52 protein-coding genes (2 of these 52 running past the window's edge) are annotated in these 55565 nt (G+C 69.9%); 34 read left to right on the top strand and 18 right to left on the bottom strand.

Going from position 1 to position 55565, the window contains the following annotated elements; all coding sequences use genetic code 11:
• The 10 genes from ugpA to cobA form a co-directional block, all read left to right on the top strand.
• Positions 1–619: the 3' portion of a sn-glycerol-3-phosphate ABC transporter permease UgpA gene (gene ugpA / locus LCC91_RS00555; RefSeq protein ID WP_043700787.1), read on the top strand. It extends 263 nt beyond the left edge of the window; the window shows 619 of its 882 coding nt (coding positions 264–882); its start codon lies off the left edge, out of view; the stop codon is at positions 617–619.
• A gap of 14 nt (positions 620–633) precedes the next feature.
• Positions 634–1488, top strand: a complete 855-nt coding sequence (gene ugpE, locus LCC91_RS00550; RefSeq protein ID WP_043700784.1) for a sn-glycerol-3-phosphate ABC transporter permease UgpE — start codon at positions 634–636, stop codon at positions 1486–1488.
• Positions 1489–1512: 24 nt separating this feature from the next.
• Positions 1513–2529, top strand: a complete 1017-nt coding sequence (gene ugpC, locus LCC91_RS00545; protein WP_043700782.1) for a sn-glycerol-3-phosphate ABC transporter ATP-binding protein UgpC — start codon at positions 1513–1515, stop codon at positions 2527–2529.
• A gap of 205 nt (positions 2530–2734) precedes the next feature.
• The gene (ugpQ, locus tag LCC91_RS00540) at positions 2735–3508 is read left to right on the top strand and encodes a glycerophosphodiester phosphodiesterase (RefSeq protein ID WP_143897662.1); all 774 of its coding nucleotides are present in this window, start codon (positions 2735–2737) and stop codon (positions 3506–3508) included.
• Positions 3509–3691: 183 nt separating this feature from the next.
• The gene (locus tag LCC91_RS00535; RefSeq protein ID WP_143897660.1) at positions 3692–5425 is read left to right on the top strand and encodes a nitrite/sulfite reductase; all 1734 of its coding nucleotides are present in this window, start codon (positions 3692–3694) and stop codon (positions 5423–5425) included.
• 19 nt (positions 5426–5444) lie between these two features.
• Complete coding sequence (locus LCC91_RS00530; protein WP_082007567.1) at positions 5445–5933, top strand: DUF934 domain-containing protein; 489 nt, start codon at positions 5445–5447, stop codon at positions 5931–5933.
• Positions 5926–6729, top strand: a complete 804-nt coding sequence (locus LCC91_RS00525) for a phosphoadenylyl-sulfate reductase (RefSeq protein ID WP_052231555.1) — start codon at positions 5926–5928, stop codon at positions 6727–6729. Before LCC91_RS00530 ends, LCC91_RS00525 begins: the two co-directional genes overlap by 8 nt.
• Complete coding sequence (gene cysD, locus LCC91_RS00520; protein ID WP_043700775.1) at positions 6726–7685, top strand: sulfate adenylyltransferase subunit CysD; 960 nt, start codon at positions 6726–6728, stop codon at positions 7683–7685. The genes LCC91_RS00525 and cysD overlap by 4 nt, the downstream gene beginning before the upstream one ends.
• 2 nt (positions 7686–7687) lie before the next feature.
• Positions 7688–8983: a sulfate adenylyltransferase subunit 1 gene (locus LCC91_RS00515; RefSeq protein ID WP_043700773.1), complete on the top strand. Its 1296-nt coding sequence runs from the start codon at positions 7688–7690 to the stop codon at positions 8981–8983.
• Between the two features lie 3 nt (positions 8984–8986).
• Positions 8987–9682: a uroporphyrinogen-III C-methyltransferase gene (gene cobA / locus LCC91_RS00510; protein WP_058616080.1), complete on the top strand. Its 696-nt coding sequence runs from the start codon at positions 8987–8989 to the stop codon at positions 9680–9682.
• 36 nt (positions 9683–9718) lie between these two features.
• Here cobA and LCC91_RS00505 read toward each other — a convergent pair whose 3' ends face one another.
• From LCC91_RS00505 to mnmH, 3 genes are all read right to left on the bottom strand, one after another.
• Entirely contained in the window at positions 9719–10531 is an 813-nt protein-coding gene (locus LCC91_RS00505) for a sulfite exporter TauE/SafE family protein (protein ID WP_143897658.1), read from the bottom strand.
• 75 nt (positions 10532–10606) lie between these two features.
• Positions 10607–11089, bottom strand: coding sequence for a DUF3429 domain-containing protein (locus LCC91_RS00500; RefSeq protein ID WP_082007566.1), 483 nt, complete (start codon positions 11087–11089; stop codon positions 10607–10609).
• Positions 11086–12153 carry a tRNA 2-selenouridine(34) synthase MnmH gene (gene mnmH, locus LCC91_RS00495; RefSeq protein WP_043700768.1) on the bottom strand — a complete coding sequence of 356 codons (1068 nt, stop codon included), beginning with the start codon at positions 12151–12153 and terminating at the stop codon, positions 11086–11088. The genes LCC91_RS00500 and mnmH overlap by 4 nt, the downstream gene beginning before the upstream one ends.
• 43 nt (positions 12154–12196) lie before the next feature.
• Here mnmH and selD point away from each other — a divergent pair, with 43 nt between their 5' ends.
• A complete protein-coding gene (gene selD / locus LCC91_RS00490; protein WP_043700829.1) occupies positions 12197–13273 on the top strand; it encodes a selenide, water dikinase SelD in 1077 nt (358 codons plus the stop codon).
• A 21-nt stretch (positions 13274–13294) separates the two neighbouring features.
• Here selD and LCC91_RS00485 read toward each other — a convergent pair whose 3' ends face one another.
• Complete coding sequence (locus tag LCC91_RS00485; RefSeq protein WP_197052556.1) at positions 13295–14353, bottom strand: metal ABC transporter solute-binding protein, Zn/Mn family; 1059 nt, start codon at positions 14351–14353, stop codon at positions 13295–13297.
• Between the two features lie 181 nt (positions 14354–14534).
• On the opposite strand from LCC91_RS00485, the gene LCC91_RS00480 reads away from it, so the two are divergent.
• Positions 14535–14936 (top strand): hypothetical protein, encoded by a 402-nt coding sequence (locus tag LCC91_RS00480; protein WP_052231554.1) that lies wholly within the window; start codon positions 14535–14537, stop codon positions 14934–14936.
• On the opposite strand, the gene LCC91_RS00475 is transcribed toward LCC91_RS00480, so the two are convergent.
• The gene (locus tag LCC91_RS00475; protein WP_058616077.1) at positions 14924–15379 is read right to left on the bottom strand and encodes a MerR family transcriptional regulator; all 456 of its coding nucleotides are present in this window, start codon (positions 15377–15379) and stop codon (positions 14924–14926) included. The two genes, LCC91_RS00480 and LCC91_RS00475, sit on opposite strands and share 13 nt — an antisense overlap.
• A gap of 94 nt (positions 15380–15473) precedes the next feature.
• On the opposite strand from LCC91_RS00475, the gene LCC91_RS00470 reads away from it, so the two are divergent.
• Positions 15474–16139, top strand: coding sequence for a cation transporter (locus tag LCC91_RS00470; RefSeq protein ID WP_043700766.1), 666 nt, complete (start codon positions 15474–15476; stop codon positions 16137–16139).
• A gap of 173 nt (positions 16140–16312) precedes the next feature.
• Here LCC91_RS00470 and glmS read toward each other — a convergent pair whose 3' ends face one another.
• Positions 16313–18241 (bottom strand): glutamine--fructose-6-phosphate transaminase (isomerizing), encoded by a 1929-nt coding sequence (gene glmS, locus LCC91_RS00465; RefSeq protein WP_043700765.1) that lies wholly within the window; start codon positions 18239–18241, stop codon positions 16313–16315.
• A gap of 145 nt (positions 18242–18386) precedes the next feature.
• On the opposite strand from glmS, the gene LCC91_RS00460 reads away from it, so the two are divergent.
• Positions 18387–18923 (top strand): Lrp/AsnC family transcriptional regulator, encoded by a 537-nt coding sequence (locus tag LCC91_RS00460; protein WP_185974881.1) that lies wholly within the window; start codon positions 18387–18389, stop codon positions 18921–18923.
• Between the two features lie 115 nt (positions 18924–19038).
• On the opposite strand, the gene glmU is transcribed toward LCC91_RS00460, so the two are convergent.
• Positions 19039–20454 carry a bifunctional UDP-N-acetylglucosamine diphosphorylase/glucosamine-1-phosphate N-acetyltransferase GlmU gene (glmU, locus tag LCC91_RS00455; protein WP_043700764.1) on the bottom strand — a complete coding sequence of 472 codons (1416 nt, stop codon included), beginning with the start codon at positions 20452–20454 and terminating at the stop codon, positions 19039–19041.
• Positions 20455–20585: 131 nt separating this feature from the next.
• Here glmU and LCC91_RS00450 point away from each other — a divergent pair, with 131 nt between their 5' ends.
• From LCC91_RS00450 to LCC91_RS00440, 3 genes are all read left to right on the top strand, one after another.
• Entirely contained in the window at positions 20586–21515 is a 930-nt protein-coding gene (locus tag LCC91_RS00450; RefSeq protein WP_043700763.1) for a ketopantoate reductase family protein, read from the top strand.
• A 61-nt stretch (positions 21516–21576) separates the two neighbouring features.
• Entirely contained in the window at positions 21577–22425 is an 849-nt protein-coding gene (purU, locus tag LCC91_RS00445) for a formyltetrahydrofolate deformylase (protein WP_043700762.1), read from the top strand.
• A gap of 168 nt (positions 22426–22593) precedes the next feature.
• Positions 22594–23466: a LysR substrate-binding domain-containing protein gene (locus LCC91_RS00440; protein WP_043700761.1), complete on the top strand. Its 873-nt coding sequence runs from the start codon at positions 22594–22596 to the stop codon at positions 23464–23466.
• 220 nt (positions 23467–23686) lie between these two features.
• Here LCC91_RS00440 and LCC91_RS00435 read toward each other — a convergent pair whose 3' ends face one another.
• Positions 23687–24112 (bottom strand): Hsp20/alpha crystallin family protein, encoded by a 426-nt coding sequence (locus tag LCC91_RS00435; RefSeq protein WP_043700760.1) that lies wholly within the window; start codon positions 24110–24112, stop codon positions 23687–23689.
• A gap of 365 nt (positions 24113–24477) precedes the next feature.
• Between LCC91_RS00435 and LCC91_RS00430 the strand changes: the two genes are divergently transcribed.
• From LCC91_RS00430 to LCC91_RS00415, 4 genes are all read left to right on the top strand, one after another.
• Positions 24478–25977: an FAD-linked oxidase C-terminal domain-containing protein gene (locus LCC91_RS00430; protein ID WP_043700757.1), complete on the top strand. Its 1500-nt coding sequence runs from the start codon at positions 24478–24480 to the stop codon at positions 25975–25977.
• 314 nt (positions 25978–26291) lie between these two features.
• Entirely contained in the window at positions 26292–27947 is a 1656-nt protein-coding gene (locus LCC91_RS00425) for a PAS domain-containing sensor histidine kinase (protein WP_161936812.1), read from the top strand.
• Complete coding sequence (locus tag LCC91_RS00420) at positions 27944–28927, top strand: delta(1)-pyrroline-2-carboxylate reductase family protein (RefSeq protein ID WP_082007563.1); 984 nt, start codon at positions 27944–27946, stop codon at positions 28925–28927. The genes LCC91_RS00425 and LCC91_RS00420 overlap by 4 nt, the downstream gene beginning before the upstream one ends.
• A 43-nt stretch (positions 28928–28970) precedes the next feature.
• Positions 28971–29315 carry a RidA family protein gene (locus tag LCC91_RS00415; RefSeq protein WP_043700755.1) on the top strand — a complete coding sequence of 115 codons (345 nt, stop codon included), beginning with the start codon at positions 28971–28973 and terminating at the stop codon, positions 29313–29315.
• A gap of 221 nt (positions 29316–29536) precedes the next feature.
• Here the strand turns inward: LCC91_RS00415 and LCC91_RS00410 are convergent, their stop codons facing one another.
• Complete coding sequence (locus tag LCC91_RS00410; protein WP_052231552.1) at positions 29537–31384, bottom strand: chorismate-binding protein; 1848 nt, start codon at positions 31382–31384, stop codon at positions 29537–29539.
• Between the two features lie 151 nt (positions 31385–31535).
• Positions 31536–31955 carry an Lrp/AsnC family transcriptional regulator gene (locus LCC91_RS00405; protein ID WP_043700752.1) on the bottom strand — a complete coding sequence of 140 codons (420 nt, stop codon included), beginning with the start codon at positions 31953–31955 and terminating at the stop codon, positions 31536–31538.
• Positions 31956–32125: 170 nt separating this feature from the next.
• Between LCC91_RS00405 and LCC91_RS00400 the strand changes: the two genes are divergently transcribed.
• A complete protein-coding gene (locus tag LCC91_RS00400) occupies positions 32126–33193 on the top strand; it encodes an ornithine cyclodeaminase (RefSeq protein ID WP_043700750.1) in 1068 nt (355 codons plus the stop codon).
• A gap of 215 nt (positions 33194–33408) precedes the next feature.
• Here the strand turns inward: LCC91_RS00400 and LCC91_RS00395 are convergent, their stop codons facing one another.
• The gene (locus LCC91_RS00395; RefSeq protein ID WP_043700747.1) at positions 33409–33873 is read right to left on the bottom strand and encodes an Lrp/AsnC ligand binding domain-containing protein; all 465 of its coding nucleotides are present in this window, start codon (positions 33871–33873) and stop codon (positions 33409–33411) included.
• A 236-nt stretch (positions 33874–34109) separates the two neighbouring features.
• On the opposite strand from LCC91_RS00395, the gene putA reads away from it, so the two are divergent.
• Complete coding sequence (gene putA, locus LCC91_RS00390) at positions 34110–37718, top strand: bifunctional proline dehydrogenase/L-glutamate gamma-semialdehyde dehydrogenase PutA (protein ID WP_143897656.1); 3609 nt, start codon at positions 34110–34112, stop codon at positions 37716–37718.
• Positions 37719–37760: 42 nt separating this feature from the next.
• Here putA and LCC91_RS00385 read toward each other — a convergent pair whose 3' ends face one another.
• Positions 37761–38477 carry a YggS family pyridoxal phosphate-dependent enzyme gene (locus LCC91_RS00385; RefSeq protein ID WP_043700742.1) on the bottom strand — a complete coding sequence of 239 codons (717 nt, stop codon included), beginning with the start codon at positions 38475–38477 and terminating at the stop codon, positions 37761–37763.
• Positions 38478–38489: 12 nt separating this feature from the next.
• On the opposite strand from LCC91_RS00385, the gene LCC91_RS00380 reads away from it, so the two are divergent.
• From LCC91_RS00380 to LCC91_RS00370, 3 genes are read left to right on the top strand one after another with little or no spacing between them, the layout of a single operon-like run.
• Positions 38490–39533 (top strand): type IV pilus twitching motility protein PilT, encoded by a 1044-nt coding sequence (locus LCC91_RS00380; protein WP_043700740.1) that lies wholly within the window; start codon positions 38490–38492, stop codon positions 39531–39533.
• A 19-nt stretch (positions 39534–39552) separates the two neighbouring features.
• Positions 39553–40689 (top strand): PilT/PilU family type 4a pilus ATPase, encoded by a 1137-nt coding sequence (locus LCC91_RS00375; RefSeq protein ID WP_043700739.1) that lies wholly within the window; start codon positions 39553–39555, stop codon positions 40687–40689.
• A 32-nt stretch (positions 40690–40721) separates the two neighbouring features.
• Positions 40722–41636 carry an NAD(P)-dependent oxidoreductase gene (locus LCC91_RS00370; RefSeq protein WP_043700736.1) on the top strand — a complete coding sequence of 305 codons (915 nt, stop codon included), beginning with the start codon at positions 40722–40724 and terminating at the stop codon, positions 41634–41636.
• Between the two features lie 123 nt (positions 41637–41759).
• Here the strand turns inward: LCC91_RS00370 and LCC91_RS00365 are convergent, their stop codons facing one another.
• The 3 genes from LCC91_RS00365 to LCC91_RS00355 are packed head-to-tail and all read right to left on the bottom strand — an operon-like array spanning position 41760 to position 43489.
• Positions 41760–42431 carry a BON domain-containing protein gene (locus tag LCC91_RS00365; protein WP_052231551.1) on the bottom strand — a complete coding sequence of 224 codons (672 nt, stop codon included), beginning with the start codon at positions 42429–42431 and terminating at the stop codon, positions 41760–41762.
• A complete protein-coding gene (locus LCC91_RS00360) occupies positions 42428–43042 on the bottom strand; it encodes an SIS domain-containing protein (protein WP_043700733.1) in 615 nt (204 codons plus the stop codon). The genes LCC91_RS00365 and LCC91_RS00360 overlap by 4 nt, the downstream gene beginning before the upstream one ends.
• An 18-nt stretch (positions 43043–43060) precedes the next feature.
• Entirely contained in the window at positions 43061–43489 is a 429-nt protein-coding gene (locus LCC91_RS00355; protein WP_043700731.1) for a YraN family protein, read from the bottom strand.
• A 28-nt stretch (positions 43490–43517) separates the two neighbouring features.
• Between LCC91_RS00355 and rsmI the strand changes: the two genes are divergently transcribed.
• The 5 genes from rsmI to LCC91_RS00330 all read left to right on the top strand — a co-directional run bounded on the left by rsmI (position 43518) and on the right by LCC91_RS00330 (position 49554).
• The gene (gene rsmI / locus LCC91_RS00350; RefSeq protein ID WP_052231558.1) at positions 43518–44426 is read left to right on the top strand and encodes a 16S rRNA (cytidine(1402)-2'-O)-methyltransferase; all 909 of its coding nucleotides are present in this window, start codon (positions 43518–43520) and stop codon (positions 44424–44426) included.
• A 29-nt stretch (positions 44427–44455) separates the two neighbouring features.
• Positions 44456–45121: a DUF502 domain-containing protein gene (locus tag LCC91_RS00345; RefSeq protein ID WP_043700728.1), complete on the top strand. Its 666-nt coding sequence runs from the start codon at positions 44456–44458 to the stop codon at positions 45119–45121.
• Entirely contained in the window at positions 45108–47768 is a 2661-nt protein-coding gene (locus tag LCC91_RS00340) for a bifunctional acetate--CoA ligase family protein/GNAT family N-acetyltransferase (protein WP_058616594.1), read from the top strand. Before LCC91_RS00345 ends, LCC91_RS00340 begins: the two co-directional genes overlap by 14 nt.
• 196 nt (positions 47769–47964) lie before the next feature.
• Positions 47965–48510 carry a phasin family protein gene (locus LCC91_RS00335; RefSeq protein WP_043700722.1) on the top strand — a complete coding sequence of 182 codons (546 nt, stop codon included), beginning with the start codon at positions 47965–47967 and terminating at the stop codon, positions 48508–48510.
• A 192-nt stretch (positions 48511–48702) separates the two neighbouring features.
• The gene (locus tag LCC91_RS00330) at positions 48703–49554 is read left to right on the top strand and encodes a 3-hydroxybutyryl-CoA dehydrogenase (protein ID WP_043700720.1); all 852 of its coding nucleotides are present in this window, start codon (positions 48703–48705) and stop codon (positions 49552–49554) included.
• A 1-nt stretch (position 49555) separates the two neighbouring features.
• Here LCC91_RS00330 and moaC read toward each other — a convergent pair whose 3' ends face one another.
• The gene (moaC, locus tag LCC91_RS00325) at positions 49556–50053 is read right to left on the bottom strand and encodes a cyclic pyranopterin monophosphate synthase MoaC (protein WP_043700717.1); all 498 of its coding nucleotides are present in this window, start codon (positions 50051–50053) and stop codon (positions 49556–49558) included.
• An 80-nt stretch (positions 50054–50133) separates the two neighbouring features.
• On the opposite strand from moaC, the gene LCC91_RS00320 reads away from it, so the two are divergent.
• Both LCC91_RS00320 and LCC91_RS00315 read left to right on the top strand, forming a co-directional pair.
• A complete protein-coding gene (locus tag LCC91_RS00320; RefSeq protein ID WP_143897653.1) occupies positions 50134–51783 on the top strand; it encodes a M48 family metalloprotease in 1650 nt (549 codons plus the stop codon).
• A gap of 99 nt (positions 51784–51882) precedes the next feature.
• Positions 51883–52311, top strand: coding sequence for a DUF3717 domain-containing protein (locus LCC91_RS00315; RefSeq protein ID WP_043700714.1), 429 nt, complete (start codon positions 51883–51885; stop codon positions 52309–52311).
• Here LCC91_RS00315 and purB read toward each other — a convergent pair.
• On the bottom strand, positions 52308–53777 hold the full coding sequence (gene purB / locus LCC91_RS00310; RefSeq protein WP_052231550.1) for an adenylosuccinate lyase: 1470 nt from the start codon (positions 53775–53777) through the stop codon (positions 52308–52310). The two genes, LCC91_RS00315 and purB, sit on opposite strands and share 4 nt — an antisense overlap.
• A gap of 117 nt (positions 53778–53894) precedes the next feature.
• Between purB and LCC91_RS00305 the strand changes: the two genes are divergently transcribed.
• A complete protein-coding gene (locus LCC91_RS00305) occupies positions 53895–54521 on the top strand; it encodes a glutathione S-transferase N-terminal domain-containing protein (protein ID WP_043700711.1) in 627 nt (208 codons plus the stop codon).
• Between the two features lie 285 nt (positions 54522–54806).
• Here the strand turns inward: LCC91_RS00305 and LCC91_RS13825 are convergent, their stop codons facing one another.
• A protein-coding gene (locus tag LCC91_RS13825) for a sensor histidine kinase (protein WP_043700709.1) crosses the window boundary here: on the bottom strand, positions 54807–55565 show its 3' portion. 618 nt of this gene lie beyond the right edge of the window; the window shows 759 of its 1377 coding nt (coding positions 619–1377); its start codon lies beyond the right edge, outside the window; the stop codon is at positions 54807–54809.

The raw sequence follows: 55565 nt of genomic DNA, 5'->3' as shown, positions 1-55565 counted from the left end.
GTCGCTGCTGCTCGCGGTGATGGCCGACCGCGTCGTGCGCGGCGCGCGCTGGTACAAGACGCTGCTGATTTGGCCCTACGCCGTCGCACCGGCCGTCGCCGGCGTGTTGTGGATGTTCATGTTCGCCTCGCCGATGGGGGTGGTGGCATGGGCGCTGCAGCAGGTGGGAGTCGAGTGGAACCACCGACTCAACAGCGACCATGCGCTGGCGCTGGTGGTGCTGGCCGCGGTGTGGAAGCAGATTTCGTACAATTTTCTGTTTTTCCTCGCCGGTTTGCAGTCGATCCCGCGCTCGCTGATCGAGGCTGCGACGATCGACGGTGCCAGCCCCTGGCGGCGCTTCTGGACCATCGTCTTTCCGCTGCTGTCGCCGACGACGTTTTTTCTGCTCGTGATCAACGTCGTGTACGCGTTCTTCGACACCTTCGCGATCATCGATGCCACCACGCAGGGCGGCCCCGGCAAGGACACGGCGATCCTCGTCTACAAGGTGTACTACGACGGCTTCAAGGCGCTGGACATGGGGGGATCGGCCGCGCAGTCGGTCATCCTGATGGCGATCGTCATTGCGCTGACGGTGGTGCAGTTCCGCTACATCGAGCGAAAAGTCCAGTACTGAAAGCGAGCCCCGCAATGGTCGAACGACGTCCCTGGCTGGACCTGCTGTCCCACGCCATTTTGATCGTCGGGGTGGCGATCGTCGCCTTCCCCGTGTATCTCACGTTCATCGCCTCGACGCAGAGCGCCGAGCAGATCGCCACCAGCGCGCCGCTGTCGCTGCTGCCGGGTCCGCACCTCGTCGAGAACTACCGGCTGGCGCTGCTGGGCGGTGAGACGTCGGCCGGCAGCCGCTTCGCTCCGGGCCTGCCGATGATGGGTGTGAGCCTGGTGATGGCGCTGACCATCGCGCTGGGCAAGATCGCGATTTCGCTGCTGTCGGCGTTTGCGATCGTGTACTTCCGCTTTCCGCTGCGCCATCTGGTGTTCTGGGCGATCTTCGTGACCCTGATGCTGCCGGTGGAGGTGCGCATCGGCCCCACCTACGAGGTCATCGCCAACCTCGGCATGCTCAACACCTACGCGGGCCTGACGGTGCCGCTGATCGCGTCGGCCACCGCGACGTTTTTGTTCCGGCAGTTTTTCCTCACCGTGCCGGATGAATTGGTGGAGGCCGCCCGCGTCGATGGTGCCGGGCCGATGCGCTTCTTCTGGGACGTGCTGCTGCCGATGTCGCGCACCAGCATTGCCGCGCTGTTCGTCATCCAGTTCATCTACGGCTGGAACCAGTACCTCTGGCCGCTGCTGGTGACGACGGACGAGTCGATGTACCCGATCGTGCTGGGCATCAAACGGCTCATCACCGGCGAGGCCTACACCGAGTGGAACATCGTGATGGCCACCGCGATGCTCGCGATGCTGCCGCCGGCGCTGGTCGTGCTGGCGATGCAGAAGTGGTTCGTCAAAGGCCTCGTCGACAGCGAAAAATAACCCCGACCGCAGGACATCCGATACATGGCTTCTTTGCATTTCGATCAGGTCGTCAAGCGCTACGAGGGCGCACGCGAGCCGGTCACCGCGATACACGGCCTGAGCGCCGAGATCCGCGACGGCGAGTTTGTCGTCATCGTCGGCCCCTCCGGCTGCGGCAAATCGACGCTGCTGCGCATGGTGGCAGGGCTGGAGACGATCAGCGGTGGCACCATCCGCATCGGCCAGCGCATCGTCAACGACCTGGAACCCGCGCAGCGCGATATCGCGATGGTGTTTCAGAACTACGCGCTGTACCCGCACATGACCGTGTTCGACAACATGGCCTACGGACTGAAGCTGCGCGGAGTGCCGAAGGACGAGATCCGCCGCCGCGTCGAGCAGGCGGCGCAGATCCTGGAGCTGGGCCACCTGCTGCAGCGCAAGCCGCGGCAGCTCTCCGGCGGCCAGCGCCAGCGCGTCGCGATGGGGCGCGCCATCGTGCGCCAGCCGCAGGTGTTCCTGTTCGACGAGCCGCTGTCCAACCTGGACGCCAAGCTGCGCGTGCAAACGCGGCTGGAAATCCAGAAGCTGCACCGGGAGCTGGGCATCACCAGCCTGTTCGTCACGCACGACCAGGTGGAAGCGATGACGCTGGCGCAGCGCGTGATGGTGATGAACGCCGGCCGCATGGAGCAGTTCGGCACGCCGGAGGAGGTGTACCACCGCCCCGCCACCACCTTCGTCGCCACGTTCATCGGCTCGCCCGCGATGAACCTGCTGCGCGATGTGCCCGGTGCGCGCCCCGGCACGCTGCTGGGCGTCCGGCCGGAGCACCTGCGCGTCGTGTCGCCCGGTGAGGGGTGGGCCGTGGCGGTCGAGGCGGTAGAGCTGCTCGGTGCCGAGCGGTTGATCTATGGCCAGACCCACGGGCAGCCGGTCACGATTCGCGTCGCCGAGTCTGACCCCTGCCATCCGCGCCCCGGGGACACCGTGCACGTGCAGCCGATGGCGGATCGCCTGCACGCGTTCGATCCCCAAAGCGGACAGCGCATCGCATGAGCTGGGTGCATGGCCCCACGGGTTCGGCGTCAGGGCCTGTCAATCACCGTTCGCGGTGTCACTGCGGAGGACAGCCCAACGACACGCCGCCCCCTGCTCGGCCGCCCCGCCATGACCGCTCTGGCCACCTGTCCACACGGAGATGGTCGCCCCCCGATGTTGGAGAGGCTGGCGATCACCCTCGCCCCACACACGGAGATGGTGTATGTCAACTTTCCCCTCAGCCCCCTTGTCGATCCCCCGCTGGATTGCCCACCGCGGTGCCGGCAAGCGCGCTCCCGAAAATACCTTGGCGGCTTTCGAGCTGGGGTGGCAGCACGGTTGGCGCGCGTTCGAATGCGACGTCAAGCTCTCGGCCGACGGGGTCCCCTTCCTGCTGCACGATGCGACGCTGGAACGCACGACCGACGGGCAGGGGGTGGCCGGGGAGCGGCCATGGGCGGAACTGGCCACGCTGGATGCGGGCAGCTGGCACAGCCCAGCCTACGCGGGGGAGCCGCTGCTGCGCCTCGACACCCTCGTCGACTGGGCGCTGCCGCGCGGTGCGTGGCTCAACCTCGAAATCAAACCCACGCCCGGCACCGAAGCGCACACTGGCCGCGCCGTGGCCGAGGCGGTCGACCGCCTGTGGCGCCGCCACGGCCACGGCGCGCCCGGCGGTCCGGCGTGGCCGCTGCTGACGTCCTTCCGCCCCGAAGCGCTGCTGACGGCGCGTGACGCCCGCGCCCACCTGCCGCGCGGCCTGCTGCTCGACAGCCTGTGGCCCGGCTGCTGGGCGGTCGCGCGGCAACTGCAGTGCGTGGCGGTGGTGCTGAACCACCGGCTGTGGACCCCGGCGCTGGTGCAGCAATGCCGCGATGAGGGTTGGCGGCTGCTGACCTACACCGTCAACGACGCGGAGCGCGCCGCCACCCTGCTGCAATGGGGGCTCGATGGCATCATCACCGACGCGATCGACACGCTTGGGCCGGGGGCCTAGCCCCGCTCATCGCCGTAGGACAGCGCCCCCGCCGTCCGGACAGATGATCTGCCCACGTCGGGGTGGAAAGCGTACGCCCTTTACCCCTTATGCCCGGCCGTTATAGATATAAAACAATCTTTTCGTTTGTTTTTTCATAACTCGAACTGACAATCGCGGGCATCGACGGATCGCTGTTTCCCGATGTACCGCTATACCGATTTCGACCGCCACTTCATCCGTCGGCGCGCGGCGCAGTTCCGTGACCAGCTCGAGCGACACTTGCGCGGCGAGCTCAGTGCAGACGATTTCAAGCCGCTGCGCCTGCAAAACGGCTGGTATATCCAGCGGCACGCGCCCATGTTGCGCGTGGCCATCCCCTACGGAGAAATTTCCAGCCACCAGCTGCGCACGCTGGCGCGCGTGGCGCGCGAGTTCGACCGCGTCACCGACGGGCCGTTCGCTGGCCAAGGCGGTTTTGGCCACTTCACCACCCGACAAAATATCCAGTTCAACTGGATCCCGCTGGCGCGCGCCGCCGACGTGATGGATGTGCTGGCCGAAGCCGACCTGCACGGCATTCAAACCAGCGGCAACTGCATCCGCAACATCACGACGGACGCACTGGCCGGCATCGCACCGGACGAGGAGGTCGACCCGCGCCCGTACTGCGAGCTGCTGCGGCAGTGGAGCACGCTGCACCCGGAGTTCGCCTTTTTGCCGCGCAAGTTCAAGATTGCCGTGACGGGCGCCGCGGATGACCGCGCCGCGATCGCGTGGCACGACATCGGCCTGCAGCTGCGGCGCGACACGATTGGCGCGGTGGGCTTTCGCGTGCTGGCGGGCGGCGGCATGGGCCGCACGCCGCTGATCGCGCCGGAGCTGCGCGCGTTCGTGCCGTGGCAGGACATCCTGCTGTACCTGGAGGCGATTTTGCGCGTCTACAACCAGTACGGTCGGCGCGACAACCTCTACAAGGCACGCATCAAGATTCTGGTCAAAGCCGAAGGGCAACGCTTCATCGACGCCGTCGAAGCCGAGTACGAAGCGCTGCGAGCGGACGACGCGCTCAGTGACGCACTGCGGCTGAGCGAGGCAGCCCTGAAGCGGATCGAGGAGCGTTTTACCGTACCCACCGCGTGGATTGCGAGCGCGGCACAGCCAGCGGCCGGCAGCGCCGCCGCGGCCAGTGACGCCGCGTATGCGCGCTGGTGCCAGCGTCAGGTGCACGCCCACCGGTTGCCCGGCATGCGCGCCGTGACCCTTTCGCTCAAACGCCCCGGTCAAGGCCCCGGTGACGTCAGCGCGGAGCAGCTGGAGGCAGCGGCCGACTTGGCCGATCGGTTTAGCGCCGGCGAAGCCCGCATCACGCACGAACAAAACCTGCTGTTGCCCTGGGTGCGCGAGGCCGATTTGCCCGCGTTGTGGCAAGCCGCACGCACCGTTGGTCTGGCCACCCCCAACCACGGGCTGCTGACGGACCTCATCGCCTGCCCGGGTGGCGATCTGTGCGCGCTGGCCAACGCACGCACGCTGCCCGTCGCGGCGCAAGTGCTGCAGCGCTACCAGGACCCAGAGGAGCTGGAAGCGATCGGCGAGTTGGCCCTGCACATCAGCGGTTGCATGAACTCTTGCGGACACCACCACAGCGGGCACATCGGCATCCTCGGGGTGGACAAGGACGGCACCGAGTGGTACCAAATCACGCTCGGCGGCTCTGACGGTCAGTCCCGCTACGGTGCTGCCCGGCCTGGTCGGGTTGTCGGCCCGGCTTTCGCGGCCGAAGAAATTGCCGACGCCATCGATGCGGTGCTCACCACATACCTGGACGAGCGCGCCGATGGGGAACGCTTCCTTGACACCCTCGCTCGCATCGGGCTGGATCCCTTCCGCGCAGCCACCGATGCCGTGCGCCAGCGCACCGCTGTTGCCGCTTGACCCCCTCCGGAGTTGCCCGATGACGATTGCGCTGCACTTCATCGACCCTCACACCGACCCGTGGCGAATCGCCCCGGAGGCGCCTGCGCCACAGCCCGCGGCGGGTTTGCTGTTGCGTCCCGAACAATGGCGCGCGGTGCGCACGACATGGCCCGCCGAAGTACCCGTCGGTGTGCTGTGGCCCAACGACACCGATATCACCGGCATCGCGCCGGACTTGCCGCGGCTGGATCTGATCGCGCTGCACTTCCCCAAATGGACGGATGGTCGCGCTTACAGCCAGGCGCGGCTGCTGCGCGGGCGCTGGCGCTTCCGTGGTCAAATCCGCGCCACGGGTGACGTCATCGCCGACATGGCACCGCTGCTGTGGCGCTGCGGCTTCGATGCCGTGGTGCTACGCGCGGGAGAGTCCGTCGCCGTGGCGCAGCGCGCCCTGCACGCGTTTGACGCACACTACCAACCGGACGTGCGCCACCCCGTCGATATCGCCGAGCTGCACCATGCCTGAAACGACCACGCCCACCATCGACATCCCGGAGCCCGTCGCGGGACGCGCTTTCTCGCTGTACGCCCGCGAAACCCCCGGCCACGCCGAGCGCGTCGCTGCCACCCTCGAGCGACTGCGTGCCGCGGCGCAGGCCCACCCCGGGCGGATCGTGCTCTCCAGCAGCCTGGGGGCCGAGGATGTGGTGTTGACGGATTTGATCGCCCGCCACGCGCTGCCCATCCCCATCGCGACGCTGGACACCGGGCGGCTGCACCCGGAGACGCTCGCACTGCTGCAGCGCACACAACAACACTACGGCATCACCATCGAGGTCTGGAGCCCCGTGGAGGAGGCGGTGGTTGCCTTCGTGCGCGAGCACGGCGATGACGCGATGTACCGCAGCCGCGAGCTGCGCCACGCATGCTGTGGACTGCGCAAACTCGAACCATTGCAGCGCATGCTGGCCGGCCGCGATGCGTGGATCACCGGTCTGCGGCGCGAGCAGTCCGCCGCACGCGCCGACGTGCCGCTGCAGACGCGCGACGCCGACGGGCGCACCAAGTACAACCCACTGGCGGACTGGTCGTGGGCCGACGTGTGGCACTACATCGCCTGCCACGAGGTGCCCTACAACCCGCTGCACGACGCGTTCATGCCCAGCATCGGCTGTGCGCCGTGCACGCGCCCGATCGCGGTGGGCGAGGATTTCCGCGCCGGCCGCTGGTGGTGGGAACAAGACGACCTGCGCGAGTGCGGCCTGCATGTCCCACGTTCCCACACCCCGCTTGCATCACCTGCCGAGAGTGCATCCGCATGAACGCCCCTGTTTTCCAACACCGACTGCTGCCCGATATCGATTGGCGTCACCTCGACGCGCTGGAAGAAGAAGGCATCTATTTGCTGCGCGAGGCCATCGGTGCCTTCGAGCGACCGGCACTGCTGTTCTCTGGCGGCAAGGACTCCTGCGTCGTGCTGCACCTGGCGCGCAAAGCGTTTCAGCGGCGACGCCCCGACGGCAGCTGGGAAGGGCAGCTGCCGCTGCCGCTGCTGCACGTCGACACCGGGCACAATTTTCCCGAGGTCATTGCGTTTCGTGACGCCCTCGTGCAACAACACGGCGACACCCTGATCGTCGGATCCGTCGAGGACTCCATCGCGCGCGGCACGGTGCGGCTACCCGACCCCATGGCCTCGCGCAACGCGGCACAGTCGGTCACGCTGCTCGAGACGATCGAAGCGAACCGCTTCGACGTGCTGATCGGCGGCGCGCGCCGCGACGAGGAAAAAGCCCGCGCCAAGGAGCGCATCTTCTCGCACCGCGACGCGTTTGGTCAATGGCAACCCAAGGCACAGCGGCCCGAGCTGTGGATGCTGTTCAACACCCGGCTGCAACCGGGCGAGCACATGCGGGCGTTTCCGATCAGCAACTGGACCGAGCTGGACGTCTGGGCCTATATCGCCCGCGAGCAGATCGCCCTGCCCACCCTGTACTATGCGCACGAGCGCGCCGTGGTGCGGCGGCAAGGCCTGCTGGTGCCGGTCACGCCGCTCACACCGCCCCGTGCCGGCGAAACCGTCGAAACCGTGCGGGTGCGCTTTCGCACCGTCGGTGACATGACCTGTACTTGCCCCGTGGAGAGCCATGCCGACAGTGTCGAGGCGATCGTGGCCGAGACACTGCGCACCGAGGTCAGCGAGCGCGGGGCCACCCGCATGGACGACCGCACCAACGACGCCGCCATGGAGCGGCGCAAACGCGAAGGGTATTTCTGACGATGGACACGACCGCATTCCGCCACGATGACTCGGCGGGCGACACACACGCCGCGCTGCGTTTTCTGACCGCGGGCAGCGTCGACGACGGCAAAAGCACGCTGATCGGTCGGCTGCTGTACGACAGCCGCGCGCTGCTGACCGACCAGGTCGACGCGCTGCGCCGCCACAGCCGCGGCGAGGCGTTGGATTTGTCGCTGCTCACCGACGGACTCGAAGCCGAGCGCGAGCAAGGCATCACCATCGACGTCGCGTACCGCTACTTCGCCACGCCACGGCGCAAATTCATCATTGCCGACGCGCCCGGGCACGAACAATACACGCGCAACATGGTCACGGCAGCCGCTGGCAGCCACGCCGCGGTCGTACTGGTGGACGTGACCAAACTCGATCTCACCCAGCGTCCGGTCACCTTGTTGCCACAGACGCGCCGACACGCGCTGCTGGTACAGCGCTTGGGCGTGCCACACATCATTTTTGCCGTCAACAAAATCGATGCCGTGCCCGACGCCGCGGCCGCGTTTGCGGCCACGCGGGAGGCGTTGTTGACCTTCGCAGATCGTGCGGGACTGCACCCGGCGGGCATCGTCCCTGTGTCGGCGCTGCGCGGCGACAACGTGACCACCCCGGCCGCCATCGGCGACTATCGCGGACCGACGCTGCTGGCGCTGCTGGAGTCGTTGCCCGTGTTGCAGCCTGACGCCGACGCCCCGTGGCGGCTGAGCGTGCAGTGGGTGGCGCGGCAGGGCGACGGCACGGGACACCAGCCGCGCATTTTCTGGGGCCGTCTGGGCGCGGGAACCGTACGTGTGGGCGACGAGGTGGTCGTGCATCCCAGCGGTGAGCGGGCACGCGTAGCCGCCGTGCTGCACCACGGCGCGCAACCGATCGAAGCGGGCCATGCGGGACAATCGATCGGCCTCGTGCTCGATCGGCAGCTCGACATCTCCCGCGGCGACTGGCTGGGGGCACCTGGCTCACTGTCGGCTCGCTCGAGCTTTGGTGCAACGCTGGCATGGCTCGACACCGAAGCGGCCGTCGTGGGTCGCCGCTACTGGTTGCGTCACGGCCACCGTTGGGTGCAGGGCCGCATCAGCGCCATCGAACATCGGCTCGATATCGACACGCTCGCGCCGACGCCAGCGCAACAGCTCGGTGTCAACGACATCGGGCGTGTACAAATTCAATGTGCCGAAGCACTGCCGGTAAGCCGCTTCCACGGCGAGCCGATGAGCGGTGCGCTCATCCTCGTCGATCCTGGCACCCACCGCACCAGCGGTGCACTGCTGGTCGACTGATCCATGGGCACGGTCGTGTTCATTGGTGCCGGCGCGGGGGCGGCCGACCTGATCACGGTGCGCGGCTTGCGGTGGCTGCAGCGCGCCGACGTCGTACTGGCCGACGCACTGGCCGACCCCGCGCTGCGCGAGCATGCGCCCCAAGCGCGCTGGATCGACGTGGGCAAACGGGGCTTTTGTCACGCCACCGCGCAGGCCGACATCGATGCCATGCTGCTCCAACTGGCCAGCCAACATGCGGTGGTGGTGCGCCTCAAGGGGGGTGACCCCAGTGTGTTCGGTCGACTCGAGGAAGAACTGGCGGTGGTGCGCGGCGCAGGGCACACCACGGAGGTCGTTCCCGGCATCACAGCGGCGCTGGCCGCTGCGGCCGATCTTCAGCGCCCGCTGACGCGGCGTGGCCGCGGCCGCAGCGTGGCGCTGACCACGGCCATGACGCGCGAAGGCGATCTCAGCGGTGGCTGTCACGCCGATACGGAAGTGTTTTACATGGCGGGCAAACAACTGCCGGCTCTGGCGGAGCGTTTGCTGGAGGCGGGCTGGCACCCGGACACCCCGGTGCTGGCCGTCTCTCGCGCGGGCTGGCCCGACGTACGCTACAGCCAGCATACCGTCCGTATGCTGGCAAGCGCCAGCGACCAACACAGCGGCCGACCAACCGTCGTGATCGTGGGGGCCGGTGCCACCCCGGTGGCTTGACCCACCGCAGCTCGCGGCCTGGGCAGGGTGGTCGCGTCAAACCACCCCCAACAATTTGATCCCCACCCAGCCCAGCATCGCGGACAGCGCTGTGCGCAACCACGCCACCGGTGCGTGCTGCACGAGGCGGCTGCCCAGCCAGATCCCGGGCCATGACCCCAGCAACAGCCAGCCCAGCAGCGCCCAGTCCACCGTCCCGAGCAGCGCCGCGTGCCCAAGACCCGCGATCAGCGTCACCGGCACGGCGTAGGTGACGTCGGCGGCGACGACGCGGGCCATCGGCAGGCGCGGATAGATCGCCATCAGCGCGACCACGCCCACTGCACCGGCCCCCACCGAGGTCAGCACGACCAGCGCACCGATCGCCGCACCGAACCCCCACGGCGCCCAGCGCCAGCGGGGCCGCTGGGCCGTCTCGTCGTCCGCAGGAGGCAACACCGGTGCAGGGGTCGCGCGCCAGCGCCAGCCGGCCTGCATGACTTTGATGGCGGTGGCCATCGCAGTCAATAGCAGCATCACCCCGAGAGCGACGCGAATCGCCTGCTCCACCTCCTTGCTCGCTGCACCGACCGTGTGCAGCACCAGCAGCATCGCCGCCACCCCTGCGACGCTGGCACCGCCCAGGTCGCGCACCACGCGCCACGGCACCAGGCCCCGGCGGGCGAACGACCACACCCCCACGCCCTTGGTCAGCCCCGCGAACAGCAGGTCGGTCCCCACCGCCACCGACGGTGACACACCAAATCCGTACAGCAAAAGCGGCGTCATCAGCGACCCGCCGCCGACGCCCGTCAGCCCGACGATGAACCCCACGACCGCGCCGCCCGCTACATATGCCCATTCGATCATGGGCCGTAACTCTAGGCACCGGCCGTCAAAACACCAACGACTTTTTTTCTCTTTTCTTATACATTCAGACGCATATCAGGCCGGCGATGCCACGGCCGCCAAGGCCAGACACGACGCGGCCCCAAACGTCAGGTGCCGGCGCAACCGGGGGTACCAGGGCGCCACCGGACCGGGCGGGCAGGCCGCCACCTCTAGCACCCGCCACAACAGCAGGCCCGCGACGAGCGCCGCATAGCCCACACGCGGCCCGGTGAGCAGCCCCAAGGTCATGGCAAACGCCGCCCACAGCGACGGGACCACCGACCAGACCAGACGTGCCCCGACCCGGTCGGCACCGGCCTGCGCCCCCCAACCCCAGTGGATGCCCCCGAGAAAACTCAGGATGGCGCCGCCGTAGCACAACAGCGCCGCACCGATCGCGGACTGCGCGAATCCGGCGGTCAGCCAAACCCCCGCGGCTCCGCCCGCAAACGGCAGCAACCCACCGTAGCCAAGCCACGCAGCGGCGGTCGGCATCGGTGCCTCGTGGTGGGTGTCGTCGCGTTCGCTCATCGTCATGCGTGGGTTCCCTGGCCCGTGTCGTTCAGCAGATCCGACGCGGCTCGGTTCAGCCCGTCCGCATCCAGCGCCGCCACCGGCACGGTGCGCCACGGCGGCACTCCCGAGCGATCTTGCGAGCGCCGGTAGAGCGGATCGTAGTGGTGCGTCATGAGCTCCGCGAACAGCTCGGTCAGCCGCCCCGCCAGCGCCCAGGTCTGCCAGCGCGCCAGCGTGTCGTTGGGCTGCAGGCCGCGCAAGGCGGTCAGTCGCTGGGCCAGCGCCTGCCGGTCACGACCCAGCCAGGCGTAGTCTTCCAGCACCAGCGCCAGCCGGGCGGCGAACGGCGCCTCGACCTGCACGCGCGGTGCCCGCTGCAGCGCGTCCACCAGCGCCTGCGGCAGCTGTACCGCGCCGATCTTGCGGCTCTCCGCCTCCACCCAGACGGGTCGGGCGGGGTCGAAGCGGCGCAGCGCGTCCACCAGCGCCGTGTCGAACGCCTTCTGGCTCGGCTGCGGCTGTCCGTCGGGCCACGCGCCCAGGATCGACCCCCGGTGACGCGCCAGCGCCTCCAGGTCCAGCACCTGGGCCCCGCGCGCCGCCAGCGCCCGCAGCAGGCGCGTCTTGCCGCTGCCCGTGGGTCCACCGACGACCCGCCAGCGCAGCGTCGGGGGCAGGGCCTGCAACTGCTCCACGACCCAGCGCCGGTAACCCTTGTACCCCCCCTGCAACTGTGCTGCCGCCCAGCCGATCTGGCGCAGCCACAGCACGAACGAACCGCTGCGCTGCCCGCCGCGCCAGCAGTACACCAGCGGCCGCCAATGCGCGGGCTTGTCCTGCATCGTGCGCTCCACATGGCGGGCGATATTGCGCGCCACCCACGCACCGCCGATGCGCCGCGCCTCGAACGCGCCGGCCTGCTTGTAGATCGTGCCGACGAGGCGACGCTGCTCGTCGTCGAGCACCGGCAGGTTGACCGCCCCCGGCAGGTGGTCGAGCGCAAACTCCGCCGGCGTGCGCGCGTCGATCAGCGTATCGAACTCGCCGATGCGATCCAGCGTGACAATATCGGGCTTGACGGCCATGATGCATGCGGCGCGGGGCGTCCGCGCCGAACGAGAGAAAACGATGAACACCGAAACACGCGACCCCAACCGCCTGACCGCGTGGGCGCACGGCGGCGGCTGCGGCTGCAAGATCGCCCCGGCGGTGCTGCAGCGGCTGCTGGCGCAGGTGCCGGCCCACTTGGCACCGCCCGAACTGCTGGTGGGCACCGCCACCAGCGACGATGCGGCAGTCTACCGCCTGCGCGACGATCTGGCGCTGGTGGCGACGACGGACTTTTTCACCCCGGTGGTGGACGACGCGTTCGACTTTGGCGCCATCGCCGCGACCAACGCGCTGTCCGACGTGTATGCGATGGGGGGCGAGCCACTGCTGGCGTTGGCGCTGGTCGGCATGCCGATCAACCAGTTGCCGGAATTGGTCATCGGCCGCGTGCTCGAAGGCGGCGCGCACGCCTGCCGCGCGGCGGGGGTCGTGCTGGCCGGGGGGCATTCGATCGACACCGTGGAGCCGATCTACGGCCTGGCCGCGATCGGCACCGTGCACCCGGCCCACGTCAAGACGAACGCCGGCGCACGGCCCGGCGACGTGCTGGTCCTGGGCAAGCCGCTGGGCGTCGGGATCCTGTCCGCCGCGCTGAAAAAGGGGCTACTCGACGCCGACGGCTACCGCGAGATGCGGCGCTGGACCACGCTGCTCAACCGCGCCGGTGCGGCGCTGGCGCGGCTGCCCGGGGTGCACGCGATGACGGACGTCACGGGCTTCGGCCTCGCCGGCCACCTGCTGGAGATGTGCCGCCCGGCGGGCCTCGTCGCCACGGTGGACGCAGGCGCCGTGCCGGTGCTGGACGTCAGTCGCGCGCTGCTCGCTGATGGCATCGCCACTGGTGCCTCTGGCCGCAATTGGGCCAGCTACGGCGACGCCGTGGACCTGACGGCGCTACCCGCCGACGACCACAGCGCATGGCAGACGATCATCACCGATCCGCAGACCAGCGGCGGGCTGCTGGTGGCCTGCGCGCCGGACGCGCTCGACGCGGTGCAGGCCGCCTTCACCGCCGCGCAGGGGCAACCGGGGTGGGTCATCGGCACCCTCGCTCCCGCCGCCAAGGCTGCCTTGCCCGGTGTGCGATTGCGCTGATGACCAATCGAGGCACCGCCGTCAGGGTGTGGCGCCGCGCACGGCAGTGACCATCGCCTGCGTGTTGTGGCGCATCAGGCGAACGTAGTCTGGGGCGGCGCCGTCGGCGCGCGACAGCGCGTCGGAATACAACGGCTCGCTGGCGGGTTGGACCCCTGACTCGCGCGCGATGCGCTGCACGAGTCGTGGGTCGGTCAGGCGCTCCACGAACACCGCCCGTACACCCTCCGCCCGAATCTGCCGGATGAGCCGCGCGACACCCGCAGCGGACGGCTCACTGGCCGTGCTCACCCCCTGCGCCGGCAAAAACGTCACGCCATACGCGTTGCCGTAGTAGCGAAAAGCATCGTGAGAGGTGACGATTTTGCGCTGCTCGGCCGGTATGGCGGCCCATGCCGAGCGAATATCGGCGTCGAGCGCGCGCAACGTCTGCTGGTAGGCCTGCGCACGCTGGCGATACCCATCGCAAGAAGGGGCATCCACCCGGCACAGCGCGTCGGCGATGCGTTGCGCATAAACCATGACGTTGCGCACATCCTGCCACGCGTGCGGATCGAAGGCGCCATGGTCGTGGTCATGGTCGTGGTCATGGCCGTGCGCATGACCGCGGCGCGGTGCTGCCGCGTGCGCTTTGGAGGGCTGCGGCGCAACTGCCGGCAGCGGCTCGATCCCATCGGTCACGCGCACCAGCTCGCCGCGGTACCCGGCGCTGCGCAGCAGCCGCTCCAACCACCCCTCATACCCCAGGCCGTTGACCACCAACAGCTTGGCTGCCGCCACGGCGCGCGCGTCGGCGGGTTTGGGCTGGTAGACGTGGGCATCCATCTCAGGCCCCACCAGCGCGCGCACACTCACCCGATCGCCGCCGACTTGCTGCACGATATCGCCCAGGATGCTGAAACTCGTCACCACGGGCACTGGGCCAGCCGCCTCGGTGGGTGCGGCATTGGCCGCACCCACCAACACCTGCCAACCACCCAGACACAAGGCGACGGCCAGCCGCCAATGCGCCCGCTGTCGCCTGGGTCCGCGAACCCAGCGGCTCATCCAGCGGCCACCAACCATCTCCCATGCGGTCATGATGCACTCCTTTCTCACACATCCACGGCGCAACGGGCGGCGCAGCCCGATCGACGACAAAGCCTCGCCGCCCAGCGCTCAGCTGGGCAATAATAGCGCAACATTGTTGCATTAAGCCATGGATCTACCGGCGGGTATCCAGCAACGATTGCGGCAGCGCGGTCTGCGTCTGAGTCCAGGCATGCGCGCCGCCATCGACGTGTTGCGCGCCCATCCGTCCCGCGTGTGGCGGCACTCCACGTTGCTGGCGGCGTTATCGGCGCAGGGTGTGGGCCTGGATCGCGTCACCCTCTATCGGTTGCTACAACGCTTGGAGCAGGCGGGGTTGGTGCGCGACGTCACCCCGGCGGTGGAGGGCAAGCGCCGATCGGGCGCGTTCGTATGGGTGGGTGCCGTCGAGCCAAGCTTGACCATCAGCCGCAGCTGTCCCCACTGCGGTCGCTCTGATCCCACCCCTTTGCCGTCACCGGCGCTGGAGCGCGCCCTGCAACAGTTGGCGCAGACATTGGCCGCGATGGACGCGGCGACGACGCGCGCTCATCTGACGCTGCACACCCCGTGCGCCCGCTGTCAGCGGGACTGAGACACAGGGGATGCGTGGCGCGCGCCACAAGAGGCCTCGCACAGGTCGTGTGCCAACGCATCGAGAACACGGCAGCGTCCTGTCGGCTCCTGTTGCGGCCCGTGTTGGCAGCGCGCCAGCAAGGCCTGCAGCTGACGCTCCAACGCGCGCAAGGCACGCAGGCGTTCGCGCACGCGCTGCTGCTGCGCGCGTATGAGCGCGTGCACATCCCGGTGGCGCGACGGCGTACCTTCCCATACCTGCAGCAAAGCCTGTATCTCCTCCAGCGGCATCTCCAAGGCGCGGCAGTGCCGAATGAAGTGCAGCCGCTGCACGTCGGCATCGTCATAGTCCCGATAGCCATTGGGCAGGCGCCGCGGCTGCGGCAGCAAGCCCCGCGCCTCGTAGAACCGAACGGTGTCGGGATCGATGCCGACCCGCTTGGCCAGGGTGTGGATGCGCATCGCGTTTTTCTCCCCAGGGACATGGTCCTCTTGACTTTCGAGCGACTCCAGGGTTTCCAATGGGTGACCCGATTGTCATACCAAGGAGTTCACCATGTCGATTCACCTCGGGCACACCCACGCACACGACCACGCCTGCCCTTCGTTGCTGTCGGCAGCGCAAGCACAACGCTACGGACGCGTTCTGTGGTGGGCGCTCGCACTCAACGCGGCGATGTTTGTGCTGGAGGCTGCGGCGGGCATCGCCGCGGGATCACAGGCGCTGTTGGCCGACGCCATCGACTTCGCGGGCGACGCCTTCAACTACGCCGTCTCCTTGGCGGTACTGGGTGCCACCGCCGTCTGGCGTGCGCGCGCAGCCCTGTTCAAAGCGGCCAGTATGCTGTTGTTTGGCGTATACGTGCTGGTGCGCACCGCCTGGGCGGCTTACAGCGGCACCCTGCCACACGCCGCGACGATGGGTGTGGTGGGGATGTTGGCGCTGGCGACCAACTTGGCCGTGGCGTGGATGCTGTACCGCTATCGCGAGGGGGATGCCAACATGCGCAGCGTGTGGTTGTGCTCGCGCAACGACGCCATTGGCAACGTCGCGGTGATGCTGGCGGCTGCAGGGGTATTTGGAACCCGGCACGGGTGGCCTGACTGGATCGTCGCCGGCGGTATGGCGCTGCTGGCACTGCAAGCAGGCTGGGCCGTGTGGCGGCAAGCCCGGCGTGAACTGCGCGCCCATGCCGCGGCGGCACCGTGTACCGGTCACTGAGGGCACTGCGCGCCCCTCCCGCCTAAACCCTGCCCGTGCGGCCGACCGCACGGGGTCGGCCCGCCGCCCCCGGTACCCCCGCCCAATGCCAGACCAGCAGAGTCGGCGCGCATCAGGGCGGCCATCGATCACATCGTGTCAGCCAAACGGCACGGGGCTCTGCAGGAGCACGCTCACTCCACCGTCACGCTCTTGGCCAGGTTGCGCGGCTTGTCCACGTCGGTGCCGCGCAAGCAGGCGGTGTGGTAGGCCAGCAGCTGCAGCGGCACCACGTGCAGGATGGGGCTGAGCGCCCCGTAGTGCTCGGGCATGCGGATGACGTGCAGGCCGTCGCCGCCGGTGATGTGCGTGTCCGCGTCGGCGAGCACATAGAGCACGCCGCCGCGCGCGCGCACCTCCTGCATGTTGCTCTTGAGCTTTTCCAGCAGCGCGTCGTTCGGGGCCACGGTCACCACCGGCATCGCGCTGGTGACCAGCGCCAGCGGGCCGTGCTTGAGCTCGCCAGCCGGATAAGCCTCGGCGTGGATGTAGCTGATTTCCTTGAGCTTGAGCGCGCCCTCGAGCGCGATGGGATAGTGCAGCCCGCGGCCGAGAAACAGCGCGTGCTCCTTGGCGGCGAAGTCCTCCGCCCAGCGGATGACCTGCGGCTCCAGCGCCAGCACGGCCTGCAACGCGACGGGCAGGTGGCGCATCGCGCGCAGGTGGCGCGCCTCGTCCTCGGCGCTCAGACGCCCCTTGGACTGCGCCAGCGCCAACGTCAGCAAAAACAACCCGGCAAGCTGCGTCGTGAAGGCCTTCGTGCTGGCCACGCCGATCTCAACCCCCGCGCGCGTGACGTAGGCGAGTTCACACTCGCGCACCATCGCACTGGTGGCGACGTTGCAGATGGTCAGCGTATTCGTCATCCCCAACGACTGCGCGTGGCGCAGCGCCGCGAGCGTGTCGGCGGTCTCGCCGCTTTGGCTGATGGTGACGACGAGCGTGCGCGGATCGGGCACGCTATCGCGGTAGCGGTACTCGCTGGCAATCTCCACCGTGGTCGGGATGCGCGCGATGGCCTCCAGCCAGTAGCGCGCCACGCAGCCCGCGTAGTAGCTCGTGCCGCAAGCGAGGATGAGCACGCGGTCGATCTCGCCAAACACCCGCCACGCCGCGCGGCTGCGGATGCCGTGGTCGTCGAACAGCTCCGGCACGATGCCCTCGACCCCCTCGAGCGTGTCGGCCAGCGCCCGCGGCTGCTCGAAGATTTCTTTTTGCATGTAGTGCTGGTACGGGCCGAGGGCCACGTCCTGGCTGCCGACCTGCACGGTCTTGACCGGCCGCGCCGCCGCGTCCAGCGCGCGCCCATCCGCGCCGACGATGCGGTAGCGGCCCAGCGACACGTCCACCAGATCGCCCTCGGCCAGAAAGACGATGCGGTTCGTCACGTCAGCCAGCGCCAGCGCGTCGCTGGCGAGGTAGTGCGCCGCGGGGCCGTCCGCTTCGGCACCGATGCCGAGCACCAGCGGCGAGCCGGCGCGCGCGCCCACCACGCGCTGCGGCTCGTCGTGGTGCAGCACCGCGATCGCATACGCCCCATGCAGCCGGGCGGTGGCCGCGCGCACCGCCTCCAGCAGGTCGCCGTCGTAGAGGCTGTCGATCAGGTGCGCGATGACCTCGGTGTCGGTCTGGCTTTCGAAAACGTAGCCGCGCGCTTGCAGCTCGGCGCGCAGCGCCTCGTGGTTTTCGATGATGCCGTTGTGCACCAGGGCCACGCGCGGCGCCCGCCCGGCCGCGTCCGCCCCCGGCCCGTGGCTGAAGTGCGGGTGCGCGTTGTGCACCGCCGGCGCGCCGTGCGTGGCCCAGCGCGTGTGGGCGATGCCCGTGGCGGCGCGCAAACCCTCCGCGCGCACCTGGCCCATCAGTTCGGCCACGCGCGCGGTGCTGCGCGCGCGGACCAGCCCCCGCGGCGCCGCTGCGCCCAGCGGCTCCCCTGAGAGCGGCGCCCCGCGATGCACGGCCAGTCCGCACGAGTCATAGCCACGATACTCCAGGCGCTGCAAACCCTGCACCAGCACGCCCACCACATCCGTGCTCGCCACGGCCGCGACGATTCCACACATCGATACGTCCTCCAACGGGGTGTTGTTCCGTCAGCACCGAGCCTACGACGATCCAGAAGAACGATGTTTTCTTTTTCGGCATATTTTTGCAATACTCTTACAGATTCGCCCAAAGCTACATTTTTATTTCACAAACATCAATGACATGAACGTTTTTTCCATAGACCCGCTGGACTTAGACCCGCTGGACTGGCAGCTGCTCGACGCCCTCCAGACCGACGCCAGCCAGCCGCTGCAGGCGCTGGCGGCACGCCACGGGGTTTCCGCGGCGACCGTGCTGCGGCGCGTGCGCCGGCTGGAGGCGGCGGGGCTGATCGAGCGGCGGGTCGCGATCCTGCAGCCGGAACGCGTCGCGGCGTTCGCGGGTGAGGGGCTGACTGCGATCGTCGAAATCGGGCTGGAACGCCAGGGCGAGGAGCACGCGGCGGCGTTCGAGGCACGCGCCGTCGCCGAACCGTGCGTGCAGCAGTGCTACCGCGTCAGCGCCGGCCCGGATTTCGTGCTCGTCGTGGCCGCCCGCGACATGCGCGACTACCACGCGCTGGCACAGCGCCTGTTCACCGCCGACGCCAACGTGCGCCAGGTCAAGGCCTATTTCAGCGTGCGCCGCGCCAAGTTCGACCCGCGCCTGCCCCTGCCCAGCACGGCTGCCCACCAACCAACCTCATCAGCCGACGCATGAGACCAGCCCCCCGAGACGGGGACGACCTTCATGACACGACGGCATGGGGATATGCGCGCACCCGCCGCTGCAACGGGGCCTGGCGGGCCAGGACGGCCAACGCACGCGGTCGGTTTCAAGCGGCGTCCGGGCGCTTCTTCGTGGGACGCTGCCAGCCCATGACCGTCACCGGCTTGGCCCGCGCCACCGTCAGTGCCCCCGCGGGCGTGTCCTTGGTGATGGTGCTACCGGCGCCGACCGTGCCCCCCGCGCCGAGCGTGACCGGCGCGACCAGCACGCAGTTGCTGCCGACGTGCACGTCGGCTTCGATCACGGTGCGGTGCTTGTTGGCGCCGTCGTAGTTGGCGGTGATGCTGCCCGCGCCGTAGTTGACGCGCTCGCCCACCGTGGCGTCGCCCAGGTACGCCAGGTGGTTGGCCTTGGCGCCGGTGCCGAGCGTGCTGTTCTTCACTTCGACGAAATTGCCGATGTGCACGTCCGCCCCGAGCCGCGTGCCCGGGCGCAGGCGGGCGAATGGCCCCACCCGCGCGCCGGGGCCGACGACGACACCCGCGGCCTCCCCGTCGATGTGCGTGAACGGGTGGATCACGGCGCCGGCCTCGACCGTGGCATTCGCGATCACGCAGTTCGCGCCGACGCGCACACCGTCACCGAGCACCACGCGCCCTTCGAAGACGCAGTTGACGTCGATCTCCACGTCCTGCCCGCAAACGAGCTCCCCTCGCACGTCCAATCGCGCCGGGTCGGCGAGCCGCACCCCCTGCGCCATCAGCGCGTCGGCCACGCGGCGCTGATGGGCGCGCTCCAAGGCTGCCAGCTGCGCCGGGCTGTTGACGCCCGCGACCTCGACCGCGTCGGTGATGCGGTGGGCGACCACCGGCGCGCCGTCGGCCACCGCGTGGCCCACCACGTCGGTCAGGTAGTACTCCCCCTGGGCGTTGCGGTTGTCCAGCCGCGCGAGCCACTGGCGCAGCCGCGCCGTGGGTGCGGCCAGGATCCCGCTGTAGACCTCGGTGAGTCGGCGCTGCGCGTCCGTCGCGTCCTTTTCCTCGACGATCGCGCGCACCGCACCCTGGTCGTCGCGCACGATGCGCCCGTAGCCGTGCGGGTCGTCCAGCGTCACCGTCAGCAGCGCCAGCGCGTCGAGCCCCGCGGCCGTCTGCGCCGCGATGAGCGCAGCCAGCGTCTCGGGCCGCGTCAGCGGAACATCGCCAGACAACACCAGCGTCACCCCGTCGTCGTCGAGCAGCGGCAGCGCCTGCTGCACCGCGTGGCCGGTGCCCAGCTGCGGCATCTGCCGCACGGCCTGCACCGCCAGCCCCGGGGCCAGCCCCGGCAGCGCCGCCTCCACCGCATCGGCCCCGTGGCCCGTCACCACCACCGTGCGGCGCGCCCCCAGCGCGCCCGCCACCGCGAGGACATGACCGAGCAGCGGCCGCCCGCCCAGCCGCTGCAACACCTTGGGCAACGCGCTTTTCATGCGCGTGCCTTTGCCAGCGGCCAAAATCACGACATCGACGGGGCGGGCCATGCGGTTCCTCCTGCGGTGGCATCGTTGCGTTGTGGCCAGGATTATCCCCGCACGCCAGTCCTGACCGCCGTCGACCGTTACCATCCTCTTTTGCCATCCCCTGTCCCGACCGCCCCGAGGAGACACCGACCATGCCGGATCCCACCCCCGTTGCGCCCTGGCCCCGTTTCGCCGTCTTCGGCGCCGGCGCCGTCGGTGGCTACTACGGCGCGTTGCTGGCGCGCGCCGGCGTGCCGGTCGTCCTGATCGGGCGCCCGGCGCACGTGCAGGCGATGCGCGAGCGCGGCCTGCGGCTGCAGACGGCCACCTTCGACGAAACGATCGCCGTGCAGGCGGACACCGACCCCGCGGCGGTGACCGGCGCCGACGTGGTGCTGGTGTGCGTCAAATCCGGCGACACCGAAGCCGCTGCCGCTGCGCTGCGCCCCCACCTGGGGCCGGACACAGCGGTGCTGAGCCTGCAAAACGGCGTCGACAATGCCGAGCGGCTCGGCCGGGTGCTGGGTCGCCCGGTGGTGCCGGTCGTCGTGTACGTCGCGGCGGGGCTGGAAGGCCCGGGCCACGTGCGGCACCACGGCCGTGGCGAGCTGGTGCTCGCGCCGTTCGCGCAGGCGGACCGCGTGCAGGCGGCGCTGGCCCACGCGGGCGTGCCCACCACCGTCTCCGACGCGGTCCCGCACGCGCTGTGGACCAAGCTGGTGGTCAACTGCGCGTACAACGCGCTGTCGGCCATCACCGCCCGGCCTTACGGCTGGCTGTGGGCGCAGGCGGGCGTGCCGGAAATGCTGCGCCACGTGGTGCGCGAGTGCGTCGCGGTCGCGGCGGCCGATGGTATCGCGCTGGGTGCCGACGCGCTGGACGCGGACGTCGCGCGCATCGCCACCGGCATGGCCACGCAGATCTCGTCCACGGCGCGCGACCTGCTGCGCGGCCATCCGACGGAAATCGACCACCTCAACGGCTACGTCGTGTCGCGCGCCCGCGCGCACGGCCTGTCGGCGCCGGTCAACCACGCGCTGCTGACGCTGGTGCACCTGTTGGAACAGGGACGCGGGGCCTGAGAGGCGGAAGCAAGGACACAGAACCGGAGAAACGCACGACGAACTGCGACAATTCCGCCCCATGCAAGACACCTACGTCCTCACCCTGTCCTGTCAGGACAAACCGGGCATCGTGCATGCCGTGTCGGGTTTTCTGCTGGAGCACGGCGGCAACATCGAGGAAGCCGCGCAGTTCAACGACCGCGACAGCGGGCGCTTTTTCATGCGCGTGCAGTTCACGTGCCCAGGCCGCGACACCGATGGCCTGCGCGCGCTGGTGCGCGAGTTCGGCCAGGCGCACGGCATGACCTGCAGCCTGCACCCGTGGCACGAGCCGATGCGCACCGTCATCTTCGTCAGCCAGCAGGGGCACTGCCTCAACGACCTGCTGTTCCGCTGGAAAAGCGGCCTGCTGCGGCTCGACATCCGCGCCATCGTCAGCAACCACCGCGACTTCTACCAGCTCGCCGCCAGCTACAACGTGCCGTTCCACCACATCCCGGTCACCGCGGCCACCAAGGCGCAGGCCGAGGCGCGCCAGCTCGAAATCATCGAGCAAGAAGGCGCCGAACTCGTGGTACTGGCGCGGTACATGCAGATCCTGTCGGACGGCATGTGCGAGCGGCTGGCCGGTCGCGCGATCAACATCCACCACAGCTTCCTGCCCAGTTTCAAGGGCGCGAAGCCCTACTACCAGGCGCACGAGCGCGGCGTCAAGCTGATCGGCGCGACCGCGCACTACGTCACCGCCGATCTGGACGAAGGCCCGATCATCGAGCAGGACGTGGCGCGGGTGGACCACAGTATGACGGTGGAGGACCTCACCGCGATCGGCCGCGACACCGAAAGCCAGGTGCTGGCGCGCGCGGTCAAGTGGCACAGCGAACACCGCGTGCTGCTCAACGGCCAGCGCACCGTCGTCTTCCGCTGAGACACCGTGGCGCGATACGGATCCAGCACGAAGCAGCTTTGTGTTCCCGCACCGCGCCCTTCGCATGTGAGAAGCAGGGGACTCAAGACAAAATCGTGCCGGAGCGATAAAAAAACCGCGGTGTGTGGGCAATCTGGACTGCCCGCGTTTCCCAACTGACGTCACCCCATGGCCGCCCCCCGCATCCCGCCGATCCAGTGTCTGCTGACGTTTGAAGCGCTGGCGCGCCTGCGCAGCGTCACGCAGGCGGCCGACGAGCTGTGCGTCACGCCCAGTGCGGTGAGCCACCGCATCCGGCAACTGGAAGAACAGCTCGGCGTCAAGCTGTTCGGACGGGCGGACTTTTCGCTGACGACCGAGGGCAGCGAGTACCTGGCACAGGTGCGCGAGGGGCTGGCGGCGCTGCAGCGCTTCCCAAGCCGCAACGCGACCCCGGGCCGGCGCAAGCTGCGGCTGGCGGTGACGCCGACCTTCGCGCGCTCGATCCTGATGCCGCGGCTGAAGCATTTCGCCGAGGCCTATCCCGAGATCGACCTGACGCTGCAGGTCAGCATCCCGCTGCTCGACGTCGTGGCGGAAGACGCGGACCTGACCATCCGCTACGGCACCGGGCGGTACCAGGACGTGGAGTTCACCTGCATCCTGAAGGACGAGGTCACGCCGCTGGCGTCCCCGGCGTTCGCGCGCGCACACGGGCCGTTCGAGCGCCCGGAGGATCTGGAGGGGCTGCCGCTGCTGCGCAGCCCGCTCGAGCCGTGGCGCACGTGGTTCGCGGCGCACGGGCTGGACTGGCCCGAGCCGACCGACGGCTCGCAGTTCAACGACATTGGCCTGATGTGCGACGGCGCCGCCGCCGGCATGGGCGTGGCGCTGGTGCGCCTCAAGCTCGGCGCGCCGTGGCTGGAAAACGGCACGCTGGTGCGCCTGTACCCGCGCACCGTGCCCAGCCCGCACGCGCACTACCTGTACTGGCGTGCCGGAGCCATGGAGCGCTGGGAATGCGCGACGTTTGCCGCCTGGCTCAAGCAGGCCGTGGGTTGATGAACACCCCAACCCGCTCGACGCTCCCCCACAGGGAAGCGCCCTATTGATCCGGCACAAAGAAGTTTTGCCTCCCCCGCGGCGTTCCGTGCTTGTGAGGAAAGCGGGGAACTCAAGACAAAACCGTGCCGTAGCAATAAAAGGGGCCAAAGTACAGGAACGGCTCCCGTGCAGGAGGGCGGCGAAGCCGCCCGTCACCGGCTGCCCGTGGGCGTGCGCCTCACTCGATGCGGATGCGCTTGCCCGCCACCGCCACCTTCTTCGGCAGCGTCAGCGTGAGCACGCCGTTTTCGAACTTCGCGCTCGCCTGCGCTTCGTCCACGTCGCCCGGCAACGCCAGCGTGCGCGAGACAGCACCGAAATAGCGCTCGCTGTGCAACACCTTGTCGCCGTCGCGCTTGGTGTCTTCCTGCTTGACCTCGGCGCTGATCGTCACGACGTTGTTCTCCACGGTGACGTGGATCGCGTCCTTGTTCACGCCCGGCAGCTCGGCGGCGATGGTGTAGGCGTTGTCGGACTCGCTGACGTCGAGCTTGATCTGCTGCGGCAGCGGCTCGCCATGCAACGGGCGGATGTAGAAGCCCGGTGCGAGGTCGCGGAAGAACTCATCGAACAGGCTCATGCGACGCGGGATCAGGTTGCTCATCGTGTGCTCCTTTCGTCGTGGAGAATCTTGGGCTTCGGGGCGCGCCCCGCGTCTCCACGTCGCCGGCGCGTCCCGTTGCGGTTACCACGGAAATTAGGGTCAAGGCGCGCCGGATTCAAGGGCCCCGGCGCAACCTCGTGACTGGCTTTTGATCGTGGTCAAACGCCCGCGGCGCGAGCGCCTGCGCTGCCCTGTGCCGGCCCTGTCGCGCCACCGCGGATCGGCCCTCGCCGTGCCGATCGCCGCCGCGTTGGATGCGGCTTCACGCAGCGATCCAGGTTTTTTCAGCCAGAGCACCGGGCGCTGGCCTACACTGCACGTCACAACATTGCCTGCCGCGCCACCCGACCCTTGACGCTCCCGCCATGACCGCCATCGAAACCCCCGAAACCGACGCCGTCCAGCGCGCCGCGCGCCAGGCCGAAGTGGTGCGCGCGCTCTCGCTGGTGCTGCCGCCCGAGGCCCTGCTGTGGACCCCGGAGGACACGACGCCCTACGAGTGTGACGGCCTGACGGCGTATCGCCAGCGGCCGCTGGCCGTGGCGCTGCCGGAAACCGAGGAGCAGGTGCAGGCGGTGCTGCGCACCTGCCACCTGCTGAAGGTCCCGGTGGTCGCGCGCGGCGCGGGCACGGGCCTGTCCGGCGGCGCGATGCCGCACCCGCTGGGCGTGACGCTGTCGCTGGCGCGCTTCAACCGCATCCTGCGCATCGACCCGCTGTCGCAGACCGCGGTCGTACAGGCCGGCGTGCGCAACCTCGCGATCAGCGAGGCGGCCGCGCCCCATGGGCTGTACTACGCACCGGACCCGAGCAGCCAGATCGCCTGCACGATCGGGGGCAACGTCGCGGAAAACTCCGGCGGCGTGCACTGCCTGAAGTACGGGCTGACGCTGCACAACGTGCTGCAGGTGCGCGGCTACACCGTGGAGGGGGAACCGATCACCTTCGGCAGCGAAGCCCCGGACGCGCCGGGGCTGGACCTGCTGCCGCTCGTCGTGGGGTCGGAAGGGATGCTCGCCGTGGTGCTGGAGGTCACGGTGCGCCTGACCCCGACACCGCGGCTGGCGCGCTGCATCATGGCCAGCTTCGACGACGTGCGCCGCGCCGGCGAGGCGGTGGCGGCGGTGATCGCGGCCGGCATCATCCCGGCAGGGCTGGAGATGATGGACAAGCCGATGACGGCAGCGGTGGAGGACTTCGTCCACGCGGGCTACGACCTCGACGCGGCGGCGATCCTGCTGTGCGAATCCGACGGCACGCCCGAGGAAGTGGCCGAGGAGATCGAGCGCATGAGCGCCGTGCTGCGCGCCGCGGGCGCGACGCGCATCGCCGTCAGCCGCGACGAGGCGGAGCGGCTGCGCTTCTGGAGCGGACGCAAGAACGCCTTCCCGGCGAGTGGCCGCATCAGCCCGGACTACATGTGCATGGACTCGACCATCCCACGCAAGCGGCTGGCCGACATCCTGCTCGCCATCCAGGCGATGGAGGCCAAATACGGCCTGCGCTGTGTCAACGTCTTCCACGCCGGCGACGGCAACCTGCACCCGCTGATCCTCTTCGACGCCAACGACCCGGATCAATTCCGGCGCGCCGAGGCGTTCGGCGCCGACATCCTGGAGACCAGCGTCGCGATGGGTGGCACGATCACCGGTGAGCACGGCGTCGGCGTGGAAAAGCTCAACAGCATGTGCGTGCAGTTCAGCCCCGAGGAACGCGAGCAGATGTTCGCGATCAAGCGCGCCTTCGACCCGCACGGGCTGCTCAACCCGGGCAAAGTCATCCCGACCCTGCAACGCTGCGCGGAATACGGCAAACTGCTGGTGCGCGGCGGGCGGCTGCCGCACCCGGAGTTGCCGCGCTATTGATGTCACGCCACAACAAGGTCAGGAGGAGCGCCTGTGGCGTGGCTGCGCGGCTTCACCGCAAATCTGGCTCGGCGCTCCGGTAGCCCCCGACGCCACAGCCGGGGAGCCAGACGCTGCCACCGGATACCCGCAACGGGCTTCAGTGTCGCAGTTGCTTGCGCTACAGTAAATTCATGCAGCCAATGCCCCGCCACCCCTGGCCCCCTCAGTTGCCGCCCTCGTTTTTCGAGGCATTGGCCATCCATACGCAAAATTGCGCGGGCAGCAGCGACGCGACAGCCCCGTCCGGTACCACACCCGATTCGGTTGGCGACGTGGCGGTTCGTGTCCTGCACCGGCTCACCGATGGCTGTCTCATCCTGGACGCGTCACTGCGTTGTCGCTTTGCCAATGCGGCCGTACAACCCCTGCTGCGCCCTGGGATACGGCCCAACCAAGTGGAAGATCGAGCGTGGCACGAGGTGCTCAGCCCGGATTGGCTGGACGTGCTACTGCCTTGGGTCGCACAAGCCCTGCGCAACGAGCCCGGTCAATTTCAAACGGCCTGCCCTGGATGCGATAACGCAGCGCATTGGTCGCTGACGGTGTTGCCAGACACGGTGGACGGTGCCGTCAGAGGCGTATGCATTTTGCTGCGCGACGACAGTGCGTGGGAGCGGCACGCAGCGGAGCTGCGTGCGCAGCAAGCCGACTTGCAGCAGCAACTGCAACACCAAAGCGCATGGTTGACGCTGCAACACGCGCGCTGGCAGGCCCTGTCGGATGGACTGCGCGACGCGGCGTTATTCTTTCTGGACAGCAACGGGGCCATCATCGACTGGCCGGCCAGCGCACAGCGCCTGCTCGGCTACCCAGCATCAGCGGTGCTGGGTACCGCGGGACCGGATCGTCCCGACGCCCCCCACCCGCTACCCCCCGATGCGGCGCAGGCGCTGGAGCGTGCGGCGCTACTGGGTCAGAGTGAAGCCACGCTCTGGCTGCGTTGCGCCGACGGTCAGCGGCTGTGGGCACACGTCGTTTACGCGGCGCTGCGGGGGGCCGAGGGCGAACCGTTGGGCACGGCGTGCTTGGTGCGCGACATGACCGAGATGCGCCGACTGGAGGAGCTGTTGCGCGACCTCAACCACGCGCTGGAGCGCAAAGTCGAAGAGCGCACACGGCAGCTGCACAGTCTCAACCAGGATCTGGAGGCATTTTCCTACTCGGTCTCCCACGACCTGCGCGCCCCCCTGCGCCACATTTCGGCTTATGTGCAGGTGCTGCGCGAAGACCTGCGGGGACATATCGCGCAAGACGTCGAGCGCGACTTGCGCACCATCGAAAATGCCGCGGCGCACATGCACCGCCTCATCGAAGGGTTGCTGGCCTTTGCCCGCTTGGGACGCGCCGCGCTGCAGCCCCAACCGCTGAACATGCTCAGTTTGGTACACAGCAGTTTGCACCGCGTCCAACACGACCCCGCCCTGCAACGTCCGCCGGGCTATGGCGTCGAGGTCGACATTCCGCATGAGTTGCCCAACGTCGAAGGCGATGCCCTGCTGCTGTCGCAAGTATGGGACAACTTGTTGGCCAACGCCTTCAAATACACCCGCAAACAACCCCACGCGCGCATCGCCGTGGGCGGCCGCGTCCAGCCCGGCCCCCAGGGGGAGGAGGCGGTGTTTTGGGTTGAAGACAACGGCGTGGGCTTCGACCCGGCCCGTGCCGAGCGGCTGTTCGGTGTCTTCCAGCGCCTGCACCGCGCGCAGGACTTCGAAGGCACCGGCATCGGACTGGCGCTGTGCCGCCGCATCATCGAGCGCCACGGCGGCCGCATCTGGGCGGACGCCCGCCCGGGCGAGGGTGCGACGTTCCACTTCGCGCTGCCGCTGCGGGCCGCCCCGGCCACCGATCCAGACGCGCACGAAACAGCCGCCGGCCCCGACACCGACGGGGCCGCCACCGACACTGCGGGCCCGCACACTGGATGACGATCACCGCCCCCGCGACCCAAACGCCGGTGCCGCCACCGCCCGTTGCCGGTACGTTCGTGCTCGATGCCGCGGCGACGGCCGCCGCGCTGCCCTACCCCGCGCTGGCCGACGCCATCGAGGCGCTGATGCGCGACGACACCGTCGTGGTCCCGCCGCGCCTCGTGCAACCGCTGCCCGGTGGCGGCAGCCTGTTCGTGATGCCGACCGCCGACGCGACGCTCGCGATCACCAAGCTCATCACCTTCGTCGCCGACAACCCGGCGCGCGGGCTGCCCGCGATCCAGGGGGATATCGTCGTTTTCGACGCGCGCGACGGGCGCCGGCTTGGCTTGCTGGACGGTCCCACCGTCACGGCACGGCGCACCGCGGCGGTGTCGCTACTGGCGGCGCGGCGGCTCGCGCACCGGCGCGACGGCCCGCTGCTGATCGTCGGCGCCGGCGTACAGGGGCGCGCGCACCTGGAGGCGTTCGCCGCTGGGCTGGGCGTGCGGGCGGTGCGCGTCGCCTCGCGCAGCCGGGCGAGCGCCGATGCGCTGGTGCGCCACGCGCAGGCGCTGGGCCTGGACGCGCAACGCGTGGACGACGCGGACGCGGCGCTGGCCGACTGCCCGCTGGTGGTGAGCTGCACGTCCGCCCAGGCGGTGGCGCTGCGCGCGCGACCGCGCGCGGACGCCTTCGTCGCGGCGGTGGGCGCCTTCACCCCGCGCATGGTCGAATGGGCGCCGGACGTGTGCCGGCACCTGGCCGCGACCGGCACGCTGGTGGTGGACACGCGCGACGCCGACCACGAAGCCGGCGACCTGCTGCAGGCGGGGCTCGACGTCACCGCGCTGCCGACACTGGCCGACGTCGTGCGCGACACCCCCGCGTGGCGGCGGGCACGGCGCGACGACGGCCCCGTTCTGTTCAAGAGCTGCGGCTGGGCCGGCTGGGATCTGGCCGCCGCGCGCTGCGTGCTGGGCGGCCCGACCGCCTGACCGCCGCCTTCCGCAGTTTCGTATCAATCAGGAGTTTTTCATCATGGTGCAACGCTTCGACGTCGGCCCGCGCCTGTCCGAGATGGCCATCCACAACGGCACGGTCTATCTGGCCGGACAGGTCCCGGACGACACCACCCAGGACATCGAGGGCCAGACGCGCCAGGTACTGGCGGCGATCGACGCGCTGCTGGCGCGCGCCGGGACCGACAAGACGCGGCTGCTGATGGTGCAGATTTTTCTTGCCGACCTGGCCGATTATGACGGCATGAACCGCGTCTGGGACGCGTGGGTGCCCGCGGGTCATACCCCGCCGCGCGCCACCGTGCAGGCGCGCTTGGCCAACCCGGCCTGGAAAATCGAAATCGTCGCCACGGCAGCCCTCTGATCGAGGAGACCGCGCCGCGCGGCAGTGCCGCAGCGAGGCGCACCACCACAGGAGCGCCAACGCCCTCGGGGGACGGCCGCGGCTACCCGCCCGTCGCGCTGACATTGACTCGTCTGGGTGCCCCGACTGCGGTCTCCACACGCCCCTTGGGCAAGCGTGCCGCTGCGGTGCCGCAGCCCATCTGGTTGGCCGCCCCGCCGCCCCAGCGACCGGGAGGTGCCTCAGTCGCCAGGGCGCACCAGCCGCACCTCGACCCAGCCGCGCACGCTGTTCATCAGCGCCCAGCGGGTGACGCGCGGTATGTCATCGAGGGTCAGCCGGGCCTCGCGCAACACCCCCTGGCGCAACAGGTGTGATCGCATCACCCCCGGCAGCAGCCCGCACGACAGCGGCGGCGTGACCCACTGGCCGTCCACACATGCTGCGATGTTGCCGATCGTGCACTCGGTAATCTCCCCGGCAGCGTTGTAGAGCAGCACGTCCACACAACCCGGGGGAGCAACGAAGCGCGCATAGGCATCGCGTCGCGTGGTCTTGTGCCGCACGAAGTCGTCCGCGGCAGCCATCGGCTCGTGTGCCAGCGCGATCGACACGGGTAACGTCCATGGCTGCACCGGCGTGACCTGCGCTTGGACTTGGCCCGAACGTTCCACCACCACGCGCAGCTTCCAAATGCCCTGCGGATGCGCACGCGCGGCCGCACGCAGCGCGTCCCACCATCGCCGCCGCACGGCCTGCGGCGCACCCGCCCACCACCACCCGAAATGCAGGGCCGCTCGGTGCAGGCGACGCCAGTGTGATCGCGCCCGCGCGACGCGGCCCCGCTCCAGTCGCAACGACTCCAGCAGCGCGAATGGCGCATCCGCCCGCGCCACGAACGCGAGCTTGGCGCGCCACTCCGCGGCTTCCCCCTGCGCCGAAGAACCCCAGGTCACCCCACTGCCAACGCCCACCACGACAGTGGACCGCTGGGGCTCCCCCGTCAGCACCAGCGTGCGAATCGGCACGTTGAGTGTGACGCGCCCGCCCGGCTGCACGATGCCGGCCGCGCCGCAATAAACCCCGCGGGGGTCACGCTCCAGCGCGCGGATGCACGCCATCGCCTGGTGTTTGGGCGCCCCCGTCACCGAGCCGCAGGGAAATAACGCTCGCCACAGATCCGACAAGCGCAAGCCGGCCCGCGCCTGCGCCTGCACGGTCGACGTCATCTGCCACACGGTGGGCAGCGCTTGCACCTGCCACAGGTCGCGCACCCGCACGCTGCCCAGCTGCGCCACCCGGCCCAGGTCGTTGCGCAGCAGGTCCACGATCATGACGTTTTCCGCCCGCTCTTTGGGGTCGGCCTGCAACGTGCGCGCACGCGCTGCGTCCTGCTCGGGGTCGCTCACTCGCGCGGCCGTGCCCTTCATCGGGCGGGTGGTCAAGGTCGAGCCGCACCAATCAACAAACAGCTCCGGCGACACGCTGGCCACCGCCCACGGTTGCACCCCTGCGGCGCGAGCGTCCAACAGCAGGGCATAGCCGCCGGGCTGCGCGTCGAGCAAGCGCTCAAACCACGCCAACAACGCCGCTTGCACAGGGGTGTCGCCCGCGGGCCGCCACTGAGCGCGCACCCGCTGCGTCAGGTTGACTTGGTAAAACTCCCCGCACTCGATGCGGTCGCGCACTTGCTGGACCGCTTGTGCAATCGCAGCCTCGTCCCACGCAGGGGTCCAGCCCTGCACCTGCCACGCGGGGCAAGGTCCATCGGCGGCCGTCGGCTCGATCGGCCACGGCTCGGCCCGATCGAAGGCCGCCCACACCGCCAGCGCCTGACCGGCAGCAGGTGCGGAGACAGGCAACCCGGCGGCGGCCGCAGCCTCATACGCCACCCATCCCACGCACCACGCGCCAGCGCACGACGCAGCGTGCACCGCATCGAGCACAGCAGGAACCTCGTCCGCCCGCCACGCGACCCACCAGCGGCGCGGCGCGCCAAAGCGCCAGCGCCACCGCGGCGCTTCGGGCGCGAGCGGATCGCCAAAATCGATCCAGGCGGTATGGGCAGACGGCGGCGGGGACGACGACATGGCAGCACAGGAGCATACACGCCGACGTGGGCCGGGGCTCACGGCCCACGGATGCCGGGTGTCAATGTGACCGCAGCAGCGACCCAGCCACCGCGGCACGAGCGCGCGAGTGGCACCTTGTGCATACACACCGAACCGTGTTGGCCGCCCCTCAGCGGTAGGTGCGCAAGTGTATGCTGGTCTCGGTGCTGTGGATGCCTTTGATGAGCCGGATGCGCTCGAGGATGTCGGAGAGTTCGTGCATCGATGTGGCCTCCAGCTCCGCGAGCAAATCCCATCGGCCGTTGGTGTCGTGCAGCTTGACGACCCCGGGCTCGCCAAGCAGGCTGGCGATCACCGCGCGGGTCTGGTTGCCCTCGACCAACACACTCATCCAGGCACGGATGCGCTCGGGCTCCGCCTCCGGGCGCAGGCGCACCGTGTAGCCCAGGATCACGCCCGCGTCCTCCAGCTTGCGCAGCCGGTTGGTCACCGTGCCGCGCGAGACCCGCAGCTTGTGCGCCAGATCGGCGACGCTCAGCCGCGCGTTGCGGCGCAGCAGCGAAATCAGGGCCTGGTCCAGTTCATCCATGGTCGTCGGGTGCGGGTTGGTCGATTTGCTCAGGGCACTCTGCCATTTCGACAGTTTTCGCCCATTTCGACAACATTTTGCCGTTTTACATTGACAGCGGCCTGCGGGAGACTCTCGGCACACCCATTTTTTGATGCTTTTTCCATTCCAAACATCCCCGGAGACTCCCCATGCGCCATCCTGCCACCGCCCGCGTTGCCACCCGCTACCTCAGCGCCCCAGCGCTGGTGCAGCTCGTGCAGACGCTCGGTGTCGAGGCCTGCCTGCGCGGCATCGCCGACCACATCCGCGAGGACTTTTGCCGCTGGGCGGACTTTGACAAGTGCGCCCGCGTGGCCAACCACTCGCGCGACGGCGTCATCGAGCTGATGCCGATCGCGGACGAGCGGCTCTACAGCTTCAAATACGTCAACGGCCACCCGAAAAATACGCGCGAGGGACTGCCCACCGTGATGGCGTTTGGCGTGCTCGCCGACGTGGCCACCGGTGCACCGCTGCTGCTGAGCGAGCTGACGCTGACCACTGCGCTGCGCACTGCGGCGATGTCGGCGCTGGCCGCGCAGGCGCTGGCGCGCCCCGACAGCCGCGTGATGGCGCTGATCGGCAACGGTGCGCAGGCCGAGTTCCAGGCGCTGGCGTTCCAGCACCTGCTGGGCGTGCGCGAGCTGCGGCTGTTCGACGTCGACCCGGCCGCCACCGACAAGCTCGTCGCCAACCTGCAGGGCAGTGGCCTGACGCTCACCCGCTGCGCCAGCACCGCCGAGGCCGTGCGCGGGGCCGACATCGTCACCACCGTCACCGCGGACAAGACCAACGCCACCATCCTGACGCCCGAGATGATCGCGCCCGGCATGCACATCAACGCCGTCGGCGGCGACTGCCCGGGCAAGACCGAGCTGCACCCGGACGTGCTGCGGGGCGCGCGCGTCTTCGTCGAGTACGCGCCGCAGACGCGCATCGAGGGTGACATTCAGCAGCTGCCGGCCGACTTTCCGGTCACCGAGCTGTGGGAGGTGCTCACCGGGCGGGCAGCGGGCCGACACGACGCGGCCGAGGTGACGGTGTTCGATTCGGTCGGCTTCGCGCTCGAGGATTACGCGGCGCTGCGCTTCGTCCACGCGGCGGCCGAAAGGCTGGGCCTCGGCGAGACGCTGGACCTGATCCCGGACCTGGACGACCCGAAGAACCTCTTCGGCCTGCTGCGCCCGCGGGCGGCGGCGCTGCGCCGCGCGGCCTAGTCGCCACGGATCCCCTGCCGAGCAACCGGTCACCGTGTCACCCGTCTCGGCACCGTTGGCCACCCCAGAGTGGTCAATGGCGCGGGCGCGTACACTGCCACATCCACCCGTGCGCGCCGCAGAAGGCAACGGTTCCCCCGAAGAACTTACCCGTTGCCCCTGTGCGCCCCCGGTTGGCATTCCCCACCCCTCGTGATACGCTGCCACCCACGCGGTCAGAACAGCGGCAGGTGGTGGGTGTTCTTGACCTCCTCCATCACGGCATACGTGCGTGTCTCGCGCACCCCCGGTAGTTGCCACAGCACGTCGCCGGCGAAGCGCCGGTAGTCCGCCATGTCCGCCACGCGCGTCTTGACGAGATAGTCGAAGCCGCCGGCCACCATGTGGCACTCCAGCACCTGCGGCGACGCCTGTACCGCCGCCTTGAACTGCTCGAACACGTTCGGCGTCGTGCGGTCGAGCAGCACCTCCACGAACACCAGCAGCCCGCCGCCCAGCTTGGCGGGATTGAGTCGCGCCTCGTAACCCAGGATGTAACCCTCCCGCGTGAGGCGCTGCACGCGCGCCAGCACCGCCGTGGGTGACAGCGCCACGGCCTCGGCCAGCTTCAGGTTGGTGATGCGCCCGTCGCGCTGCAGCACGTCGAGGATGCGCAGGTCGATGCGGTCAAGATCAGGCATGGGACGTCCGTTCGTGCAAAGGGTGGTGGGCCGCACAGGCCCCTCCCGCGGGCTGACAACGGCGCGCCCAGCGGTCTGGCCGGCCGCGGGCTGCCCGGGCAGCGGCACCAGCTGAATCCGTGACGGCATCGGCCGATGATATCGTGATTTTTATCTAATTTATACGCAAAAAACCGACTTTCATTTCGTCAAAACCAGCGCAGACTGTCGCCATCGCAATCCCGCAAGGCTCCCCCATGAACGCCACCGTCCCGCCCCGCTGGCTGCGCCCCGACAACACCACGTGCGCCACCCCGCCCTTTGCCGACGGCCCGATCGAGCGCGCCGCCACGTCGAGCGCCCTGCCGCCGCTGCACCGCGCGCCGGAAACGGCGCTCGTGCCCCGTCTGCTGGAACAGGCCCGCCTGAGCGACGCGCAGCGCGCGCGCGTCGCGGCCCTCGCCCAACGGCTGGCCGCTACGCTGCGGCAGCGCGCGCCGCAACGCGGCCGCGAGGGGCTGGTGCAGGCGCTGTTGCAGGAATATTCGCTGTCGTCGCAGGAGGGCGTGGCACTGATGTGTCTGGCGGAAGCACTGCTGCGCATCCCGGACGCCGCCACGCGTGACGCGCTGATCCGCGACAAGATCGGGCGCGGCGACTGGCGCGCACATGTCGGCAAGAGTCCGTCGCTGTTCGTCAACGCCGCCACCTGGGGGCTGCTGCTGACCGGCAAACTCACCGCCACGCACAGCGAAGACGGCCTGGGCGGCGCGCTGACCCGGCTGCTGCGCCGTGGGGGCGAACCGCTCGTGCGCCAAGGGGTGGACCTGGCGATGCGCCTGCTGGGCGAGCAGTTCGTCACCGGCCAGACCATCGCCGAGGCGCTGCAGCGCGCGCAGCGGCGCGAGGCGCAGGGCTTTCGCTACTCGTATGACATGCTGGGCGAAGCGGCGCTGACCGCCGAAGACGCGCAGCGCTACTTCGACGCCTACCGTGCGGCGATCGACGCCATCGGCGCGGCCAACGCCGGTCGCGGCGTCATCGACGGCCCCGGGGTCTCGATCAAGCTGTCGGCACTGCACCCGCGATACAGCCGCGCCCAGTATGCGCGGGTCATGGACGAGCTCTACCCGCGGCTGCTGGCGCTGGCGCAGGCGGCGCGCGCGGTCGACATCGGATTGCACATCGACGCGGAGGAGTGTGACCGGCTGGAAATTTCGCTGGATCTGCTCGAGCGCCTGTGCTTCGAGCCGTCGCTCTCCGGCTGGCAGGGCATCGGCTTCGTGATCCAGGCGTACCAGAAGCGCGCCACCGCGGTGGTGGAGCACGTCATCGCGCTGGCGCGACGCAGCGGCCGCCGGCTGTTGGTGCGGCTCGTCAAAGGCGCGTACTGGGACAGCGAGATCAAGCGCGCCCAGCTCGACGGGCTGGACTATCCCGTCTACACGCGCAAGGCGTACACGGACGTGTCGTACCTGGCCTGCGCGCGCGCGCTGCTGGCCGCGCCAGATGCGGTGTTCCCGCAGTTCGCCACGCACAACGCCCACACGCTGGCGGCCATCCACGAAATGGCCGACCCCGCGACGTGGCACCCGCACCAGTACGAGTTCCAGTGCCTGCACGGCATGGGCGAGCCGCTGTACGAGCAGGTGGTCGCCCCGGTCAGTGCCGGGGGCCTCGGGCGCCCGTGCCGCATCTACGCGCCGGTGGGCACGCACGAAACGCTGCTGGCCTACCTCGTGCGGCGGTTGCTGGAAAACGGGGCCAACACGTCTTTCGTGCACCGCATCGCCGACCCGCACATTTCGCTCGAGGCGCTGACCGAAGACCCCGTGACCACCGTCGAGCGCTGGGCCGCTGCCGAGGGCGCGCCGGGCCTGCCCCACCCGCGCATCGCCGCGCCCGCGGCCCTGTACGGCGAGCCGCGCGCCAACAGCGCCGGGCTCGACTTGGCCGACGAAGATACGCTGGCGCGTGTGGACGCGGCACTGGCCGCCAGCCGCGCGGCACCGCTCGACGCGGCACCGCTGCTGGCCCCGACCGTTCCGGCGTCCGACGACGGCCCGACGCGCGTCATCGTCAACCCCGCCGACGTGCGCGAGCGCATCGGCACGGTACGCGAGGCGACCGTCTCCCAGGTCACGGCTGCGGTCGATGCCGCCTGCGCCGCCGCCACAGCGTGGACCTGCACCCCGGCGGCCGAGCGCGCCACGGCGCTGGCGCGCGCCGCCGACGCGCTGCAGGCCGACCTGCCCGCCTTTGTCGCGCTGCTCACGCGCGAGGCGGGCAAGACCGCCGCCAACGCCGTGGCCGAGGTACGCGAGGCGATCGACTTTCTGCGTTACTACGGCGCGCAGGTGCGCGATGCGCACTGGCCCGGGGACGCCGCGCCGCTCGGGCCGGTGGTGTGCATCAGCCCGTGGAACTTCCCGCTGGCGATCTTCACGGGCCAGATCGCCGCGGCGCTGGCCGTGGGCAACCCGGTGCTGGCCAAGCCGGCCGAGCAGACGCCGTTGGTCGCGGCGCGCATGACGGCGCTGCTGCACACCGCGGGTGTGCCGCGCGATGTGCTGCAGCTGCTGCCGGGTGCGGGCGAGACGGTGGGTGCCGCGTTGGTGGCCGCCCCCCGCATCGCCGGTGTGGTCTTCACCGGCTCCACCGAGGTCGCGCGGCTGCTGCAGCGCGCGCTGGCCCACCGTGTGCGGCTCGACGCCGACGGCCGCGCCCACCCTGTGCCGCTGATCGCCGAAACGGGCGGACAAAACGCGATGATCGTCGATACCTCCGCGCTGCCGGAGCAGGTCGTGCAGGACGTCATCACTTCGGCGTTCGACAGCGCAGGGCAGCGCTGCTCGGCGCTGCGCGTGCTGTGCGTGCAGGAAGAGGCAGCGGACCGGCTGCTCGCGATGCTGCGCGGCGCGGTCGAAGCATTGCGCGTGGGCAACCCGGCCCGGCTGGCCACCGACGTCGGCCCGGTGATCGACGCCGAGGCGCGCGGGCGTATCCTCGCCCACATCGAGGCGATGCGCGCGCGCGGCTGCCGCGTCTGGCAAGCGGCGCTGCCGCCCGAGGACGCCAGCGCCGGCACCTTCGTGCCGCCCACCGTGATCGAACTCGACGGCCTCGCGCTGCCCGAGCGCGAGGTGTTCGGCCCCGTGCTGCACGTGCTGCGCTGGCGGCGCGAGCAGCGCGACGCGCTCATCGACGCGATCCACGCCACCGGCTACGGCCTGACCTTCGGCGTGCACAGCCGCATCGACGAAACCATCCATGCGCTCACCGGCCGTGTGCACGCCGGCAACCACTATGTCAACCGCAACATGGTCGGCGCGGTGGTGGGCGTGCAGCCCTTCGGTGGCGAGGGCTTGTCGGGTACCGGCCCCAAGGCCGGCGGGCCGCTGTACCTGTACCGGCTGCTGGCGCAGACACCGGCGGACGCGCTGCGGCGCGCGCTGGCCTTTGCCGGTGCGGCCGACCCCGACGACTGGCGCGCCCCGGTGGTGCTGCGCGGCCCCACGGGCCAGCGCGACGAGTACCGGCTGCTGCCGCGCGGCCGCGTGGGGTGCGTGACCACCGACGGTGCGGTACGGGAACGGATGGCCGCGGCGGTGCGGGCGGCGGGTGCCGATGCCATCCCCGCCGCCGATGCCGCGGGCCTGGGCGAGGTGGAGACCGTGCTGTTCGACGGCGATGCCGCCGCGCTGGTAGCGCTGCAGCAGGCCCTGGCCGCCCAAGCAGGCCCGGTGGTCACCGTGCACCGCTGGGACGACCGTATGACCGTGCCCCTGGCGGCGCTGACCGAGCGCAGCGTCAGCACCAACACCGCGGCCGCGGGGGGCAACGCCACCCTGATGGCGCTGGATTGAAGTCGACCGAACGACCAAGCGCGCGCGGGTTGCGCCGCCGGATCAACCGCCCGGAGCGTAGACCCGCCGCCCGAAGATCGCGCTGCCGACCCGCACCATCGTGCTGCCGGCCGCGATCGCGGGCTCCAGGTCGTCGCTCATGCCCATCGACAGCGTGTCGAAATCCACGGGGTTTCCCAGCGCGGCGCGCACCTCGGCGAACAACGCCGCCACGCGCGCAAACACCGCGCGGGCAGTGTCGGGATCGGGCGCCGGGTCGGGGATCGCCATCAGCCCGCGCAGGCGCAGCCGCGGCAGTGCCGCCACCGCGCGTGCCAGCGCCAGCGCTTCCTCCGGGGGCACCCCCGCCTTGGTCGGGGCACCGTCGATATTGACCTGCAAGCACACGTTCAGCGGCGCGAGGTGCGCCGGGCGCTGGTCGCTCAAACGCTGCGCGATCTGAAGCCTATCCACTGACTGCACCCAGTCGAACGCCTCGGCCACCGCGCGCGTCTTGTTGCGCTGCAGCGGTCCGATGCAGTGCCACGCCAGCCCCGTCACGCCCGCCTCGCGCAGCGCGGCGATCTTGGCCAGACCTTCCTGAACATAGTTTTCGCCAAACGCCGTCTGCCCCGCGGCCGCAGCCTCGGCCACCGCTTCCGGGCCAAAAGTTTTGGACACCGCCAAGAGCCGCACCGCCGACGGCTCGCGCCCGTGGCGTGCGCACGCTGTTGCAATGCGCTCACGGACAGCTTGGAGATTGCGCGCAATCGTTGCCATAATCTGCGGAATATGGACGTAACACAGCTGCTGGCCTTCGCGGTCAAAAACAAAGCTTCTGACCTCCACCTCTCTGCGGGCTTGCCCCCGATGATACGGGTACACGGTGACGTGCGGCGCATCAATGTCGAGCCGTTGGATCACAAAAAGGTGCACGCCATGGTGTACGACATCATGACGGATGCGCAGCGCAAGGCGTACGAGGAGTTTCTGGAGTGCGACTTTTCGTTTGAAATTCCGGGGTTGTCGCGTTTTCGTGTCAACGCGTTCAACCAGCACCGCGGTGCGGCGGCGGTGTTCCGCACCATCCCGTCGAAGGTGCTGACGCTGGAGGATTTGAACTGCCCGCGCATCTTCGCCGATCTGGCGATGAAACCGCGCGGACTCGTCCTGGTGACCGGCCCCACCGGCTCCGGTAAATCGACGACGCTGGCCGCGATGGTCAACCACCGCAACGAGCACGATCCGGGACACATCCTGACGATCGAGGACCCGATCGAGTTCGTGCACGAATCGAAAAAAAGCCTCGTCAACCAGCGCGAGGTCGGCCCGATGACGCACTCGTTCGCGGCGGCGCTTCGATCGGCGTTGCGCGAAGACCCGGACGTGATCCTGGTCGGTGAGATGCGCGACCTGGAAACCATCCGCCTCGCGATGACCGCGGCCGAAACCGGCCACCTGGTCTTCGGCACCCTCCACACGTCGAGTGCGGCCAAAACCATCGACCGTATCGTCGACGTCTTCCCCGCGGAAGAAAAGGAGATGATCCGCGCCATGCTGTCGGAGTCGCTGGTCGCCGTGATCTCGCAGACGCTGCTCAAGACCGCCGACGGCAAGGGGCGCGTGGCCGCGCACGAAATCATGATCGGCACCCCCGCCATCCGCAACCTCATCCGCGAAAACAAGGTGGCGCAGATGTACTCGGCCATTCAGACCGGACAGCAGTACGGCATGCAAACGCTCGACCAGGCGCTCATCGATCTGGTGCGGCGCAACGTGGTCACCGCCGCCGAAGCACGCACCAAGGCCAAAAACCCTGAAAATTTCCCGCTCTAACGCAACGGAAGGCCGCAGCATGCAGCGCGACCAGGCCACCCAGTTCATCCACGAGCTGTTGCGGTTGCTCATCAGCCGTAACGGCAGTGACTTGTTTCTGACAGCCGACTTCCCGCCAGCCATCAAGGTCGATGGCGTCATCACCAAGGTCTCGCCGCAACCACTGACGGGTCAGCACACCCAGGCGCTGGCGCGGGCGATCATGAACGACCGCCAGGCCGCCGAGTTCGAACGCTCGAAGGAGTGCAATTTCGCGATCGCACCGGCCGGCATCGGACGCTTTCGCGTCAACGCCTTCGTGCAGATGGGGCAGGTCGGCCTCGTGCTGCGCAAGATCCCAGCCAAGATCCCGACGATCGACGAGCTGGGGCTGCCGCCGATCCTCAAGCAGCTCGCGCTGGCCAAGCGCGGCATCTGCATCGTCGTCGGCGGCACCGGCACCGGCAAATCCACCACACTGGCGGCGATGCTGGACTGGCGCAACGAGCAAACGCACGACCACATCGTCACGGTCGAGGACCCGGTGGAGTTCGTGCACACGCACAAAAACTGTATCGTGACGCAGCGCGAAATCGGCATCGACACCGAGAACTGGGACATCGCACTCAAAAATGCCCTGCGCCAAGCCCCCAACGTCATCCTGATGGGCGAGATCCGCGACCGCGAAACGATGGAGCACGCGATCTCGTTCGCGGAAACCGGGCACCTGTGTCTGGCCACGCTGCACGCCAACAGCGCCAACCAGGCGATGGAGCGCATCATCAACTTCTTTCCGCACGAGCGCCACGCCCAGCTGCTCAAGGACGTCTCGCTCAACCTGCGCGGCATGGTCGCGCAGCGGCTGCTGCCGCGCGAGGACGGCAAGGGGCGTGTGGCCATCGTCGAGGTGCTGCTCAACACTGCGTTCATCGCCGACCTCATCGCCAAAGGCGAGGTGCAGGAGATCAAGGAAGTGATGAAGCGCAGCACCGAGGTGGGCATGCAAACATTCGACCAAGCCCTGTTCAACGCCTTTGAGTCCTATCTGATCTCGTACGAAGACGCCGTTCGCTACGCGGATTCGCAAAACGACGTCAAAGTCCGCATCAAACTCGAGAGCCGGCGCGCGCGCAACATGGATCTGGCCGCCGGTACCGAGCACTTGCAAATCCTTTGAACCCCTTTCGCTTGACGGGATATTGCCGCGTCATGTCGACCGCTCACCGTAAGCCCTCGTATGAGCCCTGCGAGCCGCGCCGTGTCGCTTTTATCGGGTTGGGCGTGATGGGGGCTCCCATGGCCGCTCACCTGGCCTATGCGGGGCACGCCGTCACCGTCTACAACCGAACGGACACCAAAGCCCGGGCCTTCGTGGCGCAATACGCCGATCATGGCGTGCGCATGGCCGCAAGCCCCCGCGAGGCCGCCGCCGGGGCCGACATCGTCTGCGCCTGCGTGGGCAACGACGACGACCTGCGCGCCGTCACGCTCGGCGACGACGGTGCCTTTGCGGGCATGCGCGACGGCGCGATCTTCGTCGACCACACGACGGCGTCGGCTGCGGTCGCGCGCGAACTCCACGCCATCGCCCGCGAGCGGGGGCTGCATTTCGTCGATGCCCCCGTCTCCGGGGGGCAGGCCGGCGCCGAAAACGGCGTGCTCACCGTGATGTGCGGCGGCGACGTCGAGCCGTTCGAGCGCGCGCGCCCGGTGATCCTCGCCTATGCCCGCGCCGTGACGCGCATCGGTGGCAGCGGCGCCGGACAGCTGGCCAAGATGGTCAACCAGATCTGCATCGCCGGGCTGCTGCAGGGGCTGTCCGAAGCGATCGCCTTCGGTCAGCGCGCGGGGCTCGACATGCCGCTGGTGCTGGACGTCATCGGCAAGGGTGCCGCGCAGAGCTGGCAGATGGACAACCGCGGCAAGACCATGGTCGAAGACCGCTTCGACTTCGGCTTTGCGGTGGACTGGATGCGCAAGGACCTCGGCCTGGTGCTGGACGAAGCCCGCCGCAACGGCGCGACGCTGCCGGTCACGGCGCTGGTGGACCAGTTCTACGCCGACGTGCAGCGCATGGGCGGCGGGCGCTGGGACACCTCCAGCCTGATCCGTCGTCTTCGTTGAGCCCGCCGCCCCTAACGGGCGCAACCCACCGTCCCCCGCCTGTCATACCGCCCCGACCGGGGCGGCTCGGCGTCTGATCCGGCACCCTGTCCCGCCCTTGGTCCGCGGGCAGGTGGCACTTGGTCAGCGGCTGGGCGCGGCGCTTTCGCCCGTGGGTTTGGCGGGCTGCAACCGCGCCAGATCGGCTTCGCTCAGGTACTCGAACACGCGCACCACGCGCTGCACGCCCGGCACGGCGCGCGCGATCTCGCTCGCACGGTCGGCCTCGCGTTTCGTCACCAGCCCCATCAGGTACACCGTGCCGCGCTCGGTGACGACCTTGAACGCGTTGGCCTGCAGATCAGCGGCGTCGACGAACGCGGCCTTGACGCGCGCCGTCACCAGCGCGTCGGCCGAGCGCGCGGTCAGCGACGGCGAGCCCATCACGGCCAGCTCGTCCACCAGGCCGGCGACGTTGTCCACACCCTGCACGATGCGCAGCGCCGTCTGCCGGTCGGCTTCCGACGCCACCTCGCCGGTCAGCAGCACGCGGCGGTTGAAGCTGGTGACGCTGATGCGCGCGCGCTCGCCCAGCTGTTCGCGCAGGCGGTTCGCGGCCTTGAGCTCGATGGCCTGATCCTCGACCTGCGCACCGGTGGTGCGGCGGTCGGTCGCCACCAGTACCGTGCCGCCCACCGCGGCACCGGCGACCAGCGGGGCGCACCCGCTCAGCGGCACCAGCAGCGCCGCGGCGGACAGGGTCACGATCAGCGCGCGCCACGGGGTCGCGTGCGGGCGGAATGCAGGGGTTTTCATGGTTCGACGGTCTCCGTTTCGGCGTCGTCGCCGAGCAGTTGGACATCCAGGGCATCGCAGACGGCGTGCAGCGCGACCAGGTGCGCCTCGACGACGCGCGCCGGCCGCTCGGTCGGCACCGCCACCAGCACGTCCGTGTCCTTCAGCGCATCCAGCACGTCCCCGGGCCGCGCGCCCGTGAACGCCACCACCGCCATCTCGCGCTCGTGCGCCGTGGCGATCGCGGCCAGCGTGTCCGGCCCGGGCGCCCCGGCGGCCAGCACCACCAGCACATCCCCAGGCAGCCCGAGCGCGCGCAGCTGCCGCAGCCAAGGCCAGGACGCGGCCTCGCCCCCTGCCGCGACTGCGGTAGAGATAGCGGGGTTCGTGCCCAGCGCCAGCGCCGCCAGCTCCGGCCGTTCACGCTCGAAGCGGCCCACCAGCTGGGCGACGAACGCCTGCGCCAGCGCGGCCGACACGCCGCTGCCCCACACCAGCACCTTGCCTCCGGCGGTCAGCCCCGACAGCAGCACGCCGACCGCGGCATCCAGCGCCGCCCCGACGGCCTGGGCGCATTGGTACTGCAGGTCCGCGCCATCGACGAAGTGTTGCTGGATACGGTGCACGAGCATGGGCGCGATCTTAGCGGGTCAGCCGTCGGCCGCCGTGGCGTCGAACGCGCCGCGCAGCCACTCGATCCGAGGCGGGGCCGCGCCGTCGAGTTCCCCGTCGATCAGCACCGCGTCGAACCGGCACGGGGGCACGCGCGGCAGCCGCGCGAGGTAGTGGCGCGCCGCCCAGACGATGCGGCGCTGCTTGTGCCAGCCGATCGACGCGGCGGCGCCGCCGTGGTCGGTGCGGGTGCGCTGGCGCACCTCGACGAACACCAGGGTCCCGTCGGGCTCGGCCATAATGAGGTCGATCTCGCCCCCACCGCGCCCGGGGCTGCGCACGTTGCGGCGCACGAGACGCAACCCCGCGTCGAGCAAATAGCGCAGCGCCGCCGCTTCCGCCGCGTCGCCCCGGGTTTTGGTGGCCGGGCGGCCCGCCCGCGCCGTCTGCTGCCGATCCGTTGCCATCGTGAACGACCTCCCCCTGTCCGCCGGTCTGCCCGCCTCGCCCGACCACGCCGGTCCCCTGGCGCGGCTGGCGCGCGACCAGCATTATCCGGCCGGGGCGCTGTACGTCGTGGCCACCCCGATCGGCAATCTGGCCGACATCACGCTGCGCGCGCTGTACGTGCTCACCCTTGCCGACGCCATCGCCTGCGAGGACACGCGCCACACGCGCCACCTGCTGCAGGCCTATGGCGTGCAGGCGACGCTGCTGGCCGTGCACGAGCACAACGAGCGGCAGGCGACCGAGGGAATCCTCGCGCGGCTGCGCGCCGGGGAGCGCATCGCACTGGTCAGCGACGCGGGCACGCCCGGCGTCAGCGACCCCGGCGCGCGCCTGTGCGCAGCGGTGCGCGCGGCGGGGCTGCGCGTCGTGCCGGTGCCAGGGCCGAGCAGCGTCACCGCGCTGCTGTCCGTCGCCGGCATCGCGGAGGGCGCGGTCACGTTCGTCGGCTTTCTGCCCCCGCGGGGCGCGGCGCGGGAGCGCGCGTGGCAGCGCTGGCGCGCGCTGGACACGGGGCTGGTGTTGCTGGAGTCACCGCACCGCATCGACGCCCTCGCGCGCGAGCTGGCCGCGCTCGGCGAGCGGCCCGTGACCGTCGGGCGCGAGCTGACCAAGCAGTTCGAGGAGATCGCCACCCTGCCCTGCGCGGCGCTCGAGGCGTGGCTCGCCGCCGACGCACAGCGCCACCGTGGCGAGTTCACGCTCGTCGTGCACCCGCCAGCCGCGCCCCCGGCCGACGACGACGCGCTGCCCGCCGAGGCGCAGCGCGTGCTGGCGCTGCTGCTGGCCGAGCTGCCGGTCAAAACCGCCGCCCGGCTCGCCAGCGCCATCACCGGCGTGCCCAAGGGGGCGCTGTACCAGGCGGCGCTGGCGCAGCGCGCCGTGTCGCCGGACTGACATCGATCCCTGCTATACCGCGGTTCGCGATGAAACGCCTGTCCCAATACTTCCTGCGCGGGCTGCTGGCGGTGCTGCCGATCGGCATCACGCTGTACTTGCTATACGCCCTGGTCGTGTGGTCGGAGCGCTTCGCGCTGACCCTGCTGCGGCCGCTGATCGGCGACTTCTACGTGCCGGGCCTGGGCCTGGTGCTGGCTGCAGCGCTCGTGCTGCTGGCCGGTTTTCTCGTCTCCACCCACGCCACGGCGCGCCTGTTGAACTGGGTGGAGCTGCCGTTCACCAACCTGCCGGTCGTCAAGAGCATCTACTCGTCGCTCAAGAGCTTTGCCGACTACTTCGCGCCGCATCGGCGCGACGCCACGCCGCAACAGGTGGTCATCCTGCGCCCGCCCGGTGCCGAGTGGGAGGTCGTGGGGCTCGTCACGCGCCACCACCTGCACGGTCTGCCGGCCGGCTTTTTGCCGGGCGACCGCGTCGCGGTCTACCTGCCGATGGGGTACATGATCGGCGGCTACACGGTGTTCGTGCCGCGCGCCTGGATCACCCCGATCGACATGTCCGTGGAGGAGGCGATGCGCTCGTCCTTGATCGCGTGGATGGCCGCCTCCCCGCCACGCGGCGCGGCGCCCCCGTCGACGCCGCCCTCTCCCGCCCCTGCCCAACCGGAGACGCGCCCGCATGAGCATCCGTAACCTCGAATTCCTCTTCGCGCCCCGCCACGTCGCGGTGTTGGGCGCGTCGGACCGGCCGCACAGCGTCGGTGCCACCGTCTGGCGCAACCTCGCGCGCGGCTTCCGGGGTGAGCTGTTCGCCGTCAACCCCCGCCAGCCGGATCTGGGCGTGCCGGTCGCGCGTGATCTGGACGACCTGCCGCACGCGCCGGATCTGGCCGTGATCTGCACGCCGCCGGCCACCATGCCGCGTCTCATCGCCGCGCTAGGGGCGCGCGGCACGCGGGCGGCGGTCGTCGTCACCGCCGGGCTCGATGCCCAGCAAAAGCAGGCGATGTTGGACGCCGCGCGCCGCCACACGCTGCGCATCCTTGGGCCCAACTGCATCGGCATGCTGGTGCCGCACCTCGGTCTCAACGCGAGCTTTGCGCACGCCGACGCGCAGCCAGGACAGATCGCGTTCGTTTCCCAGTCCGGCGCGCTGGTGACGGCCGTGCTCGACTGGGCCAACGACCGCGGCATCGGGTTTTCGCATTTCGTCTCGCTCGGCGAGCACGCCGATGTCGATTTCGGCGACATGCTCGACTACCTCGGCAGTGACGCGCGCACGCGCGCGATCCTCATGTACGTCGAGTCGGTCACGGCGCCGCGCAAGTTCATGTCGGCAGCGCGCGCCGCGGCGCGCAACAAGCCGGTGATCCTCGTCAAAGCGGGCCGCTCCGCCCAGGGCAGCCGCGCGGCGGCGTCACACACCGGGGCGCTGGCGGGCTCGGACGAGGTGTTCGACGCCGCCATCTCGCGGGCGGGGATGCTGCGCGTCAACACGCTGCACCAGCTGTTCCTCGCCGTGGAGCTGCTGGCGCGCTTCCGCGACAACCGCAGCGAGCGGCTGCTGGTGCTGACCAACGGCGGCGGCGCGGGCGTGATGGCGGCGGATGCCGCGGCCCACATGGGGGTCGAGCTGGCAACGCTCTCCCCGGACATGATCGCGCGCCTGGACGCGGTACTGCCGGGCAACTGGTCGCGCGCCAACCCAGTCGACATCATTGGCGACGCGCCGGCGCAGCGCTACGTCGATGCGCTGCGCATCCTGCGCGAGGACCGCGACAGCGCGATCCTCTTCATTCAGGCGCCGACGGCGATCGTGCCCAGCGAGACGATCGCCGAGGCGCTGCTGCCACTGGCGAGCGAACGCCCGCCGCGCGTGCTGGGCTGCTGGCTGGGGCACGGCGCGGTCGCCGAGGCCCGGGCGCGTTTTCGCGCCGCGGGCATCCCGGACTACCCGACGCCCGAGGAAGCCGTGCGGGCGTTTTCCTTCCTGCGGCAGTACCACCGGCACCAGGCGGAACTGATGGAGACGCCCCCGGCGCTGCCGGCGGGCCTGGCGCCGGACCTCGACGGCATCCGCCGCCTGGTGCACGAGGCGCTGGCAGCGGGGCGCGAGTGGCTGACCGAACCGCAGGCCAAGGAGCTGCTGCGGCTCGCCGGGGTGCCGGTGACACCCGTGCGCACGGTTCCCCCTGATCCGATGGCCGCCGCCACCGCCGCGGAGGCGCTGGGCTACCCGGTCGTGCTCAAGATCCTCTCGGAAGACATCACGCACAAGTCCGACGTCGGCGGGGTGCGCCTCAACCTGCACAGCGCGCAGGAGGTGGTGGAGGCGGCGCGCGCGATGCTCGCGCGCGTGGCCGAGCGGCGGCCCGACGCGCGGCTGGCGGGCTTCACGGTGCAGCCGATGGTGCAGCGCCGGCACGCACACGAGCTCATCATCGGCGCCAGCATCGATCCGCTCTTCGGTCCGGTCATCCTCTTTGGACAGGGCGGCATCGCGGTGGAGGTGGTCGCGGACCGGGCACTCGCCCTGCCGCCGCTCAACGTCGCACTGGCCGAGTCGCTGATCGAGCGCACGCGCATCGCGCGGCTGCTGCGCGGCTACCGGGACGTGCCGCCGGCGCACCGGCCCTCGATTCACACCGCGCTGCTGGCGGTGTCGCAGCTGCTCGCGGACGTGCCGGAAATCGCCGAAATCGACATCAACCCGCTGGTGGTCGATGCCGAAGGGGCCGTCGCGCTGGACGCGCGCGTGCGCGTGAGCGCCGACCGACCCGGCGGGGCGGCGCGCTTCGCGATCCGCCCCTACCCGCAGGAGCTCGTGGAAACCGTCGCGTGGCAGGGCGGGACGATCACCGTGCGCCCGATCCGTCCCGAGGACGAGGCCCAGCACCTCGCCTTCCTCGAGAAGATGGACCCGGAAGACATCCGGCTGCGCATCTTCTACAGCCGCCGCAGCATCGAACACTCGGAGCTCGCGCGCCTGACGCAAATCGATTACGACCGCGAGATGGCCTTCATCGCCACCCGCACCGGGCCCGATGGTCGGCCGGAGACGATCGGCGTCGTGCGCGGCATCTGCGACCCGGACAACGACACCGCCGAATACGGCATCCTGGTGCGCTCGGACCTCAAGGGCCGTGGGCTGGGGCGGCTGTTGATGGAGCGGCTGATCCGCTACCTGCGCGGTCATGGCACGCGCCGCATCGTCGGCACCGTGCTGCGCGAGAACAAGGGCATGCTCGCGCTGGTGGAGCGGCTCGGCTTTGCCATCCGCCCACACCCGGAGGATCCGGATCTGCGCTGCGTCGAGTTGCCGCTGCAGCCCGGTGGTTGATGTCCTGACCGTTCGTCGCTTTTTTGCTGCAATGCAACAAAAAGGGCTTGCATTCCGGCGGCGAGTCCCTATACTTGGACTCATGTTGCAGCGCAGCATAAATCGATCGGTGTCACTTCCGGCAAGGACGGCTCTGACCTGAGGTTGCGCCCAACGGCCTGTTGCCCTTCCACCCACTCGACCAAGGAGTCCCGCCATGATGACCATCGACCACATCGTCACCGCCCACAAGAAGAACGTGGCCACCGCGTTCGACCTCAGCGAAAAGGCGCTCGCCGGCGTCGAAAAGCTCGTCGAACTCAACCTGCAAACCGCCAAGACGCTGCTGGCCGAAACCGCCGAGCAGACCCAGGCGGCCCTGAGCGTCAAGGACATGCAGGACCTGGTCGCGCTGCACAACGCGATGCTGCAACCGATGGGCGAAAAGATCGCCAGCTACAGCCGCCACGTCTATGACATCGCCTCCGCGCTGAGCGCCGAGTTCGCGAAGGTCGCCGAAGCCCAGGCAGCCGAAGCGCAAAAGCAGTTCGTCAGCGCGCTCGACAGCGCCGTCAAGAACGCCCCGCAGGGCACCGAGCCGGCCGTGGCCGCGATGAAGACCGCCGTCTCCACGGCAGCCGCCGCGATGGAATCGGTGCAAAAGGCCGTCAAGCAGGCCACCGAACTGGCCGAGGCCAACCTGAAGGCCGTTGCGACCACCGCCGCCAACGCCACCAAGCCCCCGCGCGCGGCCAAGGCCTGACGCCCGTTTGAGGAAATCACGGTTGCCGCGCCGCGACTGGCGCGGTCCGCGGGACCTCGGCGGCGCACCCGTCCCGTGCACACGCCGCGCATACACGACACCCCGCCGCCCCCGGGCCGCGGGGTGTATCGTTTGCGGCACCGCATAATCGGTGGCTGTTCTTCCCTCAATCGCATCAGAGGAGTTCGACACATGGCCATCGACACCGTCGGCATCATCGGCGCCGGCACCATGGGCAACGGCATCGCACAGGTGTGTGCGACCAGCGGCCTCAACGTCGTGATGATCGACATCCACGACGCCGCGTTGCAAAAGGGTCTCGCCACCATTCGGGGCAGCCTGGAGCGCCTGCTCAAGAAGGAAAAAATCTCCGCCGCCGAGCGCGACGCGGCGCTGGCGCGCATACGCACCTCGACGTCCTACGACGACGTCAAGGGTGCGCAGCTCGTCATCGAAGCCGCCACCGAAAACCTCGAGCTCAAGCTCAAGATCCTGCGCCAGCTCGACGCGCTGCTCCCGCCCGAGACGATCGTCGCCACCAACACCAGCTCGATCAGCATCACGCAGCTCGCTGCCGTCACCGGCCGCGCGGACCGCTTCATCGGCATGCACTTCTTCAACCCGGTGCCGGTGATGGCGCTGGTGGAGATCATCCGCGGCCTGCAAACCAGCGACGCTACGCACGACGCGGTGCGCGACCTCGCGCTGCGCCTGGGCAAGACCCCGATCACGGTCAAGAACTCGCCCGGCTTCGTCGTCAACCGCATCCTCGTGCCGATGATCAACGAGGCTTTCTTCGTCCTCGCCGAAGGGCTGGCGAGCCCCGAGGACATCGACGCCGGCATGAAGCTGGGCTGCAACCACCCGATCGGGCCGCTGGCGCTCGCCGACATGATCGGGCTGGACGTGTGCCTGGCGGTGATGAACGTGTACTTCGCCGAGTTCAACGACAGCAAGTACCGCCCCTGCCCGCTGCTCAAGGAAATGGTGGCGGCCGGCTACCTGGGCCGCAAGACCGGGCGCGGCGTCTACACCTACGCCTGACTCACGCCCGCTCGTCAGCGCCGGGGGCGATGAAGTGCCCCGACTTGCCCCCGCGCTTTTCGAGCAGCCGCACGTCCGTGATGACCATCGCGCGGTCGGCGGCCTTGCACATGTCGTAGATCGTCAACAGCGCGACCTGCGCGGCGGTCAGTGCCTCCATCTCCACCCCGGTGGGTCCGACGGTTTCGGCCGTCGCCCGCACGCGCACGGCCGGCCCGTCGGGCTCGATGGCAAAGTCCAGTGCCACGCGCGTCAGGGCGATCGGGTGGCACAGCGGGATCAGCTCGCTGGTGCGCTTGGCGGCCATGATGCCCGCGATGCGCGCCACGCCGAGCACGTCGCCCTTCTTCGCCGTGCCCTGCTCGATCAGGGCCAGCGTCGCCGGCTGCATGCGGATGCGCCCCTGCGCCACCGCAACGCGGTGGGTGTCGGCCTTGGCCCCCACATCGACCATGTGAGCTTGACCGTGGGCATCGAAGTGGGTCAGGGGTGACGTCATCGCACAGCGCCTCGGAAAAAATCGACCAACTGGAACCACCGCGGCGGGAATGTTCGCCGCACAGGCGGCATCATACGGGCATGCGTTCCCGCCCACCCCTGACACCCGACCCTACGTCCGACGACGGCGCGCCCCTACGCGGGGCGGCGCTGCGCTGCAGCCGGCGCCACTGGCTCGCCGGTGCGCTGCGCGGCGCCTTCGCCGGGGCCACCGCCACGGCGCTGTTGCCGTGGCTGGCGGCGCAGCCGTCGCCCGCCCGGGCGGCGACCGACCTGCCCGCGCTCGGCGACGGGGGGGAGCTTACGCTGTCGGAAGAGCGACGCCTGGGCGACCAGATCGCGCGCGCCATCTACCGCGACCCGGCGTATCTGGACGACGCGCCGCTGGCCGACCACCTGAACGCGATCTGGCAGCCGCTGTTTGCGGCCGCGCGCCGGCGCGGCGAGCTCGCCGACGAGCTGGCCGAGCGCTACGCGTGGCGGCTGCTGCTCGCGCGCGACCGCACCGTCAATGCGTTTGCCCTGCCCGGGGGCTACCTCGGCGTGCACCTGGGCCTGATCGGTGTCACCGGCAGCGCCGACGAACTGGCCTCGGTGCTCGCCCACGAACTCAGTCACGTGACGCAGCGCCACATCGCGCGCCTCATCAGCCGGCAGAACCAGCAGGCCCCGCTCGTGCTGGCGGCGATGATCCTGGGCGCGCTGGCCGCCAGCGCCGCGCGCAACGCCGACATCGCCAGCGCCGCCATCGCCGGGGGGCAGGCGCTCGCCGTGCAAAGCCAGCTCAACTTCTCGCGCGACATGGAGCGCGAGGCCGACCGCATCGGACTGGCCGTGCTGCAGGCCGCCGGCTTCGATGGCCAGGGGTTCCTCGGCATGTTCGACCGGCTGCAGCAGTCGGCCCGCCTCAACGACGACGGGGGCTTCCCGTACCTGCGCAGCCACCCGCTGACCACCGAGCGCATCGCGGACATGCGCGCGCGCCTGCCGCTGGCCGGTGCGCCCGCGGACCGGACGACGCCCGCGGTGCCGGTGTCCGCCACCGCACACGCGTTCATGGCGGCGCGTGCGCGCGTGCTGGCCGAGCCCGCCCCGGATCGCCTGCAGGCGCACGTGCGCGCGGGCCGCGGCGGTGCCGACGCGGGCCGGCGCTACGCGCGGGCGCTGGCCGCCGCGTGGCTGCGGGACGTGGACGAGGCGCTGGCAGCGCTGGAGACGGTGCGTGACGCGGCGGATGACGCGGCCGCCGGGCGCGCCGCGGACGCGCTGCGGCTGGAGGTGCTGTGGATGCTGCACGGCGAGGCACGATTGCCTCGTGAGCAGCGTGAGGCGTTGGCGCCGCTGGCGCAGCGCGCCGCGCACGACGGCGGTCGCGCCGGCCTGCTGCTCGCGGCGCAGGCGGCCGGGGGCCTGCCGCCACCGGTGCGCGACGGCATCGGCCAGCGGCTGCTGGCCTGGTGCGTCGCCCATCCGGACGACCCCGGTGCCTGGGGGACGCTGGCGCGCGTGCAGCACGCGCAGGGCCAACCGGTGCGCGCCACGCGCGCGGAGGGCGAGGCACGGCTCGCCCAGCTCGATTACGCCGGCGCGCTGGACCGCTTCCGCGCCGCGCAGCGGCTCGCGCGCGAGCAGGGGCTCAACGACCTGCAGGAGCTGTCGGTGCTCGACGCGCGCGCGCGCCACGCCGAGACGCTGTTGCGCGAGCAGCTCGCCGAGGCGCAGCGGCGCTGATGCCCCTGCGGCACGCACAACCCGGGGCGGGCGGCTAAGATCACGCCCCCGTCCCGATCCACGGTTTGCTCTTGTCCGATTGACCCCCCGCTTCTTCGCATGGCCGGCATCCACATCACCGACATCGAAGCCGCGATCAACTTCTGGCGCGCGCGCCAGCCCTCGCCCGACGGCGTCACGCTGAGTGCGCCGGTGCGCGCGCTCGCCGAGGTGTACGCGCTGATGGTGTACTTCCGCACCGACGAGGCGGACGAACACACGATGCCGCGCGCCGCCTGGGAGGCTTGGCGCGCGTGGTACGACACCACGCCCGACACGCCCTGCATCGCGATCTGCTCCACCAACCAGGGCGACGCGGTGTGCAAGGGCTGCGGCCGCACGCACGACGAGGTCACGCGCTGGCCCGCGATGACCCCGGGCGAGAAGCGCGCCGTCTGGCGCCGCATCACGCTGGAGGGCAACGCCTGGCGCTTCCACCAGTACGCCGAGCGCGCGGTGGAGCGACAGACCGCGGCTGAAGGGGGCTAGATCCGGCGCGCCAGTGCCTCGGCCAGCCCGGTGTACTGTGCCGGCGTCAGCGCCAGCAGCCGCGCCTTGTCCGCCGCGGGAATGTCCAGCGACGCAATCAGCGCGTGCAGCGCCTCGGGCGTGACGGTCTGCCCGCGGGTGGCGGCCTTGAGCTTTTCGTACGCGCCGGGCACGCCGTGCAGCCGCATCACGGTCTGGATCGGCTCGGCCAGCACTTCCCACGCCGCGTTCAAGTCCGCCGCCAGCGCCTCCGGGTTGAGCTCCAGCTTGGCCAGCCCGGTCAGCAGCGACTGATGCGCCAGCACCGCGTAGCCCAGCGCCACGCCCATGTTGCGCAGCACCGTGGAGTCGGTCAGGTCGCGCTGCCAGCGGCTGATCGGCAGCTTCTCCGACAGGTGACGCAGCAGCGCGTTGGCCAGCCCCAGGTTGCCCTCGGCGTTCTCGAAGTCGATCGGGTTGACCTTGTGCGGCATCGTGCTGGAGCCGATCTCGCCGGCCTTGAGCTTCTGCTTGAAGTAGCCCAGGCTGATATAGCCCCAGACGTCGCGCGCGAGGTCGACGAGGATGGTGTTGCTGCGCGCCACCGCGTCGAACAGCTCGGCCATGTAGTCGTGCGGTTCGATCTGGATGCTGTACGGCTGGAACGTCAGCCCGAGACCGATGGGCACGTCGGGTGGTGTATCCGGCCCGGGCGCCGGCGTTTCGACGACGCCGCGGCTGAACGCCTCCCAGTCCACATCCGGACACGCGGCCACGTGCGCGTTGTAGTTGCCCACCGCGCCGTTCATCTTGGCCAGCAGCCGCACGGCCGCGATGCGCTCGCGCGCCGCCTGCAGCCGCGCCACGACGTTGGCCAGCTCCTTGCCCACCGTCGTGGGGCTGGCGGTCTGGCCATGCGTGCGGCTCAGCATCGGCTGCGCGGCCCACGCGTGCGCCGCCTCGCGCAGCCGCGCGATGATCGCGTCCAGGCCCTGCAGCAGCACGGCCCGGCCGGCCTGCAGCTGCAGCGCATGGCTGGTGTTGTTGATGTCCTCGCTGGTGCAGGCAAAGTGCACGAACTCCCCGGCGCGCTGCAGCTCGGGCCAGCCGGCGAACACCCCGGGCACGCCCAGCTCGGCGTTGCCGCGGATCCAGTATTCCACCGCCTTGACGTCGTGGTTGGTGGTCTTCTCGATCGCCTTGATCGCGGCCGCATCGGCCGGTGAAAATTCGCGCACCACGCGCCGCAGGTGCGCGCGCGCGGCGCCGGAGAGCGGTGGAAACTGCGGCAGCCCCAGGTCACTCAGCCGCTCGAACCACGTCAGCTCCACCTGCACGCGCCGGTGCATGAAGCCGTATTCGCTGAAGATCGGGCGCAGCGCCGCGAGCTTGGGCGCGTAGCGACCGTCCAGCGGCGACAGGGCCGTGATGGCGGCATCGACGGCATCGGCGGCGTGTGCAAGAGAGGCGTCAGCGTGGGCTTGCATAGTGGCCCGATTGTAGGTGCGCCGGCATGCCCGCCGCCATGGCCCCGGCCGGCAGAATGCCCGCGGAATCCATACAATCGGCTCCCCGCCGCGCGAGCGGCGACCCGTAAAACCCCCATGAAACTCAAACTCATCGGCAGCCTCACCAGCCCTTACGTGCGCAAGGTCCGCATCGTCATGGCCGAAAAGAAGCTCGACTGCCAGTTCGAGCTGGCCGATCCGTGGGCGGCCGACACCCCCGTCACCGACGCCAACCCGCTGGGCAAGGTACCCTGCCTGGTCATGGAGGGGGGCGAGGCGGTCTACGACTCGCGCGTCATCGTCGAGTACCTGGACACACTCTCGCCGGTGGGCAAGCTGATCCCGCCCGCGGGACGCGAGCGTGCCGAGGTCAAGACGTGGGAGGCGCTGGCCGACGGGGTGCTCGACGCCGCCGTGACGGCGCGCATGGAACAGGTCTGGCCGCAGCGGGCCGACCACGAGCGCTGCCAGGCGTGGATCGACCGCCAGCTCGAGAAGGTGCAGCGCGGCCTCAAGGCGATGAGCCTGGGGCTCGGCGACCGGCCGCACTGCCACGGCATCCACCTGACGCTGGCCGACATCGCCGTGGGCGTGGCGCTGGGCTATCTGGACTTCCGCTTTCCCGCGATCGACTGGCGCGGCGCGTACCCCAACCTCGCGCGCCTGTACGAGCGGCTGGCGCAGCGGCCGAGCTTTGCCGAGACGGTGCCTCCTACCACGTGAGGCCCCACCACGTGAGGCACGCGCGTCGGCTTCGCCACGTTTCGCCCACCTCGTTGGGCAGCATGCCGCCCGAAGGAAGAAAAAGGTACCGCGAAGCACCCCCGAGACAACAGGAGGAGGGAGGGAGGAGGAGAACCGCCCCGGCGGGTTCACCGACCGACCCTTGCAACCACCGAGCCGGCCGGGCTTCGCGGTACACGTAAACCCGTTTGCTCCGTTGGAGGGGCCACGGCGGATAAAGTTCCCGCGCCCTGCACCACCGGACGACCGTTCGTCAGCGCACGCTCACCCCAGCGGCAGCGACAGACGGGTACACAACCCGCCCCACGCGCCCCGCTCCAGCCGCAGGTCCGCGCCATACAGCGCCGCCACCTCCCGCACGATATCCAGGCCGAGTCCGGCACCGGGCACCCGCTCGTCCGCGCGCACGCCGCGCTGGAGTACCTGCTGACACTGCTCAGCGCTCAACCCGGGGCCGTCATCCTCGACCTGGATGCACAGCCGCCCATCGGCCACGGCGATGTCGACCCGGACCCGCGTCGCCGCCCATTTGCAGGCGTTGTCGAGCAGGTTGCCCACCATCTCGCGCAAATCCTCGGCCTCGCCGGCGAAGGACGGCGTGTCCCCCGGCGGCACCTGCAGCGACAACGCCACCGACGGGCGCCCCTCGCGCGCCGCATGCACCTTTTCCATCAAGCGCAGCAGGCCCTGCACCACCGGCACCACCGGCGTGCGGCGCGCCGCCCCCGCCGCGGCAGCGGCACGCGCCCGACGCAATTGCCAGTCGACCTGCTGACGCATCGCACCAATCTGCTCCAGCAGTTGCTGCCGCAGCGCCGCGGGCGGCAGTTGCGCGTCCTCGGCCAGCGCGGTCATCACGGCCAGCGGGGTCTTGACCGCGTGCGCCAGGTTGCCCGCCATGCGGCGCGCGCGCTCGACCACCTGCGCATCGTGCGCGAGCAGCCGGTTGAAATCCTCCACCAGTGGCACCACCTCGCGCGGAAACGTGCCCTGCAGGTGGTCCTGCTCGCCCCGGCGCACCCG

This window comes from Tepidimonas taiwanensis, from assembly GCF_020162115.1.
In the GTDB taxonomy this organism is placed as follows: Bacteria; Pseudomonadota; Gammaproteobacteria; order Burkholderiales; family Burkholderiaceae_C; genus Tepidimonas; species Tepidimonas taiwanensis.
The sequence above is the reverse complement of the archived record's forward strand: the minus strand, read 5'-3'. Positions and strand labels throughout refer to the sequence as shown.

Excerpts from the sequence above, each read along its gene's own strand:
- LCC91_RS00340 (WP_058616594.1), top strand. The coding sequence starts at position 45,108 with ATGAGCATCCGTAACCTCGAATTCCTCTTCGCGCCCCGCCACGTCGCG.
- cysD (WP_043700775.1), top strand. The coding sequence starts at position 6,726 with ATGAACGCCCCTGTTTTCCAACACCGACTGCTGCCCGATATCGATTGG.
- glmS (WP_043700765.1), bottom strand. The coding sequence starts at position 18,241 with ATGTGTGGAATCGTCGCGGCCGTGGCGAGCACGGATGTGGTGGGCGTG.
- LCC91_RS00500 (WP_082007566.1), bottom strand. The coding sequence starts at position 11,089 with ATGACGATGAGCGAACGCGACGACACCCACCACGAGGCACCGATGCCG.
- LCC91_RS00345 (WP_043700728.1), top strand. The coding sequence starts at position 44,456 with ATGAAACGCCTGTCCCAATACTTCCTGCGCGGGCTGCTGGCGGTGCTG.
- LCC91_RS00315 (WP_043700714.1), top strand. The coding sequence starts at position 51,883 with ATGGCCGGCATCCACATCACCGACATCGAAGCCGCGATCAACTTCTGG.
- LCC91_RS00400 (WP_043700750.1), top strand. The coding sequence starts at position 32,126 with ATGCGCCATCCTGCCACCGCCCGCGTTGCCACCCGCTACCTCAGCGCC.
- LCC91_RS00485 (WP_197052556.1), bottom strand. The coding sequence starts at position 14,353 with ATGACCGCATGGGAGATGGTTGGTGGCCGCTGGATGAGCCGCTGGGTT.
- cobA (WP_058616080.1), top strand. The coding sequence starts at position 8,987 with ATGGGCACGGTCGTGTTCATTGGTGCCGGCGCGGGGGCGGCCGACCTG.
- LCC91_RS00415 (WP_043700755.1), top strand. The coding sequence starts at position 28,971 with ATGGTGCAACGCTTCGACGTCGGCCCGCGCCTGTCCGAGATGGCCATC.
- purB (WP_052231550.1), bottom strand. The coding sequence starts at position 53,777 with ATGCAAGCCCACGCTGACGCCTCTCTTGCACACGCCGCCGATGCCGTC.
- ugpE (WP_043700784.1), top strand. The coding sequence starts at position 634 with ATGGTCGAACGACGTCCCTGGCTGGACCTGCTGTCCCACGCCATTTTG.
- LCC91_RS00470 (WP_043700766.1), top strand. The coding sequence starts at position 15,474 with ATGTCGATTCACCTCGGGCACACCCACGCACACGACCACGCCTGCCCT.
- LCC91_RS00380 (WP_043700740.1), top strand. The coding sequence starts at position 38,490 with ATGGACGTAACACAGCTGCTGGCCTTCGCGGTCAAAAACAAAGCTTCT.
- LCC91_RS00330 (WP_043700720.1), top strand. The coding sequence starts at position 48,703 with ATGGCCATCGACACCGTCGGCATCATCGGCGCCGGCACCATGGGCAAC.
- ugpQ (WP_143897662.1), top strand. The coding sequence starts at position 2,735 with ATGTCAACTTTCCCCTCAGCCCCCTTGTCGATCCCCCGCTGGATTGCC.
- LCC91_RS00320 (WP_143897653.1), top strand. The coding sequence starts at position 50,134 with ATGCGTTCCCGCCCACCCCTGACACCCGACCCTACGTCCGACGACGGC.
- LCC91_RS00525 (WP_052231555.1), top strand. The coding sequence starts at position 5,926 with ATGCCTGAAACGACCACGCCCACCATCGACATCCCGGAGCCCGTCGCG.
- LCC91_RS00305 (WP_043700711.1), top strand. The coding sequence starts at position 53,895 with ATGAAACTCAAACTCATCGGCAGCCTCACCAGCCCTTACGTGCGCAAG.
- putA (WP_143897656.1), top strand. The coding sequence starts at position 34,110 with ATGAACGCCACCGTCCCGCCCCGCTGGCTGCGCCCCGACAACACCACG.
- LCC91_RS00370 (WP_043700736.1), top strand. The coding sequence starts at position 40,722 with ATGTCGACCGCTCACCGTAAGCCCTCGTATGAGCCCTGCGAGCCGCGC.
- LCC91_RS00535 (WP_143897660.1), top strand. The coding sequence starts at position 3,692 with ATGTACCGCTATACCGATTTCGACCGCCACTTCATCCGTCGGCGCGCG.
- LCC91_RS00435 (WP_043700760.1), bottom strand. The coding sequence starts at position 24,112 with ATGAGCAACCTGATCCCGCGTCGCATGAGCCTGTTCGATGAGTTCTTC.
- LCC91_RS00460 (WP_185974881.1), top strand. The coding sequence starts at position 18,387 with ATGAACGTTTTTTCCATAGACCCGCTGGACTTAGACCCGCTGGACTGG.
- LCC91_RS00515 (WP_043700773.1), top strand. The coding sequence starts at position 7,688 with ATGGACACGACCGCATTCCGCCACGATGACTCGGCGGGCGACACACAC.
- LCC91_RS00440 (WP_043700761.1), top strand. The coding sequence starts at position 22,594 with ATGGCCGCCCCCCGCATCCCGCCGATCCAGTGTCTGCTGACGTTTGAA.
- LCC91_RS00450 (WP_043700763.1), top strand. The coding sequence starts at position 20,586 with ATGCCGGATCCCACCCCCGTTGCGCCCTGGCCCCGTTTCGCCGTCTTC.
- selD (WP_043700829.1), top strand. The coding sequence starts at position 12,197 with ATGAACACCGAAACACGCGACCCCAACCGCCTGACCGCGTGGGCGCAC.
- moaC (WP_043700717.1), bottom strand. The coding sequence starts at position 50,053 with ATGACGTCACCCCTGACCCACTTCGATGCCCACGGTCAAGCTCACATG.
- LCC91_RS00480 (WP_052231554.1), top strand. The coding sequence starts at position 14,535 with ATGCGCGCCGCCATCGACGTGTTGCGCGCCCATCCGTCCCGCGTGTGG.
- LCC91_RS00385 (WP_043700742.1), bottom strand. The coding sequence starts at position 38,477 with ATGGCAACGATTGCGCGCAATCTCCAAGCTGTCCGTGAGCGCATTGCA.
- LCC91_RS00360 (WP_043700733.1), bottom strand. The coding sequence starts at position 43,042 with ATGCTCGTGCACCGTATCCAGCAACACTTCGTCGATGGCGCGGACCTG.
- mnmH (WP_043700768.1), bottom strand. The coding sequence starts at position 12,153 with ATGGCCGTCAAGCCCGATATTGTCACGCTGGATCGCATCGGCGAGTTC.
- LCC91_RS00505 (WP_143897658.1), bottom strand. The coding sequence starts at position 10,531 with ATGATCGAATGGGCATATGTAGCGGGCGGCGCGGTCGTGGGGTTCATC.
- LCC91_RS00410 (WP_052231552.1), bottom strand. The coding sequence starts at position 31,384 with ATGTCGTCGTCCCCGCCGCCGTCTGCCCATACCGCCTGGATCGATTTT.
- LCC91_RS00335 (WP_043700722.1), top strand. The coding sequence starts at position 47,965 with ATGATGACCATCGACCACATCGTCACCGCCCACAAGAAGAACGTGGCC.
- LCC91_RS00355 (WP_043700731.1), bottom strand. The coding sequence starts at position 43,489 with ATGGCAACGGATCGGCAGCAGACGGCGCGGGCGGGCCGCCCGGCCACC.
- LCC91_RS00475 (WP_058616077.1), bottom strand. The coding sequence starts at position 15,379 with ATGCGCATCCACACCCTGGCCAAGCGGGTCGGCATCGATCCCGACACC.
- LCC91_RS00395 (WP_043700747.1), bottom strand. The coding sequence starts at position 33,873 with ATGCCTGATCTTGACCGCATCGACCTGCGCATCCTCGACGTGCTGCAG.
- LCC91_RS00365 (WP_052231551.1), bottom strand. The coding sequence starts at position 42,431 with ATGAAAACCCCTGCATTCCGCCCGCACGCGACCCCGTGGCGCGCGCTG.
- glmU (WP_043700764.1), bottom strand. The coding sequence starts at position 20,454 with ATGGCCCGCCCCGTCGATGTCGTGATTTTGGCCGCTGGCAAAGGCACG.
- LCC91_RS00530 (WP_082007567.1), top strand. The coding sequence starts at position 5,445 with ATGACGATTGCGCTGCACTTCATCGACCCTCACACCGACCCGTGGCGA.
- ugpC (WP_043700782.1), top strand. The coding sequence starts at position 1,513 with ATGGCTTCTTTGCATTTCGATCAGGTCGTCAAGCGCTACGAGGGCGCA.
- LCC91_RS00375 (WP_043700739.1), top strand. The coding sequence starts at position 39,553 with ATGCAGCGCGACCAGGCCACCCAGTTCATCCACGAGCTGTTGCGGTTG.
- LCC91_RS00405 (WP_043700752.1), bottom strand. The coding sequence starts at position 31,955 with ATGGATGAACTGGACCAGGCCCTGATTTCGCTGCTGCGCCGCAACGCG.
- LCC91_RS00430 (WP_043700757.1), top strand. The coding sequence starts at position 24,478 with ATGACCGCCATCGAAACCCCCGAAACCGACGCCGTCCAGCGCGCCGCG.
- purU (WP_043700762.1), top strand. The coding sequence starts at position 21,577 with ATGCAAGACACCTACGTCCTCACCCTGTCCTGTCAGGACAAACCGGGC.
- LCC91_RS00420 (WP_082007563.1), top strand. The coding sequence starts at position 27,944 with ATGACGATCACCGCCCCCGCGACCCAAACGCCGGTGCCGCCACCGCCC.